Origin of the sequence: Micromonospora sp. RL09-050-HVF-A (assembly GCF_019374995.1) — a bacterium.
In the GTDB taxonomy this organism is placed as follows: Bacteria; Actinomycetota; Actinomycetes; order Mycobacteriales; family Micromonosporaceae; genus Micromonospora; species Micromonospora antibiotica.
On the sequence record NZ_JAGKQP010000002.1, the window covers coordinates 1 to 57,671 of the forward strand.

General features: G+C 71.3%; 41 protein-coding genes, 1 tRNA gene, 3 rRNA genes, 1 pseudogene and 1 riboswitch (1 of these 47 running past the window's edge). Of the genes and pseudogenes, 34 read left to right on the forward strand and 12 right to left on the reverse strand.

All coding sequences use genetic code 11. The features are described 5' to 3' along the window. Window positions 1–1,190: 1,190 nt before the first annotated feature. From J7462_RS00305 to J7462_RS00330, 6 genes are all read left to right on the forward strand, one after another. Window positions 1,191–2,698, forward strand: a 16S ribosomal RNA gene (locus J7462_RS00305). A gap of 396 nt (window positions 2,699–3,094) precedes the next feature. After that, window positions 3,095–6,194 (forward strand): 23S ribosomal RNA (locus J7462_RS00310). 100 nt (window positions 6,195–6,294) lie between these two features. Then, window positions 6,295–6,411 (forward strand): 5S ribosomal RNA (gene rrf, locus J7462_RS00315). Together the 16S, 23S and 5S rRNA genes form the textbook arrangement of a ribosomal RNA operon. Window positions 6,412–6,834: 423 nt before the next feature. Next, on the forward strand, window positions 6,835–8,394 hold the full coding sequence (locus J7462_RS32880; RefSeq protein WP_219460068.1) for a hypothetical protein: 1,560 nt from the start codon (window positions 6,835–6,837) through the stop codon (window positions 8,392–8,394). 89 nt (window positions 8,395–8,483) lie between these two features. After that, window positions 8,484–9,470 (forward strand): lipopolysaccharide assembly protein LapB, encoded by a 987-nt coding sequence (locus tag J7462_RS31595; RefSeq protein WP_255597527.1) that lies wholly within the window; start codon window positions 8,484–8,486, stop codon window positions 9,468–9,470. After that, a complete protein-coding gene (locus J7462_RS00330) occupies window positions 9,467–10,486 on the forward strand; it encodes an HAD-IIA family hydrolase (RefSeq protein ID WP_219460071.1) in 1,020 nt (339 codons plus the stop codon). Before J7462_RS31595 ends, J7462_RS00330 begins: the two co-directional genes overlap by 4 nt. A gap of 230 nt (window positions 10,487–10,716) precedes the next feature. On the opposite strand, the gene J7462_RS00335 is transcribed toward J7462_RS00330, so the two are convergent. After that, window positions 10,717–11,052: an SCP2 sterol-binding domain-containing protein gene (locus tag J7462_RS00335; protein WP_208566856.1), complete on the reverse strand. Its 336-nt coding sequence runs from the start codon at window positions 11,050–11,052 to the stop codon at window positions 10,717–10,719. A 110-nt stretch (window positions 11,053–11,162) separates the two neighbouring features. On the opposite strand from J7462_RS00335, the gene J7462_RS00340 reads away from it, so the two are divergent. The 22 genes and pseudogenes from J7462_RS00340 to J7462_RS00445 all read left to right on the forward strand — a co-directional run bounded on the left by J7462_RS00340 (window position 11,163) and on the right by J7462_RS00445 (window position 36,084). Further along, a complete protein-coding gene (locus J7462_RS00340; protein WP_219460074.1) occupies window positions 11,163–11,885 on the forward strand; it encodes a phasin family protein in 723 nt (240 codons plus the stop codon). A gap of 124 nt (window positions 11,886–12,009) precedes the next feature. Continuing rightward, complete coding sequence (locus J7462_RS33515; RefSeq protein WP_357024957.1) at window positions 12,010–12,180, forward strand: hypothetical protein; 171 nt, start codon at window positions 12,010–12,012, stop codon at window positions 12,178–12,180. A gap of 22 nt (window positions 12,181–12,202) precedes the next feature. Next, window positions 12,203–13,048: a TlyA family RNA methyltransferase gene (locus J7462_RS00350; RefSeq protein ID WP_219460076.1), complete on the forward strand. Its 846-nt coding sequence runs from the start codon at window positions 12,203–12,205 to the stop codon at window positions 13,046–13,048. Between the two features lie 109 nt (window positions 13,049–13,157). Beyond that, complete coding sequence (locus J7462_RS00355; protein ID WP_219460079.1) at window positions 13,158–14,042, forward strand: NAD kinase; 885 nt, start codon at window positions 13,158–13,160, stop codon at window positions 14,040–14,042. Window positions 14,043–14,268: 226 nt separating this feature from the next. After that, on the forward strand, window positions 14,269–16,026 hold the full coding sequence (gene recN, locus J7462_RS00360; protein WP_208566861.1) for a DNA repair protein RecN: 1,758 nt from the start codon (window positions 14,269–14,271) through the stop codon (window positions 16,024–16,026). A gap of 119 nt (window positions 16,027–16,145) precedes the next feature. After that, on the forward strand, window positions 16,146–17,324 hold the full coding sequence (gene steA / locus J7462_RS00365) for a putative cytokinetic ring protein SteA (RefSeq protein ID WP_208566862.1): 1,179 nt from the start codon (window positions 16,146–16,148) through the stop codon (window positions 17,322–17,324). A 27-nt stretch (window positions 17,325–17,351) separates the two neighbouring features. Beyond that, window positions 17,352–18,287 carry a copper transporter gene (locus J7462_RS00370; protein WP_208566863.1) on the forward strand — a complete coding sequence of 312 codons (936 nt, stop codon included), beginning with the start codon at window positions 17,352–17,354 and terminating at the stop codon, window positions 18,285–18,287. A 58-nt stretch (window positions 18,288–18,345) separates the two neighbouring features. Next, the gene (locus J7462_RS00375; protein WP_219460082.1) at window positions 18,346–19,212 is read left to right on the forward strand and encodes a hypothetical protein; all 867 of its coding nucleotides are present in this window, start codon (window positions 18,346–18,348) and stop codon (window positions 19,210–19,212) included. A gap of 1 nt (window position 19,213) precedes the next feature. Next, a complete protein-coding gene (gene murJ / locus J7462_RS00380) occupies window positions 19,214–20,884 on the forward strand; it encodes a murein biosynthesis integral membrane protein MurJ (protein WP_219460085.1) in 1,671 nt (556 codons plus the stop codon). Further along, window positions 20,881–22,059 (forward strand): glycosyltransferase family 4 protein, encoded by a 1,179-nt coding sequence (locus J7462_RS00385; protein WP_219460088.1) that lies wholly within the window; start codon window positions 20,881–20,883, stop codon window positions 22,057–22,059. Before murJ ends, J7462_RS00385 begins: the two co-directional genes overlap by 4 nt. Then, complete coding sequence (locus J7462_RS00390; protein WP_255597528.1) at window positions 22,059–24,479, forward strand: hypothetical protein; 2,421 nt, start codon at window positions 22,059–22,061, stop codon at window positions 24,477–24,479. The genes J7462_RS00385 and J7462_RS00390 overlap by 1 nt, the downstream gene beginning before the upstream one ends. Before the next feature lie 125 nt (window positions 24,480–24,604). After that, window positions 24,605–26,386: a CTP synthase gene (locus tag J7462_RS00395; RefSeq protein ID WP_219460092.1), complete on the forward strand. Its 1,782-nt coding sequence runs from the start codon at window positions 24,605–24,607 to the stop codon at window positions 26,384–26,386. After that, window positions 26,383–26,988 carry an NUDIX hydrolase gene (locus J7462_RS00400; protein WP_219460096.1) on the forward strand — a complete coding sequence of 202 codons (606 nt, stop codon included), beginning with the start codon at window positions 26,383–26,385 and terminating at the stop codon, window positions 26,986–26,988. Before J7462_RS00395 ends, J7462_RS00400 begins: the two co-directional genes overlap by 4 nt. A gap of 384 nt (window positions 26,989–27,372) precedes the next feature. Beyond that, complete coding sequence (ald, locus tag J7462_RS00405; RefSeq protein ID WP_208566868.1) at window positions 27,373–28,488, forward strand: alanine dehydrogenase; 1,116 nt, start codon at window positions 27,373–27,375, stop codon at window positions 28,486–28,488. Window positions 28,489–28,544: 56 nt separating this feature from the next. Next, complete coding sequence (locus J7462_RS00410; protein WP_219460098.1) at window positions 28,545–29,561, forward strand: site-specific tyrosine recombinase XerD; 1,017 nt, start codon at window positions 28,545–28,547, stop codon at window positions 29,559–29,561. 172 nt (window positions 29,562–29,733) lie between these two features. Beyond that, on the forward strand, window positions 29,734–30,657 hold the full coding sequence (locus tag J7462_RS00415; protein WP_067315071.1) for a ParA family protein: 924 nt from the start codon (window positions 29,734–29,736) through the stop codon (window positions 30,655–30,657). Window positions 30,658–30,722: 65 nt separating this feature from the next. Beyond that, window positions 30,723–31,766 (forward strand): annotated as a pseudogene (locus J7462_RS33100) (segregation/condensation protein A); the annotation flags it as partial. Between the two features lie 49 nt (window positions 31,767–31,815). Next, complete coding sequence (gene scpB, locus J7462_RS00425) at window positions 31,816–32,802, forward strand: SMC-Scp complex subunit ScpB (RefSeq protein ID WP_219460101.1); 987 nt, start codon at window positions 31,816–31,818, stop codon at window positions 32,800–32,802. After that, window positions 32,789–33,559: a pseudouridine synthase gene (locus J7462_RS00430; protein WP_208566872.1), complete on the forward strand. Its 771-nt coding sequence runs from the start codon at window positions 32,789–32,791 to the stop codon at window positions 33,557–33,559. The genes scpB and J7462_RS00430 overlap by 14 nt, the downstream gene beginning before the upstream one ends. 193 nt (window positions 33,560–33,752) lie before the next feature. Then, window positions 33,753–34,433 carry a (d)CMP kinase gene (gene cmk, locus J7462_RS00435; protein WP_208566873.1) on the forward strand — a complete coding sequence of 227 codons (681 nt, stop codon included), beginning with the start codon at window positions 33,753–33,755 and terminating at the stop codon, window positions 34,431–34,433. Beyond that, entirely contained in the window at window positions 34,430–35,827 is a 1,398-nt protein-coding gene (gene der, locus J7462_RS00440) for a ribosome biogenesis GTPase Der (protein WP_091254560.1), read from the forward strand. The genes cmk and der overlap by 4 nt, the downstream gene beginning before the upstream one ends. A 183-nt stretch (window positions 35,828–36,010) precedes the next feature. Beyond that, a tRNA-Pro gene (locus J7462_RS00445) sits at window positions 36,011–36,084 on the forward strand. Between the two features lie 491 nt (window positions 36,085–36,575). Here J7462_RS00445 and J7462_RS00450 read toward each other — a convergent pair. After that, a complete protein-coding gene (locus J7462_RS00450; RefSeq protein WP_219460104.1) occupies window positions 36,576–37,826 on the reverse strand; it encodes a lipase family protein in 1,251 nt (416 codons plus the stop codon). A 660-nt stretch (window positions 37,827–38,486) separates the two neighbouring features. On the opposite strand from J7462_RS00450, the gene J7462_RS00455 reads away from it, so the two are divergent. From J7462_RS00455 to J7462_RS00465, 3 genes are all read left to right on the forward strand, one after another. Next, a complete protein-coding gene (locus J7462_RS00455; protein ID WP_255597529.1) occupies window positions 38,487–38,900 on the forward strand; it encodes a VOC family protein in 414 nt (137 codons plus the stop codon). Next, window positions 38,897–39,178 (forward strand): helix-turn-helix domain-containing protein, encoded by a 282-nt coding sequence (locus J7462_RS00460; protein WP_208570228.1) that lies wholly within the window; start codon window positions 38,897–38,899, stop codon window positions 39,176–39,178. The genes J7462_RS00455 and J7462_RS00460 overlap by 4 nt, the downstream gene beginning before the upstream one ends. A gap of 106 nt (window positions 39,179–39,284) precedes the next feature. Further along, the gene (locus J7462_RS00465; RefSeq protein WP_219460107.1) at window positions 39,285–39,944 is read left to right on the forward strand and encodes a hypothetical protein; all 660 of its coding nucleotides are present in this window, start codon (window positions 39,285–39,287) and stop codon (window positions 39,942–39,944) included. Window positions 39,945–40,217: 273 nt separating this feature from the next. Here the strand turns inward: J7462_RS00465 and J7462_RS00470 are convergent, their stop codons facing one another. Beyond that, a complete protein-coding gene (locus tag J7462_RS00470; protein ID WP_308290670.1) occupies window positions 40,218–42,266 on the reverse strand; it encodes a 2Fe-2S iron-sulfur cluster-binding protein in 2,049 nt (682 codons plus the stop codon). On the opposite strand from J7462_RS00470, the gene J7462_RS00475 reads away from it, so the two are divergent. Next, window positions 42,243–42,467 (forward strand): helix-turn-helix domain-containing protein, encoded by a 225-nt coding sequence (locus J7462_RS00475; RefSeq protein ID WP_308290672.1) that lies wholly within the window; start codon window positions 42,243–42,245, stop codon window positions 42,465–42,467. The genes J7462_RS00470 and J7462_RS00475 overlap by 24 nt on opposite strands. Before the next feature lie 178 nt (window positions 42,468–42,645). Here J7462_RS00475 and J7462_RS00480 read toward each other — a convergent pair whose 3' ends face one another. The 3 genes from J7462_RS00480 to J7462_RS00490 form a co-directional block, all read right to left on the reverse strand. Next, on the reverse strand, window positions 42,646–43,080 hold the full coding sequence (locus J7462_RS00480; protein WP_219460112.1) for a hypothetical protein: 435 nt from the start codon (window positions 43,078–43,080) through the stop codon (window positions 42,646–42,648). 439 nt (window positions 43,081–43,519) lie between these two features. Continuing rightward, window positions 43,520–44,143, reverse strand: coding sequence for a 5,6-dimethylbenzimidazole synthase (gene bluB / locus J7462_RS00485; RefSeq protein ID WP_219460116.1), 624 nt, complete (start codon window positions 44,141–44,143; stop codon window positions 43,520–43,522). A 36-nt stretch (window positions 44,144–44,179) separates the two neighbouring features. Then, a riboswitch (cobalamin riboswitch) is annotated at window positions 44,180–44,379 on the reverse strand. Between the two features lie 7 nt (window positions 44,380–44,386). Then, on the reverse strand, window positions 44,387–45,448 hold the full coding sequence (locus J7462_RS00490; protein ID WP_219460121.1) for a kelch repeat-containing protein: 1,062 nt from the start codon (window positions 45,446–45,448) through the stop codon (window positions 44,387–44,389). Window positions 45,449–46,249: 801 nt separating this feature from the next. On the opposite strand from J7462_RS00490, the gene J7462_RS00495 reads away from it, so the two are divergent. Both J7462_RS00495 and J7462_RS00500 read left to right on the forward strand, forming a co-directional pair. Next, complete coding sequence (locus J7462_RS00495) at window positions 46,250–50,533, forward strand: amino acid adenylation domain-containing protein (RefSeq protein WP_219460124.1); 4,284 nt, start codon at window positions 46,250–46,252, stop codon at window positions 50,531–50,533. A gap of 20 nt (window positions 50,534–50,553) precedes the next feature. After that, complete coding sequence (locus tag J7462_RS00500; RefSeq protein WP_219460127.1) at window positions 50,554–51,822, forward strand: MFS transporter; 1,269 nt, start codon at window positions 50,554–50,556, stop codon at window positions 51,820–51,822. 200 nt (window positions 51,823–52,022) lie between these two features. Here the strand turns inward: J7462_RS00500 and J7462_RS33520 are convergent, their stop codons facing one another. The 6 genes from J7462_RS33520 to J7462_RS00530 all read right to left on the reverse strand — a co-directional run. Then, complete coding sequence (locus J7462_RS33520; protein WP_219460131.1) at window positions 52,023–52,169, reverse strand: hypothetical protein; 147 nt, start codon at window positions 52,167–52,169, stop codon at window positions 52,023–52,025. Window positions 52,170–52,321: 152 nt separating this feature from the next. Next, the gene (locus J7462_RS00510) at window positions 52,322–53,803 is read right to left on the reverse strand and encodes an NAD(P)/FAD-dependent oxidoreductase (RefSeq protein ID WP_219460134.1); all 1,482 of its coding nucleotides are present in this window, start codon (window positions 53,801–53,803) and stop codon (window positions 52,322–52,324) included. Between the two features lie 16 nt (window positions 53,804–53,819). Continuing rightward, complete coding sequence (locus tag J7462_RS00515; protein WP_219460137.1) at window positions 53,820–55,649, reverse strand: ABC transporter ATP-binding protein; 1,830 nt, start codon at window positions 55,647–55,649, stop codon at window positions 53,820–53,822. Continuing rightward, window positions 55,646–56,416 carry a class I SAM-dependent methyltransferase gene (locus tag J7462_RS00520; protein ID WP_219460142.1) on the reverse strand — a complete coding sequence of 257 codons (771 nt, stop codon included), beginning with the start codon at window positions 56,414–56,416 and terminating at the stop codon, window positions 55,646–55,648. The genes J7462_RS00515 and J7462_RS00520 overlap by 4 nt, the downstream gene beginning before the upstream one ends. After that, entirely contained in the window at window positions 56,413–56,979 is a 567-nt protein-coding gene (locus J7462_RS00525; protein ID WP_219460146.1) for a hypothetical protein, read from the reverse strand. The genes J7462_RS00520 and J7462_RS00525 overlap by 4 nt, the downstream gene beginning before the upstream one ends. Continuing rightward, a protein-coding gene (locus J7462_RS00530) for an alpha/beta fold hydrolase (protein WP_219460150.1) crosses the window boundary here: on the reverse strand, window positions 56,976–57,671 show its final stretch. 1,221 nt of this gene lie beyond the right edge of the window; the window shows 696 of its 1,917 coding nt (coding positions 1,222–1,917); its start codon lies off the right edge, out of view — the gene reads right to left on this strand; its stop codon occupies window positions 56,976–56,978. Before J7462_RS00530 ends, J7462_RS00525 begins: the two co-directional genes overlap by 4 nt.

Below are 57,671 nucleotides of genomic sequence, written 5' to 3' on the forward strand. Positions count from 1 at the left end.
GAAGGACGCCCGGTCCACCTGGGCCGGCCGTTGGCGCAACTCGGTCAGCTCCGCCTGCAACCGTTGGATGTGTGGTCAGCCCCTGGATCTGGCCGGCGGCCGGGCCCGGTCGGCGTCAGCGTCGACAGTGCCCCGTCCATCTGCTCGACGTAGCGGTCCACCTGCCGCTTGTCGTAGCCCCGCAACGCGAGCTCGAAGCTCGGCCGTGACGTCCCGTCGTCACGCGACGCGTACGACTCCTCCCCGGTGGACATAGAGCCAACCTCCGTACTCCTCGGCGATCCAGGTCCGCGTGGGCGACTCCGCGGCCACGACGGGCGAAACACTACCGGCGACCGGTGCCGCGGGTGACCGGGCCCGAGCGCGGTCCACGCACCGATCCGGGCGGGGACGGCCGCTCGTCCGCACGGTCGCGTTCCGGTCGGGTCCACCGGTGTCCGGGGTTGCCCTGGCCGGTGCGTCCACCGTGCGCACCGGGTTTTGTCCATTCGGCCCACCTGGCCTCGTCCCCGTGGACTTTCCGCAGCTCAGCGCGGGTCACCAGTGGAGTCCGCCGGCCGTCCCGGGTGGTGTCGGGGCACCCGGCCGCAGGTGACCGGGGTGTGGCCGGAACGCACCGGCTGGATTTGACGGTCAACTCGGCGAGCGCGTAACTTTCTCTCTGTCAGCGCGGAACGGACGCACCGGGGTGAAAGCCCGAAGGCCGGAGCGCGACCACTGATCTCAGGAATGCCTCCCGATCGACCGTGGGTCGATTTGGTGGGCAGAGAGCAGTCGAGTAGGGTGAACAACCGGCAGGGCACCGGGCGAGCGTGCGGGAGACCGCAGCGGCCGGCTTGTCGACAATCGCGGGTTTCCGGTGTGAGCCGGGTTTCGTGGTGTGTGGAATTGTGGTTGATGTGGTGTTGATCGTGACAGAGCGGTTTGACACGGCGGATACCACCGGGTAACGTAGTAAAAGTGCCTGGCGCGGAAGCGCTGGACACGGTGAACGAGATACCCCAGGTCGGGGGTCCTGTTGGTCGGGGCTTTCGGGTGGTGTGTGGTTGTTCTTTGAGAACTCAACAGGGTGCTTGATAAGCCAGTGCCAATTATGATTTATACCCCGTGCTGGGCAGACTTTCGGGTTTGTTTGGTGGGGATTCCTTTGGCAACATTTGTTTGTTGTCAGGATGCTGTTCAACAGGTTTTTGTTGGAGAGTTTGATCCTGGCTCAGGACGAACGCTGGCGGCGTGCTTAACACATGCAAGTCGAGCGGAAAGGCCCTTCGGGGTACTCGAGCGGCGAACGGGTGAGTAACACGTGAGCAACCTGCCCTAGGCTTTGGGATAACCCTCCGGAAACGGGGCTAATACCGAATATTACCTCTGTCGCATGGTGGGGGTGGAAAGTTTTTCGGCCTGGGATGGGCTCGCGGCCTATCAGCTTGTTGGTGGGGTGATGGCCTACCAAGGCGACGACGGGTAGCCGGCCTGAGAGGGCGACCGGCCACACTGGGACTGAGACACGGCCCAGACTCCTACGGGAGGCAGCAGGGGAATATTGCACAATGGGCGGAAGCCTGATGCAGCGACGCCGCGTGAGGGATGACGGCCTTCGGGTTGTAAACCTCTTTCAGCAGGGACGAAGCGTAAGTGACGGTACCTGCAGAAGAAGCACCGGCCAACTACGTGCCAGCAGCCGCGGTAAGACGTAGGGTGCGAGCGTTGTCCGGATTTATTGGGCGTAAAGAGCTCGTAGGCGGCTTGTCGCGTCGACCGTGAAAACTTGGGGCTCAACCCCAAGCCTGCGGTCGATACGGGCAGGCTAGAGTTCGGTAGGGGAGACTGGAATTCCTGGTGTAGCGGTGAAATGCGCAGATATCAGGAGGAACACGGTGGCGAAGGCGGGTCTCTGGCCGATACTGACGCTGAGGAGCGAAAGCGTGGGGAGCGAACAGGATTAGATACCCTGGTAGTCCACGCTGTAAACGTTGGGCGCTAGGTGTGGGGGGCCTCTCCGGTTCTCTGTGCCGCAGCTAACGCATTAAGCGCCCCGCCTGGGGAGTACGGCCGCAAGGCTAAAACTCAAAGGAATTGACGGGGGCCCGCACAAGCGGCGGAGCATGCGGATTAATTCGATGCAACGCGAAGAACCTTACCTGGGTTTGACATGGCCGCAAAACTTGCAGAGATGTAAGGTCCTTCGGGGGCGGTCACAGGTGGTGCATGGCTGTCGTCAGCTCGTGTCGTGAGATGTTGGGTTAAGTCCCGCAACGAGCGCAACCCTCGTTCGATGTTGGCCAGCGCGTTATGGCGGGGACTCATCGAAGACTGCCGGGGTCAACTCGGAGGAAGGTGGGGATGACGTCAAGTCATCATGCCCCTTATGTCCAGGGCTTCACGCATGCTACAATGGCCGGTACAATGGGTTGCGATACCGTGAGGTGGAGCGAATCCCAAAAAGCCGGTCTCAGTTCGGATCGGGGTCTGCAACTCGACCCCGTGAAGTCGGAGTCGCTAGTAATCGCAGATCAGCAACGCTGCGGTGAATACGTTCCGGGCCTTGTACACACCGCCCGTCACGTCACGAAAGTCGGCAACACCCGAAGCCGGTGGCCCAACCCTTGTGGAGGGAGCGTCGAAGGTGGGGCTGGCGATTGGGACGAAGTCGTAACAAGGTAGCCGTACCGGAAGGTGCGGCTGGATCACCTCCTTTCTAAGGAGCACCATCCAGTGAAAGCTGGTATGGAGCCCGCGGCCCACATAGTGTTGGGTCGGGGTGCTCGAATGGCGGAGACACTGGTCAGTTTTTCTTCGGCAACGGCCGCGATGATCTAGTACAGCTGCTCTTTTGGGGGTGGTGGGAATGGTCGGGTCGGTGCGGCTGGGGGAGGGCGGTAAGCACCCTGTTGGGTCCTGAAGGAACAACCTGTGGTTGTTTTTTCGGAGCCTTTGGATGAGCGGAAGCTTGTTGAAGGTGCCAGGCATGGCCTGGTCTCGCATACCGGATTCTGTTCTGCCTGTGGGTGGGGGTGGGGTTGCTGGTGTGGGGCTTGTGGGTTGTGGGTTGGTTGTTTGTTGAGAATTGCACAGTGGACGCGAGCATCTTTGTGGTCAAGTTGTCAAGGGCGAACGGTGGATGCCTTGGCACCAGGAGCCGATGAAGGACGTGGGAGGCCGCGATAGGCCTGGGGGAGCTGTCAACCAAGCTGTGATCCCAGGGTGTCCGAATGGGGAAACCTGGCACCAGTCATGTGGTGTCACCTGCACCTGAACACATAGGGTGTATGGGGGGAACGCGGGAAGTGAAACATCTCAGTACCCGTAGGAAGAGAAAACAAATTAGTGATTCCGTGAGTAGTGGCGAGCGAAAGCGGATTGAGGCTAAACCGGTTGCGTGTGATACCTGTCAGGGGTTGCGTGGTCGGGTTGTGGGACCCTGCGACACGAGCTGACACTCGTGTAAGGAGTTATCAAGTTAGTGGCTAGTCGAACAGTCTGGAATGGCTGACCGTAGACGGTGAGAGTCCGGTAGGTGAAAGTTGCTGACCTTCTGTGGGTGTTCCCGAGTAGCGGCGGACCCTGAAATCTGCCGTGAATCTGCCAGGACCACCTGGTAAGCCTAAATACTTCCTGGTGACCGATAGCGACGAGTACCGTGAGGGAATGGTGAAAAGTACCCGGGAGGGGAGTGAAATAGTACCTGAAACCGTTCGCCTACAATCCGTCGGAGCCTTGCGGGGTGACGGCGTGCCTTTTGAAGAATGAGCCTGCGAGTTAGTGGCATGTGGCGAGGTTAACCCGTGTGGGGGAGCCGTAGCGAAAGCGAGTCTGAATAGGGCGTCGTAGTCGCATGTTCTAGACCCGAAGCGGAGTGATCTAGCCATGGGCAGGCTGAAGCGCGGGTAAGACCGCGTGGAGGGCCGAACCCACCAACGTTGAAAAGTTGGGGGATGACCTGTGGTTAGGGGTGAAAGGCCAATCAAACTCCGTGATAGCTGGTTCTCCCCGAAATGCATTTAGGTGCAGCGTCGCGTGTTTCTTGCCGGAGGTAGAGCACTGGATGGTCTAGGGGCCCACAAGCTTACCGAAATCAGCCAAACTCCGAATGCCGGTAAGTGAGAGCGCGGCAGTGAGACTGCGGGGGATAAGCTTCGTAGTCGAGAGGGAAACAGCCCAGATCACCAGCTAAGGCCCCTAAGCGTGTGCTAAGTGGAAAAGGATGTGGGGTCGCATAGACAACCAGGAGGTTGGCTTAGAAGCAGCCACCCTTTAAAGAGTGCGTAATAGCTCACTGGTCAAGTGGTTCCGCGCCGACAATGTAGCGGGGCTCAAGCACACCGCCGAAGCTGTGGCACTCACATTTTACTTCGCATCTCCTTGATGGGGTGTGCAGGTGTGTGGGTGGGTAGGGGAGCGTCGTGCCGGGGGTGAAGCAGCGGGGTGACCCAGTTGTGGACGCGGCACGAGTGAGAATGCAGGCATGAGTAGCGAAAGAAGGGTGAGAAACCCTTCCGCCGGATGACCAAGGGTTCCAGGGCCAGGCTAATCCGCCCTGGGTGAGTCGGGACCTAAGGCGAGGCCGAGAGGCGTAGTCGATGGACAACGGGTTGATATTCCCGTACCCGCGAAAGAGCGCCCGTGATGAACCTTATTGTGCTAACTGCCCGAACTGTTGGAGGTCTTCGGACTGAGAACGGGGAGCGCAGGAACCTGGTGGGTAGTAGTCAAGCGATGGGTGACGCAGGAAGGTAGCTGAGCCCGGCCGGTGGTTGTGCCGGGTAAGCGTGTAGGCCGTGTTGTAGGCAAATCCGCGACACATGAGGGCTGAGACGTGATGCCGAGCCGATTCAGGTGAAGTCAGTGATCCTATGCTGCCGAGAAAAGCCTCTAGCGAGTTCTTAGCGGCCGTACCCCAAACCGACACAGGTGGTCAGGTAGAGAATACCGAGGCGATCGGGCGAACTGTGGTTAAGGAACTCGGCAAATTGCCCCCGTAACTTAGGGAGAAGGGGGGCCGGAGACGTGAAGCCCGTGCGGGTGGAGCGTTGTATGGCCGCAGAGAGCAGGGGGAAGCGACTGTTTACTAAAAACACAGGTCCATGCGAAGAAGTAATTCGATGTATATGGACTGACGCCTGCCCGGTGCTGGAACGTTAAGGGGACCTGTTAGCTCTTCGGGGCGAAGCGGAGAACTTAAGCGCCAGTAAACGGCGGTGGTAACTATAACCATCCTAAGGTAGCGAAATTCCTTGTCGGGTAAGTTCCGACCTGCACGAATGGCGTAACGACTTCCCCACTGTCTCAACCACAGGCCCGGCGAAATTGCATTACGAGTAAAGATGCTCGTTACGCGCGGCAGGACGGAAAGACCCCGGGACCTTTACTATAGCTTGACATTGGTATCTGAATGGGCTTGTGTAGGATAGGTGGGAGCCGGTGAAACCTGTACGCCAGTATGGGTGGAGGCAATCTTGAAATACCACTCTGGTTGATTTGGGTATCTAACTTCGGACCGTTATCCGGTTCAGGGACAGTGTCTGGTGGGTAGTTTAACTGGGGCGGTTGCCTCCTAAAGGGTAACGGAGGCGCCCAAAGGTTCCCTCAGCCTGGTTGGCAATCAGGTGTTGAGTGCAAGTACACAAGGGAGCTTGACTGTGAGACTGACAGGTCGAGCAGGGACGAAAGTCGGGACTAGTGATCCGGCACTTGCGAGTGGAAGCGGTGTCGCTCAACGGATAAAAGGTACCCCGGGGATAACAGGCTGATCTTCCCCAAGAGTCCATATCGACGGGATGGTTTGGCACCTCGATGTCGGCTCGTCGCATCCTGGGGCTGTAGCAGGTCCCAAGGGTTGGGCTGTTCGCCCATTAAAGCGGTACGCGAGCTGGGTTTAGAACGTCGTGAGACAGTTCGGTCCCTATCCGCCGTGCGCGTAGGATACTTGAGAAGGGCTGTCCCTAGTACGAGAGGACCGGGACGGACGAACCTCTGGTGTGCCAGTTGTCCCGCCAGGGGCACGGCTGGTTAGCTACGTTCGGAAGGGATAACCGCTGAAAGCATCTAAGCGGGAAGCCTGCTTCAAGATGAGGTATCCCACCCCACTTTGTGGGGGTAAGGCCCCCAGCTAGACGACTGGGTTGATAGGCCAGAAATGTAAGCCCGGTAACGGGTTCAGTTGACCGGTACTAATAGGCCGAGGACTTGCTTACAAGGCTGCTACGCGTCCACTGTGCAACTCTGAACAAACACCAAACAACCCCCCACCGTGTGTTGTGTGGGTGTGTGTGTTGTTTGATATGTTCATAGTGTTACGGCGGTCATGGCGGAGGGGAAACGCCCGGTTACATTCCGAACCCGGAAGCTAAGCCCTCCAGCGCCGATGGTACTGCACTCGGGAGGGTGTGGGAGAGTAGGACACCGCCGGACAACCTTTCAGTCGAGGGCCGCCCCATCCGGGTCGGCCCTCGACTGCGTCGCGCCGTCGGTGGCGCAATCAGGAAGGATTTACCTGTGAGTTCAGGACCGCAGGGCGGAGACCGTCCGCGCCAATATGAAGATCGCTCCGACCGGCCCCAGGGGCGTGACGCCGGCCCTCGGCGGGACGACCGTCCCCATACCGGGGAGACCGCGACGACCGCGGTGCCTCGCGGGGGGGACCTCGGGGCGGAGACCGGCGCGAGGACGGTTTCCGTTCGGGCCCCCGTACCGGTGACTCCCGGCCCGGCGGTTTCCGTTCCGGTGGGGATTCGCGCGACGGCGGCTTCCGTTCCGGCGACCGACGCGACGGTGGATTCCGACGCGATGGCGACGCCCCGCGCAACGGCGGTGACTCCCGCGGGGGTGGTTTCCGTGGTGGGGACCGTCGTGAGGGTGGTTTCCGTTCTGGTCCGCGTGATGGTGATTCCCGTCCCGGTGGTTTCCGTGGTGGGGACCGTCGTGATGATTCGCGTGGTGGGGACCGTGGTGGTTTCCGGTCCGGCCCGCGTGAGGGTGGCTTCCGTGGCGGTGACTCCCGTGAGGGTGGTTTCCGTGGTGGGGACCGTCGCGAGGGCGGCTTCCCAGGTGGGGACCGTCGTGACGGTGGTTTCCGGGGTGGCGAGCGTCGTGAGGGTGCTGCCGGCGGTGAGCGTCGGCCCGGTGGTTTCGGCGGTGGCGATCGCCGCGAGGGTGGTTTCCGGTCCGGCCCGCGTGAGGGCGGCTTCCGTGGCGGTGACTCCCGCGACGGTGGTTTCCGTGGTGGGGACCGTCGTGAGGGTGCTGCCGGCGGTGAGCGTCGGCCCGGTGGTTTCGGCGGTGGCGATCGCCGCGAGGGTGGCTTCGGTGGGGACCGTCGTGAGGGTGGTTTCCGTTCCGGTCCGCGTGATGGTGATTCCCGTCCCGGTGGTTTCCGTGGTGGGGACCGTCGTGATGATTCGCGTGGTGGGGACCGTGGTGGTTTCCGGTCCGGCCCGCGCGAGGGCGGCTTCCGCGGCGGCGACTCCCGCGACGGTGATTCCCGTCCCGGTGGTTTCCGTCGGGACGGCGACTCCCGCGACGGTGATTTCCGAGGCGGTGACCGTCGGCCCGGTGGCGACTCCCGCGAGGGTGGTTTCCGTGGTGGGGACCGTCGTGATGATTCGCGTGGTGGGGACCGTGGTGGTTTCCGGTCCGGCCCGCGCGAGGGCGGTTTCCGTGGTGGGGACTCCCGTGAGGGTGGTTTCCGTGGCGGTGATCGTCGTGAGGGTGGCTTCGGTGGGGACCGTCGTGAGGGTGGTTTCCGTTCTGGTCCGCGTGATGGTGATTCCCGTCCCGGTGGTTTCCGTGGTGGGGACCGTCGTGATGATTCGCGTGGTGGGGACCGTGGTGGTTTCCGGTCCGGCCCGCGCGAGGGTGGCTTCCGTGGTGGGGACTCCCGTGAGGGTGGTTTCCGCGGTGGAGATCGTCGCGAGGGCGCTGCGGGGGGCGAGCGTCGGCCCGGTGGTTTCGGCGGTGACCGCCGTGAGGGTGGTTTCCGTGGCGGTGACTCCCGTGAGGGTGGTTTCCGTGGTGGTGACCGTCGTGAGGGTGGCTTCGGTGGCAGCCGGGGTGGAAGCGGCTTCCAGGGTGGTGACCGCCGCGAGGGTGGTTTCCGCTCCGGCCCCCGCGAGGGTGACTCCCGCCTCGGCGGGTTCCGCCGGGACGGCGACTCCCGCGAGGGTGGCTTCCGGGGCGGTGACCGTCGTGAGGGCGGTTTCCGTGGCGGCGAGCGCGACCATGACCGGCCGCGCCGCGACGACCAGCGCGGTGGCGAGGACCGCCGCGAGGGCGGGTTCGGCGCCGACCGGGACCGCCGGGACGAGGCCGACGCCCGTCCGGCTGCGCCGGCACTGCCGGACGAGATCCTCGCGAGCGACCTCGACACGGCCGTTCGTGCCGAACTCCTCTCGCTGAACAAGCCGGTTGCGGAGACCGTCGCGCGGCATCTGGTCGCCACCGGTCAACTGATCGACGAGGACCCGACGGAGGCGCTCGCGCACGCGATGGCCGCCCGGCGGTTGGCGTCCCGGATCTCGGCCGTCCGTGAGGCGGTCGGGCTGGCCGCGTACCACGCGGGGGAGTGGCAGACGGCGATCGCCGAGCTGCGCACCTACCACCGGATGACCGGGTTGCAGAGCCACCTGGCGGTGCTCGCGGACTGTGAGCGCGCCCTGGGTCGACCGGAACGCGCGATCGATCTGTTCCGGGGGGCCGACAGCGCCAAGCTCGACAAGGCCGTCGCGGTCGAGCTGCTGATCGTTGCCGGTGGGGCCCGCGCCGACCTGGGGCAGAAGGACGCCGCGGTGGCGATGCTCCAGGTCCCGGAGCTGACCACGGACGTCGCCGAGCCGTGGACCGCCCGGTTGCGCTACGCCTACGCCGACGCACTGCTCGCGGTGGGTCGGCGCGAGGAGGCCCGGGAGTGGTTCTCGCGGGCCGCCGACGTGGACGCCGATGGTGAGACCGATGCCCCGGAGCGGCTGCTGGAACTCGACGGCGTCGTGATCGAGGGCGACGACGAGGACGACGAGCCGGTCGAGGAACCGGCCGCCGAGGCCAGCACGCTGCCGGCCGGGGCGGACACCACCTCCGACGACCGCGCCGAAGGCGACCGCGACGACGAGGACGACTTCGACGACGAGGACGACTTCGACGGGGAAGCCGATGTCGCCGAGGACGACCCCGACGGGGAAGCGGACCTGGACGACGAGATCCGCGACGGTCACGGCGACCGCGAGCGCGCCGAGGATCGTACCGGTGACAACGACCGTGGCGAGAGCGCCGAGCAGAGCGGGCGCGACGACGACCCCGACGACGAGCCGGCCGCCCACGCCGGTGTTGCGGGCGACGACGCCGACGACAGCCCCTCGGGTGCCGCGGCCACCCGACTCGACCCCGGTGCGGGTGCGGCCGGTCAGGTCGACGACGCGCCGACCCCGGTCGAGGGCCGGCCGGTGGACGGGCGCGGCGCGGAGACGGACCAGCGATGACCGAGGTCGCCGGGGGTCGGCTTGTCGACGGGTACGCCCTGGTCGTGTTCGACCTGGACGGAGTGATCTACCTGATCGACCGGCCGATCCCCGGCGCGGTCGAGGCCCTCGGCGCGTTGCGGGCCGAGGGCCGGTCGGTGGCGTTCGCCACGAACAACGCCTCACGCCGTTCCAGCGAGGTCGCCGACCTGCTCACGGGAATGGGCGTACCGGCCGATCCGGCGGAGGTGCTCACCTCGGCTGCGGCCGCCGCCGAGGTGCTGCGGGACCGCCTTCCCGCCGGTGCCGCGGTGCTCGTCGTCGGGGCCGAGGCGCTGCGCGCCGAGATCCGCGCCGTCGGGCTCACCCCCGTCGACCGCGCCGACGCCGCGCCGGTCGCCGTCGTCCAGGGGTACGGCCCGCAGGTGGGCTGGGTGGACCTCGCCGAGGCGTCGGTGGCGATCCGGGCCGGGGCGACCTGGGTGGCCACCAACACCGACCGAACGTTGCCGAGCGGACGTGGTCCGTTGCCCGGCAACGGCTCGTTGGTGGCGGCCCTGCGGCACGCCCTCGACCGGGCACCCGACGTGGTGGTCGGCAAGCCGGAGCCGGCACTGTTCGCCACCGCCGCCCGACGGGCCGGCACCGGCCGGTCACTGGTGGTCGGCGACCGGCTCGACACCGACATCGAGGGTGCCCGCCGGGCCGGGTTGGACAGCCTGCTGGTGCTGACCGGCGTCAGCGACGTACCCGAACTGTTGGCGGCTGCCGAACAACGGCGGCCGACCCATGTGGCGGTGGACCTGGCCGGGCTCTTCGACCCGGCGGCGGTGGTCCGGGTTCCCGGTGCCCCGCAGGCCGGTGGATGGTCGGCCACGGCGGTGGACGGGGCGGTGGAGTTGCGGGGTGCCGGACGGCCGCTCGACGCGCTGGCCGCGCTCTGCGCGGTCGCCTGGGCGGCGGGCACCGGTGCGGACGTCCGACCGGCCTCGCCGGAGGCGGAGCAGGTGCTGGCCGGCTTCGGACTGGCCACCTGACCGGCTCTCTGAGCCAGCGAGCCAGCCGGCCGGCCGAGCTGGGGCCAGCCCGGTCACCGGGGCCCGGCTCCGGCCGGCCACCTGCGGACGGCTCCGCCAGCTCCGGCCACCTCGCCGCCAGCTCGGCCGGCTGAACAGCGGGCCCGGGGCGGCACCGACCCGACAGCGGGTGGTGCCGCCCCGGCCTGTCTGTCGGCCGACCGTGGCGGGTCGTCGGCGGTGTCGCCCGCTCAGAGCAGCTTGCGTAGCTTCAGCAGGTCGAACGGGCTGGCCTTGATGGAGATCCGCCGGGCGGCGACCGCCTTGGTGACGTCGAGCTGGCCGTGCACCAGGGCGACCAGGTCGTCGCTGCTGGTGACCAGGGCGATCTTTGCCTTGGGGTCGTCGCCGTCGGTGAGATCGAGCAGCCGGCCACCGGCGATCCGACCGTGGAAAGCGGTCTCCAGGTCGGTGATCCGGCAGGCCAGGGTGCGGTCCAGATCGATCTTGTTGGACACGTCGGCGTGCCGGTCCAGGCGGTCGGCAAGATCCCGCAGCGCCTGACGGCACTCGTCCACGGTGGCCACATCGTCTCCCTCACACCCGCCACGCCGTTTCCGGCACCGTACCGCAATGGGCGACCCGGGGCGCCCGGTAGCGTGAGGGCCGCACACTGCCCCCACGGAAGGACTCAGTCATGCAGGACGCGTGGCGCGCCTACCTGGAGCTGGCCCTGGGCCTGACGGAAGCGCCCCGGAAGAGGGCCCAGGACGCCGCCCGGCGGCTGGTCGGGACGGGCGGCGCGACCGCCGGGCAACTCCAGTCGCTCGCCGAGGAAATCCTCGCCACCGGGGCGGCCAACCGGGAAGCGCTGACGAAACTGGTCCGGTTCGAGGTCGACCGGGCGCTCGGTGCGGTGGGGTTGGCCACCGCCGACGAGGTCGCCGAACTGACCCGCCGGGTGCACGAGCTGGAACGGCAGCTGCGTGAGGCGAAGAGCGGACCGGGCACCCCGCCGACCGGGCCGGTCGCGCCGGAAACGACCGTCCCGTCGGTCGCCACCGCCGCCCCGGACACCACTGTCCCACCGGACACCACTGTCCCGCCGGTCGACACCGCCGTGCCGGAAACGACTGCCCCGTCGGCTGCCACCGCCGTGCCGACGACGTCCGGCCCGTCGACTGCCGGCGACCCGGTGACCGGGGCCACGGCGCAGAAGACCGCGGCGCAGAAGACCGTGGCGCAGAAGACCGTGGCGCAGAAGACCGTGGCGAAGAAGGCGGTGGCCAAGAAGGCCGTGCGGAAGGCGGGTCCGCCGGAAGGCTCCGCCGGGCCGGGCGGTGCCGACGACGGCGCACCGCCGCCCCGACCGGTCAAGAAGACCAGCCCCGACCGACGAGGCACCGGTGGTGCCGCGTGACCAGCTCCACCGGCGGCCGGTCGTGACCGGCCCGTTCCGCCCCGGCCCGCCCCCGGCGGGTAGGCCCGGTCTGCCGCTGGGCGGTCGTCCGGGTCCCGCGCCCACGGCCCGCCCCGGTCCGTCGGTGGGTGTCGGCTTCGACGATGATGTCGACGACGCCCGGCATCCCGCCGTCGACGCCGCCGTCCAGGCGATGGCCAACGCCGAGGGGCTGCCCCCGGCCGACCAGATCGCCCAGTACGAGGCGGCGTACCAGACGTTGCGGGAGACCCTCGCCACCATCGACCAGGCCTGAGCGGACCGGAGAGAACCACCCCATGGCACGTCGTACCCGGCTGGACGCCGAACTCGTCCGTCGCGGCCTGGCCCGGTCCCGGGAGCAGGCCGGGGCGTTGATCGAGGCCGGTCGGGTCCAGCTGCGCGGGGTGCCCGCCCGCAAGGCCGCCGCGATGGTCGATCCGGCCGATCCGCTGCTGGTCACCGGCGCGGACCCGGCCGACGAGTACGTCTCCCGGGGCGGTCACAAGCTGGCCGGCGCGCTCGCCGCCTTCGGTCCCGCGGGGCTGCGGGTGGCCGGCCGGCGCTGCCTGGACGCCGGAGCGTCGACCGGCGGGTTCACCGACGTGCTGCTGCGGGCCGACGCGGCGGAGGTCGTCGCCGTGGACGTCGGCTACGGGCAGCTCGCCTGGGCGCTGCGTACCCACGAACGGGTCCGGGTGCTGGACCGCACCAACGTGCGGACCCTCACCCCGGAGGTGATCGGTGGGGCGGTGGACCTCACCGTGGCCGACCTGTCGTTCATCTCCCTGCGCCTGGTGCTGCCGGCGCTGGCCGGCTGCACCAGGAGCGACGGTGACCTGGCGCTGATGGTCAAGCCGCAGTTCGAGGTGGGCAAGGAGCGGGTCGGCGCCGGGGGTGTGGTGCGGGACCCGGCGTTGCGGGCCGAGGCGGTGCTGGCCGTGGCGGCGACCGCCGCCGGACTGGGCCTGGGGCTGGCGGACGTGGCGGCCAGCCCGCTGCCGGGTCCGAGCGGCAACGTCGAGTTCTTCGTGTGGTTACGCCGGGACGCCCCGTCGGCCGACGCCGAGCGGGTGCACGCCGTGGTGGCCGCCGGGCCGACCGGCCCCGGGCCGGACCCGGTTTCGGGGAAGGTGGCAGGGTGAGCGTGGTGTGCGACGTCGGGACGGTGTCCCGCGAGGGTGGACGGGAGGCGGGTCCGGTGGACCTCAGCGACGGCGGGGCCCTTCGGGTGCCCGAGGGGCGGTGGCGTCGGTGAGCCGGACCGCGCTGCTGGTGACGCACACCGGGCGTCGCCGGAGCACCGAGCACGCCCGGGCGGTCGCCGCCGATCTCATCGCGGCCGGTTTCGAGGTGCGGGTGGTGGCCGAGGAGGCCGAGGATCTCGACCTGCCCGGGGTGGTGCCGATGGCCGGTCAGCGGGCGGCCGAGGGTGCCGAGATCGTCTTCGCGCTCGGCGGTGACGGCACCTTCCTGCGCGCCGCCGAGCTGGCCCGCCCGACGAAGGTGCCGCTGCTCGGCATCAACCTGGGCAAGGTGGGTTTCCTCGCTGAGGCGGAGATCGACGACCTCGACACGGCGGTACGGGACGTGGTCGGGCGCAACTACACGGTGGACGAACGCCTCACCCTCGATGTGACCGCCGAGTTCGACGGTGGCCCGACCATCGAGTCGTGGGCGCTCAACGAGATCAGCGTGGAAAAGGGCGAGCGCGCCCAGATGCTGGAGCTGCTGGTCGACGTGGACGGTCGGCCGCTGTCGCGCTACGGCTGCGACGGTGTGGTCTGCGCCACCCCCACCGGCTCCACCGCGTACGCGTTCTCCGGGGGCGGGCCGGTGGTCTGGCCCGAGGTGGAGGCGCTGCTGCTGGTGCCGATCAGCGCGCACGCGTTGTTCAGCCGTCCGCTGGTGACCGCGCCCACCTCCACGTTCGTCATCACGGTCGACCCGTTCACCACCCTGGCGGTGCTGTGCTGCGACGGTCGGCGGGTCTACGACCTGCCGCCGGGGGCGACGGTGACGGTGCGTCGGGGCGCGCTGCCGGTGCGGGTGGTGCGGTTGCGGGACCGGCCGTTCACCGACCGGCTGGTGGCCAAGTTCGACCTGCCGGTGCAGGGCTGGCGGGGCAGCCGCCGCTGATCCTGCGGCGGACCCGGGCGGGGATCGCCCTGGGCGCCCGGAGTCGCCGAGACCTGCGGCCGGCGACAACGGGATCGTTCGTGGTCACCCTTGGCGTGCCACCGGTGCCACCGAGGCGTCCACCAGCGGTGCTGCCCCCGCGGCAGCAGAGCGGATCGTCCCCGGCCCGGATGGTGGGCCGTGCCGGCTGGTCAACTGTCCCAGCACGCGTCTACTGTCGGGTGCTGTGCTGGAAGAGCTGCGGATCACCGGACTGGGCGTCATCGAGGACACCACCCTGCCGCTGGCCGGCGGGATGAACGTCATCACCGGTGAGACCGGTGCCGGCAAGACGATGGTGGTGACCGGCCTCGGCCTGCTGTTCGGCGGTCGGGCCGACGCGGGCCGGGTGCGGGCCGCGCCGGGTCGGGCGACCGTCGAGGGGCGGCTGCGGCTGGGCGGTCGGGTGGCCGACGTCGTGCACGCCCGGATCGTCGACGCCGGTGGTGGACCCGACGACGATGGTTCGCTGCTGATGAGCCGTACGGTCACCGTGGAGGGTCGGTCCCGGGCGCATCTGGGTGGCCGGAGCATGCCGGTGTCGATGCTCGGCGAGGTCGGCGAGCAGGTGGTGGCGGTGCACGGTCAGTCCGACCAGTTGCGCCTGCTACGCCCCGCCGAGCAGCGGGCCGCGCTGGACCGGTTCGCCGGTCCCGGGCACGAGAAGCTGGTCGACGCGCTGCGGGAGGCGTACGGGCGGTGGCGGCAGGTGGTCGACGACCTGGCCGACCGGCGCAGCAACGCCCGGGCCCGGCACCAGGAGGCCGATCTGCTGCGGCTGGGCCTCGACGAGATCACCCGGGTCGACCCGCAGCCCGGCGAGGACGACGAGCTGAAGGCCGAGGCGCAGCGGCTGGAGCACGCCGAGGGGCTGCGGACGGCGGCGCAGCTGGCGCACCTGTGCGTGGCCGGCGGGGTGGAGGCGGCCGACGACACCCCGGACGCCACGGCGCTGCTGGGCACGGCCCGGCGCACCCTGGAGGCGCAGGCCGGCACCGATCCGGCGCTGGGTGAGCTGGCCGGGCGGTTGGAGGAGGCGGCCACCCTGGTGGCGGACGTCTCGGCGGAGTTGTCGACCTATCTGGCGGCGTTGGACGCCGACCCGGCCCGGTTGCAGACGATCTATGAGCGGCGGGCCGCGTTGCGTGCGTTGACCCGTAAGTACGCCGACGACGTCGACGGGGTGATCGCCTGGGCCGAGCGGGCCCGGACCCGGCTGGCCGACCTGGACACCTCCGACGAGCTGCTCGACGAGTTGGACCGGGAGGCCCAGCGCCTCGCCGGTGAGGTGGCCGAGCTGGCGGGCCGGTTGTCGGCCTCCCGGCAGGAGGCGGCGGTCCGGTTCGCCGAGCAGGTCACCGTGGAGCTGGCCGGGCTGGCGATGCCGCACGCCCGGATCGAGGTGGCGGTGCTGCCCCGGCCGGCCGGCCGGTCCGAGCCGACGCTGTCGGTCAACGGGGTCGAGTGCGGGGTCGGCCCGGACGGCGCGGACGAGGTGGAGTTGCGGCTGCTGGCCCACCCGGGTGCGCCGTCGCTGCCGTTGCAGCGGGGAGCCTCCGGCGGTGAGCTGTCCCGGGTGATGCTCGCCATCGAGGTGGTGTTCGCCGGTTCGGGCGGCCCGCCGACGTTGGTGTTCGACGAGGTCGATGCGGGTGTGGGTGGGCAGGCGGCGGTGGAGATCGGTCGGCGGTTGGCCCGGCTGGCGCGTAGTCACCAGGTGCTGGTGGTGACGCACCTGCCGCAGGTGGCGGCGTTCGCCGACCGGCACCTGGTGGTGGCGAAGGACACCGGGGGCGCGGTGACCACCAGCGGGGTGCGGGTGGTGGAGGACACCGAGCGGGCCCGGGAGCTGGCCCGGATGCTGGCGGGTTTGCCGGATTCGGATCTGGGTATCGCCCATGCCGAGGAGCTTCTGGCCGTCGCGGCCAAGGAAAGACGGCCCTGACCGCAACGATTGTGAGCGGAGGCACACCGGCCTGTGCTCCGGTGTGCTTCCCTGGGTAGGCGGCCCTGCTCAGGCATGTCGCAACGGAAATGCCTGCCTCCCATGCCAGGATGGTCACGATGCGTCTACCCACGTTGCGCCGGACCCGGAACGCGGAACCGGACTCAGTTCTCGGCACCGCACGTCTGGACCGCCGTACCAAACGGCTGGTCGGCCGGCTCCGCCCCGGTGACATTGCGGTGATCGACCACGTCGACCTGGACCGGGTGGCGGCCGACTCGCTGGTCGCGGTCGGGGTCGCTGCGGTGCTCAACGCCAAGCCGTCGGTCTCCGGCCGGTATCCGAACCTCGGCCCCGAGGTGCTGATCGGGGCCGGCATCCTGCTCCTGGACGACCTCGGTGAGGGGGTCTTCGAGCGGCTCCGGGAGGGCGACACCGTCCGGATCGAGGGCAACACCGTCTTCGTCGGCGACGAGCCGGTGGCGCACGGTGACCTCCAGGACGCCGAGACGGTCGCCAAGGCGATGTCCGACGCCCGCGAGGGTCTGTCGGTGCAGCTGGAGGCGTTCGCCGCCAACACCATGGACTACCTGCGCCAGGAACGCGACCTGCTGCTCGACGGGGTGGGCGTACCCGAGATCCAGACCCCGGTGCAGGGTCGGCACTGCCTGATCGTGGTGCGGGGGTACGACTACAAGGCCGACCTGGACGTGCTGCGCCCGTACATCCGGGAGTTCAAGCCGGTGTTGATCGGCGTGGACGGCGGGGCGGATGCGCTGGTCGAGGCGGGGTACACCCCCGACATGATCATCGGGGACATGGACTCGGTCACCGACGACGTGTTGCGCTGCGGCGCCGAGGTGATCGTGCACGCCTACCCGGACGGCCGGGCACCCGGTCTGGCCCGGGTCAACGGGCTCGGGGTGCCGGCGATCACCTTCCCGGCCGCCGCCACCAGCGAGGACCTCGCCATGTTGCTGGCCGACGAGAAGGGCGCCTCGCTGCTGGTCGCGGTCGGCACCCACGCCACGCTCGTCGAGTTCCTGGACAAGGGGCGCGGCGGGATGGCCTCCACCTTCCTCACCCGGCTCAAGGTCGGCGGCAAGCTGGTCGACGCCAAGGGCGTGAGCCGGCTCTACCGGCAGAGCATCTCCGGCTCGTCCCTGCTGCTGCTGGTCCTCTCGGCGATCGCCGCGATGGCGTCCGCCGTGGCGGTCTCCACCGTCGGCAAGGCGTATTTGGGCGTGGTCTCCGAGTGGTGGGACAATTTCGTGTTCCAGCTCGGCCAGCTCTTCTAGCTCCCGACCGATCAAGAGGCTGCAAGCGTGATCAACTTCCGGTACCACGTGGTGTCCCTGACCGCGGTCTTCCTGGCGTTGGCGATCGGCCTGGTGGTCGGTACGGCCGCCCTCAACGGCCCGGTTGCCGACTCCCTCAAGGAGACGGTCAACTCGCTGCGCAAGGACAACCAGCAGATGCGGCAGTCGGTCAACAGCCTCCAGAAGGAGCTTGACCTCGAGGAGGACTTCGCCGCCGAGATGGCGCAGCTCTACCTGCCCGGCAAGCTCACCGGCAAGCGCGTCATGGTGCTCAGCCTGCCCACCGGGCGGGAGCACACCGAGGGTGTGCTCAAGATGCTCCAGACCGCCGGGGCCACCGTGACCGGCCGGGTCGACGTACAGGACAAGTTCATCAACCCGGACAACAACACCAACCTGATGGAGCTGGCCGTCACCGCCGCCCGCCCCACCGCGCCCGCCTCGGCGCTGCCCGGCAACGGCAACGGCGTGGAGACCTCCAGCGCCCTGCTGGCCAGCGTCCTGCTCGACCGGACGCCGGGCACCCCGCCGGTCACCGACGCCGACCGGCGGGCGGTGCTGGCCGCGTACGCCAACGCCGGGTACCTCACCAGCGAGGAGAAGGTCACCGGGCCGGCCGAGGCCGTGGTGGTGGTCAGCGGGCAGCCCTACGTCGACAAGGACTCCGCCAAGAAGGACGAGTCGGTGGTGAAGGTCGCCGAGCAGTTCGACCGCACCGGGGCGATCGTCGTCGGCGGCAACGGCTCCGCCGGGGGCAACCTGGTGGCTGTCGTACGCGGCGACCCGGTGCTGGCCCAGACCATCTCCACCGTCGACAACGCCAACACCGTGCAGGGGCAGCTGGTCACCAGCCTGGCCCTGGTCCAACAGCTCACCGAGAAGCGGGCCGGTCAGTACGGCGTCGGCGACAACGCCACGCTGGTGCCTAGACTGCCCCAGTGAACGAACCACGTACCCCGGTGACCGGTTACCACCCGCCCGCCCCGTCCGGCGGTGCCGCGTGAGCGGGATCGGGCGGCTGCTCGCCGCCGCCGCCGGAGCCGCCGCCGCCCGGTACGCGCTGCGGGAGGCCCGTACCTCCCCGGCGGGGCCGGCGCTGGAGCGGACCAACTTCCGGGGCCGTACCGTCAGCCTCGCCGCCGGGCCGGCGCTGGCCGTCGGGGCGTCCGGCGCGGGGGCGCTCGGCGCGGCCAGCGTCCCGGCCGGCGCGGCGGTGCTCGTCGCCGGCCTCGGCGCGGGCGCCGTGGGGCTCTACGACGACGTGGTGGGTGCCCGCCCGGAGCAGAAGGCCGCCAAGGGTTTCGCCGGTCACCTCGCCGCACTGCGGGCCGGCCGGGTCACCGCCGGCATGGTCAAGGTCGCCGGGGTGGGTGCGGCCGGGCTCGCCGCGGCCGTGCTGCTCGCCGCCGATCCGAAGGTCGCCGCGCACCCCCGCCGGCAGCGTCACGGCGCACTCGGCCGCACCGTCGACGTGCTGCTCGGTGCGGGCGTGGTCGCCGGCACCGCCAACCTGCTCAACCTGCTGGACCTGCGTCCCGGCCGGGCGTTGAAGTCCGGGGTGCTGCTCGGCGTGCCGCTGGCCGGTGGCCCGCACGCCGGGATCGCCGCCGGTGCGGTCGGCGCCGCCGCCGGGCTGCTCGACGAGGACCTCGGTGAGCGGGTGATGATCGGCGACAGCGGAGCCAACGCGCTCGGCGCGCTGCTCGGGGTGGCCCTGGCCGCCCGCACCGGCCCGCTCGGCCGGGCCGGTCTGCTCGCGGTCCTCGCCGGCCTCACCGCGGCAAGTGAGAAGGTCAGCTTCACGGCGGTCATCCAGCGCACCCCGGTGCTGCGGGAACTCGACGCGCTGGGCCGGCGATCCGACTGACGTGACCAGACCGGCACCCCTCGCCGGCGTCGGTCGGGTGGCCGGCGCCGCCGCACTCATCGCCGTGCTCACCGTGCTGGCCCGGCTCGCCGGCTTCGGCCGTACCGCCGTTTTCACCTGGGTCGTACAGGACAGCGACCTCGGCGGCATGTACGTGATCGCCAACACCGTCCCCAACATCATCTTCGAGATCGTCGCCGGTGGGGCGCTGGCCAGTCTGGTCGTACCGCTGCTGGCGGGGCCGGTCGCGGCGGGTGACCGGCGGGTGGTGGCCGCCACCACCGGCGCGTTGCTGACCTGGACGGTGACCCTGCTGGTGCCGTTGGCGGCGCTGGTGGCGGTGTTCGCCGACCCGATCGTGGCGGTGATCTCCGACGGGCGGTCCCCGGCGGAGCTGGCCGCCGGGGCACGGATGCTGCGGGTGTTCGCCCCGCAACTGCCGCTCTACGGCATCGGCATCGTGCTCACCGGGGTGCTCCAGGCGCACCGCCGGTTCGCCTGGCCGGTCGTCGCGCCGCTGCTGTCCAGTCTCACCGTCGTCGGGGTCTACGTCGTCTTCGGCGTCACCCAGGGCCGGGACGCGAGCATCGCGCAGGTCAGCCGGGCCGGTGAGCTGATCCTCTCCGGCGGCACCACCGTCGGGGTGGTGGTGTTGTCGCTGTCGCTGTTGGTCCCGCTGCGCCAGCTCGGGCTGACCTGGCGGCCCGGCTACACGTTCCCCGCCGACGCGCGGGCCCGGGTCGGTGGGCTCGCCGTCGCCGGGGCGGTCACCGTCACCGCCCAACAACTCGCCCTGGTGGTCATCCTCAACCGGGTCTCCGGCGGCCCCACCGGCTCCCCGCAGGTCTACAACCTCGCCCAGACCATGTACCTGCTGCCCTGGGCGGTGCTCGCGGTGCCGCTGGCGGTCGCCGCGTACCCCGGCCTGTCCGCCGCCGCCGCGACCGGCGACGAGCAGGGCTACCGGACGACGGTTGCCGCGACCACCCGGGGGGTGCTGCTGTTCAGCTTCCTCGGCGCGGCGGCCCTGGTCGGCACCGCCGAACCGGTCGGCCGGTTCTTCCCGCTCGGCGCGGAACCCACCGCCGCCGCGATCGTCGGGTTCGCCCCCGGACTGGTCGGCTACGGCCTGTTCGCGGTGCTGTCGAGGGCCCTCTACGCCCGGGGGGCCACCCGGGTGGCCACCGCCGCCATCACCACCGGCTGGCTGCTGGTGCCCCTGGTCGCCATGCCACTCGCGGCGCTGCTGCCGCGCGCCGACCGGGTGCTGGCCGTCACCCTGGCGAACTCCGTCGGCATGCTGGTCCTCGGGGCGCTGCTGGTCGGCGCGGTGTCCCGGGCCGCCGGTCGGGCCGCCCTCGCCGGTGCCGGTCGGGCCGCCACCGCCGGCCTGCTGGCCGCGCTGCTGGCCGCCCCGGCCGGTCTGCTCACCGCCCGCCTGCTCGCCGGCGGCGGCACCCCGACGACAGCCGGGGCACTCGTGCAGGGCATGCTGTCCGGGGCCGTGGTCGGCGTGCTGTTCCTCGCCGTCGCCTGGCTGGTGGACCGGCGGGACGTCGGGCCGCTGCTCACCGGCGTACGACGCCGGCTGGGTGGCCGGCGACCGGCGGGTGACCCGCAGGACGGCGTCGCCCGCGACGCCGGTGACGGGAAGGAGACCCTCTCCCCATGACCGACGCGACGTCCGCCCCCGAACCCCGGGGCACGGTGGTGCTGCTGCTCGCCTCCAGCACCGGCGGGGTGGGTCAACACGTCCGCTCGGTGGCCCGGGGGCTCGTCGAGGCCGGCCAGCCGGTGCTGGTCTGCGGCCCGGCCGCCACCGGCGAGCAGTTCGACTTCGCCGCCACCGGGGCCCGGTTCACCCCGGTGGAGATCTCGGCCAACCCGACCCCCGCCGACGCCCGGGCGGTCACCGCGCTGCGCCGGGCGCTGGCCGACACCGACGTCCGGGTGGTGCACGCCCACGGGTTGCGCGCCGGGCTCGTCGGGGCGCTCGCCCGGCCCGCCGTACCACTCGTGGTCACCTGGCACAACGCGGTGCTCGCCGGTGGGCTACGCGGGCGGTTGTCCCGGCTCGCCGAACGGGTGGTCGCGCGGTCCGCCCGGGTCGCCCTGGGGGCTTCGGCGGACCTGGTGGACCGGGCCGCCGCGCTGGGCGCCACCGACGCCCGGCTCGCCCCGGTCGCCGCGCCGGCCCTGCCCGCCCCGCGTCGCCGCCGCGCCGCCGTCCGTGCCGAGTTCGGTGTCACCGCCGGGCAGCCGCTGGTGCTCTCCGTCGGCCGGCTGCACCCGCAGAAACGCTACGACGTGCTCGTCGACGCCGCCGCGCGGTGGCGTACCCGCATCCCGCCACCGGTGGTGGTGATCGCCGGCAGCGGCCCGGCCTACCTGCCGCTGGCCGCCCGGATCTCCGCCGCCCGGGCCCCGGTGACCCTGCTCGGACACCGTACCGACGTGGCTGACCTGCTCGCCGGGGCCGACCTGGCTGTGGTGACCAGCGACTGGGAGGCGCGGCAACTGTTCGCCCAGGAGGCGCTGCGCGCCGGCGTGCCACTGGTGGCGACCGCCGTCGGTGGGCTGCCCGAGCTGGTCGGCGACGGCGCGCTGCTGGTGCCGGCCGGCGACGTCGACGCGGTGGACGCCGCCGTGCGGTCGCTGCTGGACGACCCGGACCTGCGCGCCGACCTGGCCCACCGGGGGGCCGTCCGGGCGGCCGGCTGGCCCACCGAGGCCGACACCGTCGCCGCGCTGCGGGACCTCTACACCGAACTCGACGCCGACGGTCGGCCCGGCCGCACCGGGTCGGCGGTCCCCGGCACCGACACCCCCTCGACGGGACGCGCCTGATGCTGCGCCGATTCACCCCGGTCCTGCTCACCCTGATCGTGGTGGCGCTCGGCGTCACCGCGTTGGCCGCCCGCCCCGAAAGCAGCCCACCCCGACGCACCGCCGACTTCGTGGTCCTCGCCGGGGTGGCCGGGCTGCGCTGGTCCGACGTCGACCCGCAGAGCACCCCGACGCTGTGGCGGATGGCCCAGCAGGGGTCCATCGGTTCGCTGTCGACCCGCTCCGCGCACCGCCCGACCTGCCCGGTGGACGGCTGGCTCACCCTCGGCGCGGGCAGCTACGCCGGCTGGAACGGCAGCCGGCAGCCCGGCGGCTGCCCGCCCGCCGCGGTGACCGTCGAGCAGCCCGACGGCATCGGCGCGAACCTCCCCAACCAGGAGAGCGTGGTCGCCTACAACGCCGACCGGCAACCCTGGGGCGCGGTGCCCGGTTCGCTGTCGGAGTCGGTGCGCTGCTCGGTGGCGGTCGGCCCGGGTGCCGCCGTCGCCGCCGCCCGTCCCTTCGGCCGCGTCGACCGGTACGCCCCGGGACTGCCGGCCGACCCGGCCGGGCTGCTCGGCTCCTGCGTGCTGAGCATCGTCGACCTGGGCACGGTCAGCGGCACCGACCCGGCGGACCGGCGGGCGGACGCCCGGCGTGCCGACGAGGCGTTGGCGAAGGTGCTCGCCGCCCGGCCGCAACGGTCGCTGGTGCTGGTCGCCGGGGTGTCCGACACCGAGACGCCGGCCCGGCTGCACGTCGTCGTCGCCGACGGCCCGGGCTGGGAGAACGGCTGGCTCACCTCCGCCAGCACCGGCCGGGAGGGTTACCTGCAACTGGTCGACCTGGCGCCGACCGCGCTGGTCGCGCTGGGCCGGCCGATGCCGGAGCGGCTCTTCCTCGGCCGTCCCGCGGTGAAGGTCGACGGTCGCCCCGACGACCTGGCCGCCGCGATCAGCGCGCCGGCCGACGCCGACCGGGAGGCCGCCGCCCAGCGGGCCGTGGCCGGCTGGTTCTTCGCCCTGCTCGCCGCCGCCCAGGTCGTGCTGGCCGTCGCGGTGCTGCCGCTGCTGCGCCGGGCCCGCCGCCTCGCCGGCCCGCACAGCCCGCCGCCGGTGTCCCGCCGGATCGTGGCGACCGTGGAGTTGCTGCTGATCGCCGTCGCCCTGGCGGTGCCCGCGGCGTTGCTCGCCGACGCGGTGCCCTGGTGGCGGGGCGACCACGCCGGCGGCTACTTCGCGCTGGTGACGGTCGCGTTGATCGTCGGCGGCACCGCCCTGGTCCGGTTCGCCCCCGGCCACGACCGCACTCTCGGCCCGCTCGGCGCGGTCGCCGGCCTGGCCACCCTGGTGGTCGGCGCGGACGTGCTCAGCGGGGCCCGGTTGCAGCTCAACGGGGTGGTCGGCTACTCCGCGCTGGAGGGCGGCCGGTTCTCCGGCCTCGGCACCGTGGGCCTGGGGGTGTTCCTCGCCGGTTCGTTGCTCAGCGCCGGTTGGCTCGCCCAGCGGGTCCGCCGGCAGTGGCGGCCGATGGTGGTGGTCGCGGTGGGCGGGTCGGCCGTGGTGGTGATCGGCAGCCCCTACCTGGGTGCGGACTCCATCGGCGCGATCGCGTTGACCGCCGGGGTGGCGGTGGCCGCCGCGATCAGCACCGGCGGCTGGCTGACCGTCAGCCGGCTGGTCTGGGCCACCATGGCCGGGTTGGCGTTGACCATCGGCTTCGCGGTGGTGGACCTGCGTCGGCCGGTGGAGGAGCGGGGCGCGTTGGGCCGGTTCCTGACCGCGTTGGGTGAGGGCACCGGCGGGTTGACCGTGCACCGGTCGAGCACGGCGAACTTCCAGACGTTGGTGAACAGCCCGTTGACGGTGCTGGCGGTGGTCGGTCTGCTGCTGGTCTGGTTCGCGCTGCTCCAGCCCTGGGGTGGGCTGATGCGGTTGTTCGGCATCTACCCGGCGATCCGGGCGGCGCTGGCCGGTACGGCCCTGGCGGCGGTCATCGCCGGGCTGCTGGGGGGTGCCGCGCTGGACGTGGCCGGGGCGGCGGCGGCGCTGGTGGTGCCGATGGCGGCGCTGGCCTCGCTGCGGGTGCTCGACCACTCGACCGACCGCACCCTGCCCGGCACGGGTCACCCCGGCCCGGACGGCCCACCCGGTGCGGCCCCGACCGGCGGCACCCCCGACGGTGGGCGGCCCGACGACGGCGGGGAGGCGGCGGCCCGCGAGGGGGACGGCAAGGACCTGCCCACCGCAGCGGTGACGCCGCCCGGCGGTGCCGGGGCGGACGGTCCGCGCGACGGTGACGCCGACGCACCGGACGACACCTCCGGCACCCGACCGGTGGGGCGGGACGCGGCGACGGTGCCGACGGCGCGTACCCCCGGTGCGGTGGGTCCGGCCCGGACCTCGGCGGCGGCCGGCCGGTCCGCCGCCGGGGCGGGATAGCCCGAGGTCGGGTGCGACGCCAGGTGGCCCCGGGGGAGGTGTTACCGTGGAATCCCGTGGATCGCGTGATCACTTGATCGGCACGGCGGTTCGCATGACCGCTACGGACGACACGGGAGCAGGCCTTGGCCCCTTCAGCACGCACGACCCGGCACATCTTCGTCACCGGGGGCGTCGCCTCCTCGCTCGGTAAGGGCCTCACCGCCTCCAGCCTCGGCAATCTGCTCACCGCACGCGGGCTGCGGGTGGTGATGCAGAAGCTCGACCCCTACCTCAACGTCGACCCGGGGACGATGAACCCGTTCCAGCACGGTGAGGTCTTCATCACCGAGGACGGCGCGGAGACCGACCTCGACGTCGGGCACTACGAGCGCTTCCTCGACCGGGACCTGTCGGGCAAGGCCAACGTCACCACCGGCCAGATCTACTCCGACGTGATCGCCAAGGAGCGGCGCGGCGAATACCTCGGCGACACCGTCCAGGTCATCCCGCACATCACCAACGAGATCAAGGCCCGGATCGTCGGCATGGCCGACCCGGACGCCGACGGCCAGATCCCCGACGTGGTGATCACCGAGGTCGGTGGCACCGTCGGCGACATCGAGTCGCTGCCGTTCCTGGAGGCGATCCGGCAGGTACGGCACGACCTGGGCCGGGACAACTGCTTCTACCTGCACGTCTCGCTGGTGCCCTACCTGGCCCCGTCGGGGGAGCTGAAGACCAAGCCGACCCAGCACTCGGTGGCGCAGCTGCGCAACATCGGCATCCAGCCCGACGCCATCGTGCTGCGCTGCGACCGGGAGATCCCGGAGAAACTGAAGCAGAAGCTCTCCCTCTACTGCGACGTGGACGCCGAGGCGGTCGTCGCCGCCCCGGACGCGCCGAGCATCTACGACATCCCCAAGGTGCTGCACCGCGAGGGGCTCGACGCGTACGTGGTGCGCCGGCTCGGCCTGTCCTTCCGCGACGTCGACTGGACCCGGTGGGACGACCTGCTGGAGCGGGTGCACCAGCCGCACCACACGGTCACCGTGGCGGTCGTCGGCAAGTACGTCGACCTGCCCGACGCCTACCTGTCGGTCAGTGAGGCGATCCGGGCCGCCGGGTTCGGCCACCGGGCCCGGGTGCAGCTGCGCTGGGTGCCCAGCGACGACTGCGTCACCCCGGCCGGCGCGGCGTCGGCCCTGTCCGGCGTGGACGGCATCGTCATCCCTGGCGGGTTCGGTGTCCGCGGCATCGAAGGCAAGATCGGGACCGCCCGGTACGCCCGGGAGAACGGGGTGCCGCTGCTCGGGCTCTGCCTCGGCCTGCAGTGCATGACCATCGAGGTGGCCCGTCACCTGGCCGGCCTCGACGCGGCGAACTCCCTCGAATTCGACGAGGAGGCCAAGCACCCGGTCATCGCCACCATGGCCGACCAGGAGGACATCGTCGCCGGTCGGGGTGACCTGGGCGGCACGATGCGGCTCGGGGCGTACCCGGCGACGCTGGCGGAGGGGTCGATCGTCGCCGAGGCGTACGGCGCCACCGAGATCAGCGAACGGCACCGGCACCGTTACGAGGTCAACAACGCCTACCGGGACCAGCTCACCACGGCGGGCCTGCACATCTCCGGCACGTCCCCGGACGGCCGGCTGGTCGAGTTCGTCGAGTTGGACCGCAGCCTGCACCCGTTCTTCGTGGCCACCCAGGCGCACCCGGAGCTGAAGAGCCGTCCGACCCGCCCGCACCCGCTGTTCGCCGGGTTCGTCAAGGCGGCCGTGGCGTACTCGCAGGCCGACCAGTTGCCGGTGGACCTCGACGCGGTGGCCGGGGCGGCGAAGAGCGAGCCGGCGAAGAAGGGTGCGCCGACGCCGAAGAACGCGGCCCGCAACGGCGCGTCGGCGACGGCGTCGTCCGCGTCGTGAGCGCCGTCGAGCACCGCTACGAGCTGCGTTCCCGGGTGCAGCGGTACGCCGGTCGGATCTTCACCGTGGTCACCGACGAGGTGACCATGCCCGGTGGGGGCACCGCCACCCGCGACTACGCCCGGCACGTCGGCGCGGTCGCCGTGGTCGCCCTCGACGACGCCGGTCAGGTGGTGCTGGTGCGGCAGTACCGGCAGCCGGTCGGGCGGCACCTGTGGGAGCTGCCCGCCGGCCTGATGGACGTCGCGGGGGAGGACCTCGCGGTGGCCGCCGGCCGGGAGTTGGCCGAGGAGGCCGACCTGACCGCCGCCCGGTGGGACCTGCTGGTCGACGTGCACACCTCGCCCGGTTTCTCCGACGAGGTGGTCCGGGTGTTCCTCGCCCGGGGCCTGGCCGAGGTGCCCGTCGGTCAGCGGCACGAGCGGCACGACGAGGAGGCCGACCTGCAGATCGTCCGGATCGACCTGGACGAGGCGGTCGGCATGGTGCTGGCCGGGGAGGTCACCAACGGGCCGTGCGTGGCCGGGCTGCTGGCCGCCGCCCGGGCCCGCGACGCCGGCTGGTCGGTGCTGCGCCGGGCCGACACCCCCCTGCACCGCTGATCCGGTACGCCGACAGGGGCCGCCGCGGTACGCCGCGCGGCCCCTGCGCCGTCCCTGCCGCCGGCCGGCGCGGGGCCGGCCGGCGGGCGTGCACCCCACCGGCGTGGTGCGTCGCGCCGACGGGACACGGTGCGTCCGCCGGCGTTCCCGTCCGGCGGGCGGGGCCGCGCGGTGCGACGATGGGGGGTACGCCGAACGGCAGGCCCGCGCGGTATGCCTGACACACCGTCAGGTGGACCGGGCACCGGTTGTCACTGTGCCGTCCGTCGCAGGAGGACGGCCCGCCTAGACTGCCGCCGGCGGGACCGGTGAACCGCGTCGGCAACGGAGCCGGCGGGGCACCGCGCAGTCCGGGGTGCGGCACCCCGGAGAAGGGTGTCTCACGTGAAGGTCGGAATCCCCCGCGAGGTCAAGAACCACGAGTACCGGGTGGCGATCACGCCGGCAGGCGTCAACGAGTTCGTCCGTCACGGTCACCAGGTCTTCGTCGAGGCCGGCGCCGGTGTCGGCTCCAGCCTCACCGACGACGAGTTCGTCGCCGCCGGGGCCACCATCCTCGGCACGGCCGACGAGGTGTGGGACACCGCCGAGCTGGTGCTCAAGGTCAAGGAACCGATCGCCGAGGAGTACCACCGGATGCGCGCCGGGCAGGTGCTCTTCACCTACCTGCACCTGGCCGCCTCCAAGGAGTGCACCGACGCGCTGGTCGACCGGCAGGTCACCGGCATCGCGTACGAGACCGTCGAGCTGCCCGACCGGTCGCTGCCGCTGCTCGCCCCGATGTCCGAGGTGGCCGGTCGGCTCGCCCCGCAGGTCGGCGCGTACCACCTCCAGCGGCAGGGCGGCGGCCGGGGCATCCTGATGGGTGGCGTCTCCGGGGTGTACGCGGCGAAGACCGTGGTCGTCGGCGCGGGCGTGTCCGGCATGAACGCCGCCGCCATCGCGCTGGGCCTACAGGCCGAGGTGCTGCTGCTGGACATGAACGTGGCCCGGTTGCGGCAGGCTGACGCCATCTACCGGGGCCACCTGCAGACGGTCGCCTCCAACGCGTACGAGATCGAGCGGGCGGTGCTCGACGCGGACCTGGTCATCGGCGCGGTCCTCGTCCCGGGCGCGAAGGCCCCCACGTTGATCTCCAACGAGCTGGTGTCCCGGATGAAGCCGGGCAGCGTGCTGGTCGACATCTCCATCGACCAGGGTGGCTGCTTCGAGGACTCCCGCCCGACCACGCACGCCGAACCGACCTACCAGGTGCACGACTCGATCTTCTACTGCGTGGCGAACATGCCCGGCGCGGTGCCGCACACCAGCACGTACGCGCTGACCAACGTCACCCTGCCGTACGCCCTGGAGTTGGCCGACCGGGGCTGGCGTGACGCGCTGCGCCGTGACCCCGCCCTGGCGTCGGGCCTGAACACCCACGACGGTCAGGTGGTCTACGGCCCGGTCGCCGAGGCGCACGGCATGGCCACCCTCCCGCTGGCCGAGGTGCTGGCCTGACCGAGGAGCCGCACGACCCGGCACCCGGCGGCGTGTCCCGCGCGGCCGGGCGAGGGGTGCGTGGGACGGCACCCGACGGGGCCGGGGCGGGTGCGGAACCCGCGCCGGCCCTGCGTCGGGTGGTGCGCGGCTATCTCGACCACCTCACCGTGGAGCGCGGCCTGTCGGCGAACACCCTCACCTCGTACCGTCGGGATCTGGAGCGTTACCTGGGCACCCTGGCCGCCGCCGGGGTGACCGACCTGGCGTCGGTCGGCACCGGGCAGGTCGAGGCGCACCTGGCCCGGCTGCGCGCCGGCGACGACGACCACCCGCCGCTGGCGGTGACCTCGGCGGCGCGGGCCGCCTCCGCCGTGCGCGGGCTGCACCGCTTCGCCGTCCGGGAGGGGTTGGCCGGGGCGGACCCCAGCCGGGACGTCCGCCCGCCGCCCGCGGCCCGCCGGTTGCCCCGGGCGCTGCCGGTCGACGACGTGGCCCGGCTGCTGGAGACCGCCGGCCCGGTCACCGCCACCGGCGACGGGGCGGCGCTGGCCCTGCGTGACCGGGCGCTGCTGGAGTTCCTGTACGGCACCGGCGCGCGGATCTCCGAGGCGGTCGGTGCCGCCGTCGACGACCTGGACGTCGACGAGGGCACCGCCCTGCTGCGCGGCAAGGGCGGCCGGACCCGGCTGGTGCCGATCGGCGGGTACGCCGTCGAGGCGCTGCGGGCCTACCTGGTGCGGGCCCGGCCGGGCCTGGTCGCCCCCGGTCGGGGCACCCCGGCGGTCTTCGTCAACGCCCGGGGCGGGGCGTTGACCCGGCAGGGCGCGTGGACGGTGCTGCGGCGGGCTGCCGGGCGGGCCGGGCTGCCGGTGGACGGACCGCACGCGGTCTCCCCGCACACCCTGCGCCACTCCTACGCCACCCACCTGCTCGACGGCGGCGCGGACGTGCGGGTGGTGCAGGAACTGCTCGGCCACGCCTCGGTGACCACCACCCAGGTGTACACGTTGGTCACGGTGCAACGGCTGCGCGAGGTGTACGCCACGACCCACCCCCGGGCCCGGGACGCGGACCCGCCGTCGGGCCGCTGACCGGCCGCTACGCCCGACACGCCGGACCGGTGCCGAACGCGCTGGTCGTCGGTGGCGTAGAGTCGGCATCGGCGCGGACCTCCTGGAGCGACAACCGGGGTGCGCAGCGGCGCCGCGAAGGACGTCGGACAGCTCCGATGCCGGGTGGTCGTCGGGAGGGGGCAACGAGGACATGGCTGGCAACGGTGATCGTGCCGACGCCTGGACGTCGGAGCTCCGTGAGCAGCAGGCGTCACTCGGCGCCGACCTTGGTCCGGCCGACCCGGCCGCCTACACGATGCGCAAGCCGATCCCCGAGCCGATGCCCACCGACCGGCACGGTCCGGCCCGGATCATCGCGATGGCCAACCAGAAGGGTGGGGTGGGCAAGACCACCACCACCATCAACCTGGGTGCTGCCCTGGCCGAGTACGGCCGCAAGGTGCTGCTTGTCGACTTCGACCCGCAGGGCGCCCTGTCGGTGGGTCTCGGCGTCAACCCGCACAACCTCGACCTGTCGGTCTACAACCTGCTCATGCAGGACGACGTCATGGCCGAGGACGTCCTGATCAAGACGGACGTGGCCGGCCTGCACATCCTGCCCGCCAACATCGACCTCTCCGCCGCCGAGATACAGCTGGTCAACGAGGTCGCCCGGGAGATGGCCCTGGCCCGGGTGCTACGCAACGTGCGCAAGGAGTACGACTACATCCTGATCGACTGCCAGCCCTCGCTGGGCCTGCTGGCGATCAACGCGCTGACCGTCGCGCACGGTGTGCTCATCCCGCTCGAATGCGAGTTCTTCAGCCTGCGCGGGGTGGCGCTGCTGCTGGACACCATCGACAAGGTGCGTGAGCGGCTCAACTTCGACCTGGAACTCGAAGGCATCCTCGCCACCATGTACGACAGCCGCACCACCCACTGCCGGCAGGTGCTCCAGCGGGTGGTCGAGGCGTTCGGCGACAAGGTCTACCAGACCGTCATCACCAAGACGGTGAAGTTCCCCGAGTCCACGGTGGCCGGTGCCCCGATCACGACGCTCGACCCGGCCTCCTCGGGGGCCCGCAACTACCGGCAGTTGGCCCGTGAGGTGATCGCGGCCCAGGCCGACCGGTAGGTCGGGGTGCACCCTCGGGCGTCCCGGACGGCGACGACGTCCGAGACGTGGACTACGGTCGTCCGGTGACCGCGCCACCGCTGGATCCGCCGACGACCCCGCAGCAGCCGCCCGTGCTGGCTGCCGAGGTCGCCGCCGACCTGGCGACCGACCCGGCGGGGGTGCCGCAGGCCGGGCAGAGCGCCGGCTTCACCGTCCGGCTGGCGAACTTCACCGGCCCGTTCGACCTGCTGCTGCAACTGATCAGCAAGCACAAGCTGGACGTCACCGAGGTGGCCCTGCACACCGTCACCGACGAGTTCATCGCCTACATCCGCGCCATGGGCGACGAGTGGGACCTCGACGAGACCAGCGAGTTCCTACTCATCGCCGCCACCCTGCTCGACCTGAAGGCGGCCCGGCTGCTGCCCTCGGCCGAGGTGGAGGACGAGGAGGACCTCGCCCTGCTGGAGGCGCGGGACCTGCTCTTCGCCCGGCTGTTGCAGTACAAGGCGTACAAGGAGGCGGCGGCGCACATCGCCGAACTGGAGGCGGTCGGCGGGCGACGCTACCCCCGCGCGGTCACCCTGGAGGCCCGCTACGCCGACGCCCTGCCCGACCTGGTGCTCGGCGTCGGCCCGGAGCGGCTGCTGCGGCTGGCGGTGCGGGCGATGACCCCGAAGCCGGTGCCCGAGGTGTCCATCGCGCACGTGCACCTGGTCCGGGTCAGCGTCCGGGAGCACGCGACGATCCTCGCCGAACGGCTGCGCCGGGCCGGCATCGCCACCTTCACCCTGCTCTGCGCGGACTGCGAGATCACCCTGGAGGTGGTGGCCCGCTTCCTGGCCCTGCTGGAGCTGTACCGGGAGGGACTGGTGGCCTTTGTCCAGGAGGAGGCCCTGGAGGAGCTGACCGTACGCTGGACCGGCCCCGCCGACGGTGACGCCGATCTGCACGTCGACGAGTACGCCGGCACCCCCGCCGACGCCGACGACACTGGTCCCGCCCCGGGCGGACCCGCCGCCCCGGCGGCTGCCCGGACGGCCCCGCCGGCCCGGGGTCCGCCGGCCCGGGGTCCGCCGGCCCGGGGTCCGCCGGCCCGGGGTCCGCCGGCCCGGGGTCCGCCGGCCCGGGGTCCGCCGGCCCGGCGGGCGAAGCCGCGACGACGCAGGAGACGCGATGAGCGACGAGGAGCGCCAGGACTCCCTGGCCGATCAGGCCGCGGCCTGGATCCCCCCGTGGGAGCGCCCCACCGCCCGGCAGCAGCCCGCGCCCGCCCCGACCGGCCCCGACGGCGAGGCGGACACGGCACCACCCGCCGATCCGGGTGCTCCGCCGACGGAGGCGGTGTCCGCAGGCCCCACCGCCCAAACGGGTCCGGGAGCCGCTGGTGAGCCGGCTGTTCCCGGAGCCCCGGCTGAGCCGGCTGTTCCCGGAGCCCCGGCCGAGCCGGCGACAACGGACGGGACCGGTGCGGGTGGGGTCGGTGCGGTCGGGGCTGGTGTCGGCTCGGGCCCGGACGCCGCCGCGGCGGGGGAGCGGGACCCGGTGGGCGTGCCGAAGCGGCGGCCGGCGGGCCGGCGGCGGGTGACCGTCACGCCGCCACCGGCACCCGAACTCGACGACGCGGAGCTGCGCGGCGCCCTGGAAGCCATCCTGCTCGTGGTCGACGAGCCGGTCAGCGAACTGGTACTCGCCCAGGTGCTGGAACAGTCCCCGGAGCGGATCGGGCCGGTGCTCGACGACATCGCCGCCGGCTACACCGCCGCCGGGCACGGCTTCGAACTGCGCCGGGCGGCCGGGGGCTGGCGGCTCTACACCCGGCCGGAATACGCGGCCCACGTCGAGCGGTTCGTCCTGGACGGGCAGTCGGTACGGTTGACCCAGGCCGCGCTGGAGACGCTAGCGGTGATCGCCTACAAGCAACCGGTGACCCGGGGTCGGGTCTCGGCCATCCGGGGTGTCAACTGCGACGGGGTGCTCCGTACCCTGGTCTCCCGAGGGTTGGTCGAGGAGTGCGGCGCCGAACCGGACAGTGGGGCGTTCCTCTACCGGACCACCACGATGTTCCTGGAGAAGCTGGGCCTGGACTCGGTCGCCGACCTGCCCCCGCTCGCCCCGTTCCTCCCCGACGACGTAGAAGAGCTTGCCGATGCCACGCGATGACCGTTCCCCCAAGCCCGACGCCCCCGTGTACGAAGGTGCCGAACGCCTCCAGAAGGTGCTCGCCGCCGCCGGTGTCGGGTCCCGACGCGCCTGCGAAGATCTGATCTTCCGGCGTCGGGTGACCGTGGACGGCCGGGTCGCCCACCTCGGCGACAAGGTCGACCCCGCCACCGCCGTGATCCACGTCGACGGGGAACGCCTCCAGGCCGACAACCGCCTGGTCTACGTGGCGATGAACAAGCCGCGCGGGGTGGTCACCACCATGTCGGACAACAAGGGCCGCAACGAGTTGGCCGAGTTCATCGGCAACCGGGTCGAGCAGCGGGTCTACCACGTCGGGCGGCTCGACGCCGACAGTGAGGGCCTGCTGCTGCTCACCAACGACGGGACCCTCACCCACAAGCTGATGCACCCGTCGTACCAGGTGCTCAAGACCTACCTGGCCGAGGTGGCCGGGCCGATCCCGCGTAACCTCGGCAAGCGGCTGCTGGCCGGGGTCGAGCTGGAGGACGGGCCGGTGAAGGTCGACTCGTTCAAGGTGGTGGACACCCTGGGTAAAACCGCCCAGGTGGAGCTGAGCCTGCACGAGGGGCGCAAGCACATCGTCCGGCGGCTGCTGGCCGAGGTCGGGCACCCGGTGTCCCGGCTGGTGCGTACCTCGATCGGTCCGATCAAGCTCGGTGACCTGCGCACCGGGCGGATCCGGCGGTTGACCAACGCGGAGGTCGCCGCCCTGTTCAAGGCCGTGGGTGACTGACCGGAGTCGCAGCGGGTAGGTGTGCCGGTAGGCTTCCCCGCGGCCCAACGGGCCGACGGGTGGCGTGCGTCGCCCCCGACGGCGGCGCGCGTGGCCGACCCGCGAGGCGCGGGATGATGGACGACGATGGACGACCGCTCAACGGCACCGGAGGAACCGGTGACCCGCGAGGTACGGGCTGAGGAGGACAACGGTGGAGGAAAACGTACGGGCCGGGCGCTGTGTGGTCGCGGTGGACGGACCGTCCGGTTCGGGTAAGTCCACCGTGTCGCGGCGGCTCGCCGTCGACCTCGGTGCCCGCTACCTGGACACCGGCGCGATGTACCGGGCGATCACCTGGGCGGTGCTGCGCTCCGGCGTCGACCTGGCCGACGCCGCCGCGGTGGGCAAGGTCGCCGCCGAGGTCGAGCTGCGCATCGGCACCGACCCCCGGGGGTACGGCGTGACCGTCGACGGGACGGGTGTCGACCAGGAGATCCGGGGCCCCGAGGTGACCGGCGCGGTCTCCGCGGTGGCCGCCGTGCCGGCGGTGCGGGCGTTGCTCGTGGCCCGGCAGCGGGAGCTGATCGCCCAGGCCGGTCGGATCGTCGTCGAGGGCCGCGACATCGGGGGTGTGGTGGCCCCCGACGCCGACCTGAAGGTCTACCTGACCGCCTCCGAGGCGGCCCGGGCCCGACGCCGCAGCGCCGAGGACGCCGCCGACGTCACGGCGACCGCCGCGGACCTGGCCCGGCGGGACCGGCTCGACTCCACCCGCGCGGTCAACCCGCTGCGGCAGATCGCCGACGCCGTCGAACTGGACACCACCGAGCTGGGCATCGACGAGGTCGTCGCCCAGCTGCGGGAGCTGCTCACCGAGCGGGGCGTGGCATGAGTGACGGATGGGTGGAGCTGCGTGAGCCGGAGGTCACCGTCGAGGAGCCGACCGGCCCGCAGCCCGTGGTGGCCGTGGTCGGTCGCCCGAACGTGGGCAAGTCGACGCTGGTCAACCGGATCATCGGCCGGCGGCAGGCGGTCGTGGAGGACGTCCCCGGGGTGACCCGGGACCGGGTGCCCTACGACGCCCAGTGGAACGGCCGTTCGTTCACGGTGGTGGACACCGGCGGCTGGGAGCCGGACGCGAAGGACCGGGCGGCGGCCATCGCCGCCCAGGCCGAGACGGCGGTGGTCACCGCCGACGTGGTGATCTTCGTGGTCGACGCCATGGTCGGCTCGACCGATGTGGACGAGGCCGCGGTGAAGATGCTGCGGCGCAGCGCCAAACCGGTGATCCTGGTGGCCAACAAGACCGACAACACCGCCATCGAGATGGAGGCGACCGCGCTGTGGTCGTTGGGCCTCGGTGAGCCGTTCCCGGTCTCCGCGCTGCACGGCCGGGGCTCCGGCGAACTCCTCGACGCGATCCTCGACGCGCTGCCCGACGCGCCCAAGATCGTCGAGAACCGGCCGCGCGGCCCCCGCCGGGTGGCGCTGGTCGGCCGGCCCAACGTCGGCAAGTCCAGCCTGCTCAACCGGTTCTCCGGGGAGGAGCGGGCGGTCGTCGACTCGGTCGCCGGCACCACCGTCGACCCGGTGGACAGCCTGGTGGAGATCGGCGGCGAAACCTGGCAGCTGGTCGACACCGCCGGGCTGCGCAAGCGGGTCGGCAAGGCCAGCGGCACCGAGTACTACGCCAGCCTGCGTACCGCCGGGGCCATCGAGGCGGCCGAGGTGGCGGTGGTGCTGCTCGACTCCAGTGAGCCGATCAGCGAGCAGGACCAGCGGATCCTGACCATGGTCGTCGAGGCCGGCCGGGCCCTGGTGATCGCCTTCAACAAGTGGGACCTGGTCGACGCCGACCGCCGGTACTACCTGGACAAGGAGATCGACCGGGAGCTGCGCCGGATCCCCTGGGCGATCCGGCTCAACCTGTCGGCGCAGACCGGCCGGGCCGTCGACAAGCTCGCCCCCGCGCTGCGCAAGGCGTTGGCGAGCTGGGAGACCCGGGTGCCCACGGCACAGCTCAACCAGTGGCTCACCGCCCTGGTCCAGGCCACCCCGCACCCGGTGCGCGGCGGTCGGGCCCCGAAGATCCTCTTCGCCACCCAGGCGGGTGTCTCCCCGCCGAGGTTCGTGCTGTTCACCACCGCGCCGTTGGACGCCGGCTACCAGCGTTTCGTCGAGCGCAAGCTCCGCGAGGAGTTCGGCTTCGAGGGCAGCCCGGTGGAGATTTCGGTACGCCCCCGCAAGAAGCTCGGCCCCGGCGGCCGGGGCAAGGCCCACGGCTGACCCGGCACCTCCAAGGGCTGCCGCTCCCACCCGGGGACGGCAGCCCTCCCGTGCCCCTCCTTTCCTAGGACGCTTTAGAGGTGGTGGCGGTGCGCACCGACGCGGCAGGGGGCTGTGCGCGCGGTGCGAAGATCCTGCGCTAAGCTGTACCGGCTGCCGCAGGGGAAACCAGGCGGAGAGCATCGGGACGTGGCGCAGCTTGGTAGCGCACTTGACTGGGGGTCAAGGGGTCGTCGGTTCGAATCCGGCCGTCCCGACAGACAAAAGCCCTGACCAGCGAAAATGTTGGTCAGGGCTTTGACTTTCATCTATGGAGATTTGAACCTCCTTCGAAGACCCCCCGTTTAGCGGGGGCGGCACGCTCTGGTGCCCGGTGACCAGAGGGGGTCCGTGCGTCCGACGGACGCACACGGACAGCGCAACAGTCGACGAGATGCCGCCGGACACATCGTTGCTGAGCTGCGCAGTCGTCTACCGCAAATGCTGTGGGGGTCGAAAGGGTCGTCGGCCTGCATCAGGCCGTCCGAAGGACAAAAGGCCCGGACCGGCGGAAGCGCTGGTCAGGGTGGCGGTCCAGCCATCGACGTACGGCGGCGAGGTCGATGCGGTTCAGTCCCCTGTGCGGGTCGACGCGGTGCAGGGCGTGCCGATCGCGGGTGAGCAGCGGGAGAACGGCAGGAGTGGATGTTCAGGTGAGGTCGTCGCTCACCTCAACCCACCGGGCGTACGCCTCAACGGCGAGGCGGCGCTACGTGATGTCGAACAGTTGCCTCAGCCTGGCCTCGATCAGGGGTTGACCGGCGGCGGACACGTCGTAGTGGCCGGCTCCTTCGAGGACGGCGAGGTTGATGTCGTTTCCGTTGATCAGCATCTTGTTGACGGTGTCGTAGGTGACCGTGGCCGGGCTGGTGATGTCGTCGGTGCCGTACAGCCAGAGAATCGCCCCCGGTAGCGTCGAGTTCTCCAGCCCGCCCTGGTTCTCCGCGTAGAACCGCTTGTTCTCAGGCAGCGAGTTCGGGGTGTCGCCGCGAACACCGGGGTAGGTGGTCAGCCGGTGTGCCGGCGACGCGTTCAGGTAGTTCTGGATGTCCTGTTTGACCAGGGCGTTCAGATCGTCCAGGCAGGTACGCCAGTTGTCACGGTAGAACCTCAGCATGGTGGGGCCGTAGATCGTGGCGGGGTCGATGTCGTAGCCCGCGTACCGTTCGGTCCTGGTGAAGTAGATGGTCTCCGCGTTGGCGAAGACGAGTTGCTCGATCTGGTGCTCCGTTGGCGGGAGCCCCGATCGTGCAGCCGCCTCGATGTCGTTCCACAGGACCCGGTTCATGGCGGGCACGTCCGGTACCGGGGCGAGGGTGATGGTGCCGCGGTACTCCAGTTCGGGGTCGGCCATGGTGGCCTGGTCGGAGTAGTACGCGGCGGCCAGAGCGGCGAAGCCACCTTCCGACCAGCCCGCCGGCACCCACTGACCCGACAGTCGGTCACCGAGGAGCCGCTGCGCGGCCACCGCGGCGAAGACCATCGAGTTTCCCTCGCTGGACAGCTCGTAGTAGCCGTGCCCCTCCGGGACACCCTCGGCCACCGGGCCGAGTCCCTCGTAGTCCGGGGCGACCACGGCGATGTTCATCTTCAGGATGGACGCCAGCAGGGCCGCGTTCGGCCCGTCGGCCCACCGGCCGTGCTCCTGGAGTTGCACGCTCGGCGCGCACTCCGGAGCCCACCCGACGGTGCCGTGCCCCCACACCACGAGTGGCCACCCGCCGGCCGGTGGTGCCTGCGTGGGCAGGAACAGCATGGCGGTGGCGTTGATCTGGCCGCCCCGGATACCGGGCATGCGGTAGACGACGAGTTGACCGTCGGCCACGTCGGCGATCACCGATGGGACGTTACGCAGCGGCGTGGGGGTGCCGACCACGTCCCCGTCGGCGGCCATCTCGACGGTGCCGGTCGGACCACCGTCAGCACCCCATGCCGGGGCGACGGGGATCAACAACCCCACCAGCAGCACGACGAGCGGGAATCCGCGTCGGACACGACCACGTCGTCCGTGTGATCCGATGGGGCAACTGGTCATCGTGCTCCCGTCGTCGTGAGTTCCCGAGACTGTCCCGGGCAGGGCGTCATGCTCCAACCACCACCGACGTGACCCGTCGCGTCGTCCGAGCGCCACCACAGGGCGCCGGGCAGCCGGGAGCACGTGGCCGTGACGTGTGCCGGGTCGGCAGGCCGGATCCCCGCGACGAGCCTCCGGTTCCGGTGCCTACGGGTCGAGAATAGGCCCGTGCGGTCAGGTCAGAGATGGTTTTCCCGGGCCGGCCCCGGACCGGCGGCGACGACCGGCCCGTCCGACGCCATGACCACTCACCGGGTAGGTGGTCGCCCGACCCCGGCAGCGGGAAGGAAGCCCTACCCGGCCAGTCCTCCGTCACCACGTAGACCTCACCGTCACCGGGTTGACCCGACCTGCCGGCATCATCGGGGCGACCCGCCGCCAGGCCCACCCAGGAGCACGACGGCCCATGGCGTCCTGGCCTTCTCCGGGATCACACCATGGCGGGACCTTCCTGACGAATTCGACATGTGGGAGGGCACCGACTCCTGGTCCCGTCGCTGGACGGCGGACGCACGCCGCTTGACCTGCCACTTGTATTTTGCAAGTATGGCCCGTGTGAGCCTCTTCATCACCTGCCCGGTCGAGAGCGTCGAGCGCGCAACCGCCTTCTACACCGCCCTCGGCTGGACCCTCAACGCCGAGATGTCCGACCACAACGTGTCGTGCTTCGCGATCGCCCCCGAGCAGTACGTCATGCTCGGCAGCCGCGAGATGTACGCGAGCGTCGGCGGAGTCGAAGAGTTGATCGGCGGACCTCGGACGCCCTCGAAGGTCACGGTCTCGTTCGACCTGGGCAGCCGGGAGGCGGTCGACGAACTCGTCGACCGCGCCGGCGCTGCTGGCGGGCGGATCGGTGACACCGACGACTACCCCTTCATGTACCAGCGTCAATTCGACGACCCCGACGGCTACCACTACTCACCGTTTTGGATGAAGACGGACGCCGATCCGACCGCGTGAGCGATCTCGCCGCGGCCCTCGACATCGTCGGAGCACGGTGGGCCCTGCTCATTGTGGAACGGCTGCTCGACGGGCCACAGCGCTACGGCGATCTGCAGCGTGACCTCGGCGTGCCGACAAACATGCTCGCGATACGCCTGCGCGAGCTCGAAGCGGCTGGCGTGCTGATCCGCCTGCCCCTTCGACACAACACCCGGGCCTATGCGCTGACCGACCGCGGGTTCGCCTTGCGCGAGGCGATCGTCGCACTCGGCAACTGGGGCAGACGCGACTCCTGATACGGCACCGCCGTCCGGGATCATGGCTGGTCGTTCACGGGAGGCAGAGTATGCAGGGCACGGTAGGGAGATGACTGCTATCGGAGGCGGTCCGATGGTAAGAGACATGACGCCGCGTCAAGCGGTCGACGTACGGGTGCACCGCTGGCTGACGATCGTGGGGGCGCTCCTCACCGCCGCAGCCCTGCTGCTGTTGTCGCTTCTGCCTGACCCGCCCGCCGAGGCGGTCGCGATGACGGCGTGGGTCGAACGCGGCCACTCATTACTGATGTGGAGCAACGAACTGCTGTTCTTCGCGGTCATCTGCTGGGGAGCCGGTGCGCGCGGTCTATTCAGCGCGGGCCTGGCCGGCCCGTCGGCGTGGATCGACGTGGGAAGGACCGCTCTCACAGTCGCCCTCGTCGCGCTCGTCGTCGTACTGCTCGCGGTGGGGCGTCTGGTCTACCCGGTGTTTGAGATCGACCTGTCAGCCGAGGTCGTAGCCCTGCTCGTCAGCTCGACGTTCGGCGCCCTGCACGTGGCGTTCCTGGGTTTCGCCGTTGCTGCGGTGACGCTCGGCTGGTCGACACGCGCCGGACTGGCCGGGCGAGCTGTCGGCATCGTTGCCGCAGCCGCATTCGTCGTGGGCTCCTTCCCCTGGTTGACACCGAACTGGTGGAACTCACTGGTTCCGGTGCTGCTCGCCGCGTGGGGTGTCTTTCTCGCCCGCGTAACCCGCACCGAGAATTCCGGCGACGCTACGGAGAAGGCGGGTACCACTGTCTAGCGCATCAGCCGTCGCGAGACCCTGACGGGAATCCGGGATGGAGGCGGCGTGTAGTGGGCTCGTCGGGCTCGAGCTTGCGGAATCGCGTCAACCCGACCAGTGCAGACGGTGGGTGGCGTCGTTGGTCGGACGGATGACGCACGCGTGATCAGGTGGCGGACCTCATTGACCGTGGGTGTGATCAGCCTGGTGTCGGCCGGGTCGTCGTCGGTGGCGTCGTGACTACGACGCCGTCGACCTGCAACCCCGTCGATCTGCCACCCGGTGTCCAGATCAGCCTTGGCCACTTATCGCGGAACGCCCCTGGTCGGCGAGGTCGATGGTCACCTCGGACAGGGGCTGGGCGACACACGTCAGGGTGTAGCCGGCGGCCCGCTGCTGCGGGGTGAGACAGTTCGGCTCGCTCAACACGACGTCGCCGCGGCGAAGCCGCACGACGCACTCGCCGCAGGTGCCGACGGTGCAGGAGAACGGCAGGTCGATCCCGGCGGCGAGACCCGCGTCGAGCAGACTCTGACCGGGTTCGACCGTCCCCGCGCCGACGGGCTGCCCGGCCGCTTCCACGGTCATCGGCTGGGGCGTCGTGGTCGCGATCGTGGTGCCGGCACCCGAGGTGTACGTCTCGTGGTGCACCCGCGCGTCCGGCACGCCGAGGCTCGCGAGCACCTTCCGTACGGTGCTCATGAGCGCCTCGGGGCCGCAGACGTAGTAGCGGGCGTCTGCGGCCGGCGTACGGCCGGTGAACCAGTCCACCAGGCGGTCCGCGTCGAGGCGGCCGTCCCGTCTGGTCAGGACGTGGGTGACGGACAACCGGTCCGGGTGCTCCGCGGCCAACCGGTCGAGGTCGGCGGCGAAGATGACCTCGTCGGCGTCCCGGCTGCTGTGGAGCAGCGCGATCCGGTCGTGGCCGGCCCGGTCGGCGAGCCGCGTACGGATCATGCTCATCATCGGCGTCACACCGCTGCCGGCGGCGACGAGCAGTATTTCGGTCGGTGGCTCGGTCTCGGTGTGGAACGTCCCGGACGGGCCGTGCAGGCCCAGGAGGTCCCCGACGCGCAGCATCCGGTGCACGTGGCTGGAGAGCCGCCCTCCCTCGACATGCTTGACGGTGACCTCCAGCCGCGTCGTCCCCGGCGCGGACGAGGCCGAATAGGCCCGCCGGACCGGTCGGCCGTCGACCTCGACGACGAGCGTGAAGTACTGACCGGGCCGGAACGCGAAGTGGTCGGGCCGTCCGGCGGCGTCTTCGAGGACGATCGTGACGGTGCTCGGCGTCTCCCGGCGCATCTCCACGATGCGCACCTCCCGCAGCGGACTTCCGGCCCGGTCGCCGTCGGTCCGTCGCCCGTCCGCGATGTCGGCGTAGCCCTCCTTACGCAGCGCGGAGCGGTAGGCGCGGCGCATCACCACCCGCAGCGCCCGCGACAGCCCCGGGATCGCGCCGATGACCCTGAACAGTGCCGCAGGCGGCCCGCCCGGCGCGTCCGCCGAGTTCGTGGCGAGGTGCTCCAACGCGATCATGGTGAGATCCGGCGCGGCACTGCGGTCGAGGTGTGCGCCGGGATGCCACAGCCGGGCCCGGGCCACCGCGTCGTTGCCGGTCACCTCGGCGTGTTCGACGTCGATGACGAGCGCCGCGTGCGGTGCCAGCCCGCGCAGCGCGAGGGTCCGTAGCAGTGCCGGGTCGTCGGTTACCACGCCGCGCCCGCGTACGTGCAGCACCCCGCTGCGGCCGGGCACGAGCGCGGCGAAGGCGAGCCGCTCATCCTGCAGCAGGTTGTGTAGCGTGTCGGCGCGTTTGTTGCCCCTGCGGTCCGGGAGCACGAGCGTCCGACCGTCGAGGATCCGGACCACCGTTCCCCGGTCGCCTCGGGGACTGGTGTCGCTGCCACCCTCGGTGTCCCAGCTCGACAGTGCGAGGAACGGCGCTGCGGCGAGGAACTCGGCCACACCGGGTGCCCCCAGCGGCTCGTCGAGGGCGATCTGCGGGGCCGACGCGGTCTGCTGGGTGGGTGGCTGCCACAGGCCGGACCGGAGGATGGCCTGCGCGCAGTGGACCCACGCCTGCCTGATCACCACCGTGGTCCGTGCTCGCCGCTGGGAGGTGACCGTGCCGTTGACACGCAGGACCTCGCCGACTCCAGGCAGCAGGAAGAACATCGACGTCGGCCCGGGGGAGGCGTCGGCCTCGGGGAGGGCGGACGAGATCCGCGTGGGGGACTGGACGTGGGCGAACCCGGCGACGCCACCGACGAACGTCGTCCGGCTCGTGCCGCGCTGCGCCGCCGCATGCCGGGTGTGTCCCAGAAGATGCTCACCCACACCCTGCGTCAACTCGAAGGCGCCGGCCTCGCCCGCCGCTGGGTGGAACCCACGAGTCCGCCCGCCGTGCACTACTCGTTGACAGCGCTCGGCGACACGCTCGTCGGTCCGTTGCGCGAGCTCAAACGCTGGGCCGAGCTGAACATGGGTGCGATCGATGCGCTGCGTACGGCTGCGGTCAAGGCCCGTCACGACCAGTAGGCAAGGAGGGCGGGCGGATCCTGTCACGGGGTGATGGTCGAGACCCGCGTACTCCCGACAGGTCGACGCCAGGCCGGCACCTCGACGGATGGAAGCCAGCACCACCCCGGTCCTTCCGTCGTTTCCGGGTGGGCCGCCTGCCCGGTCATCCCGGCACACCCTGCTGCTCCCGCTCCCGTCAGCCGCCCGGGCAGCGGTTGTCGCCGCCGCTGAGTTCCACGCAGTGCCCTGGCGGGCCGGGCGTCGTGTCTGCCGGCACCGGAGTGAGACCCCGCCCGACGGATGCGGCGAACGGTAGGGCGGGCACGGCGATCACGACGGTCAGCACCAGGAAGACGATCGCGGTTCGGACCAGCCGCAGCCGGTACGCGACGAGCGCGATGACTGCCGGGCCGGCGATCGCCACCAACGCGGCGACCAGTAGGGCCAGGCTCGCCTGGCGTCCGAGGCCCACCAGCTCGTCGGGCCGGCCGTCGTAGTTGGCGTTCCACTGCGCCAAGCCGATGCTCAGCCACCACACGGCTGCCGCGATCAGCCCGCCGATCCAGACCAGGACCAGGAGCCCCACGATCGGGCCACCCCACCGACGTGCACCGGCCGCCTCAGAAGTCACGTGGTCCAGCGTGGATGGTCCGACCCGACCAGGCATGAGTCGGCGTACTCAGCGCGCTCGTCGAGGCTGTGTTCGTCGGCCCGGGGGACATCCGACCGCAGTCAGGCGGGCGCTCGGGGCTGGTTTCTCCGTGAGCTGCCATCGGTCGCCGTGACCCGCGGCGACAACGACCGCCTCGCGTCACCGGTGAACCCCGAAGCGAAGTCCGGCGGGGAAGGCCGCCGGTGCAGCGGCGGTGCCGTGCCGGTCGTCGGTGACAATGAAGTCAACCTGTCTCGGGCAGGATTCAGGATGGCTGATTACTACCCTGTGCAGATCCAATGGCTGTCCCATCGCTGTCAAAATCCATCAGTGGGCACTCAGGAAGTTGGCGGGGGATCGACCGAAAACAGTGTTGCAGCGACGAGGCGCGCTGTCATCCACGATGGAAAATGGGGATTCAGCTGTGCAACCAACGGTCGTGGTGGATCGCCTCGGCGAGAGGTCGGCGTCGACGCCACCCGTGCCGTTCCAGGTCGGGCACGGACTCCAGGTGGGTGACCGGCCCGACGCAGAGCCAGGCCACCGGCCGGATGCCGGCCGGTGCGCCCAGCAGCCCGGCCAGGAACGACTCCCGGTAGAAGGAGACCCACCCGACGCCCAGCCCTTCGGCGGTGGCGGCGAGCCAGAGATTCTGGATGGCCAGGCAGACCGAGTAGAGACCGGCGTCGGCGATGGCGTGCCGCCCGAGCACGGCCGGGCCCCCACGCTGCGGGTCGTACGTGACGACGACCGACAGCGTCGACTCCAACACCCCGTCGATCTTGATGCCCGCGAACCGTTCGGCCGCCGCGCCGTCCAGGGTGGCGGCGAACGTCGCCCGCTCGGCCTGTACGTGCCGGTGGAACCGACGACGGATGGCAGGGTCCCGGACCAGGACGAAGTCCCACGGCTGTGAGTAGCCGACGCTGGGTGCGGCGTGCGCGGCGTCCAGGATCCGGTGCAGGGCGCCGTCCGGCACCGGTTCCCCGGTGAACTGGGCCCGGACGTCCCGGCGGCGGTGGATGGCGTCGTAGAGTTCCACAGGCAGGCTCCCGCTGCGCTCGGCCCACCCCGGACGGGCGGGCGGTCGACGCGAGGCCGGTCTTCGGACTCCCGGATCGACGCCAACCCGTCCGCCTTCCCAGCCGTACGGCCAGTGGCTGCGCTCCTCGCGCCTGGACGGTCGCTCCCCGGTCACCGCGGCGGGCCCGTGCCGGAATCACACCGGCTTCCCGATTCTCCCCGCACCCGCGGGGCACCTCGCACGATCATGCCGCCGCCGATGCTAACCCGTGCCGGTGACGCAGGCCGGCCACGCCCCCGGCGGGCGGCGGGCGGTCACCCGCGCGGACTCCACCCCGGCGGTGTGCCCGCCGATCGCGAAGATCCTCCTGCCGCTGGTGACCGCCGCGCCTTCACGATGGGCGGTGGTGGTGCCGGTGACCGTCGCCCAGGTGCCGGTGTCGGGTGAGTACGCGTCCACCCGGGTGGTGTCCACGCAGTCGACAGGTCTTCCCGAAGGGTCGGTGACCAGTTCACAGCCACCTGTCGCATAGATCCGGCCGTCCGGGCCGGTCGTGGCGTCGACCAGACACCGCCGGCTGGGAAGCGGCGCGAGAGTCGCCCAGGTGTCGGTGGTGGGCGAGTACGCCTCGACGACGTCGAGGACGTTCAGGACGCCGTCCCCGCAGCCGCCGATCGCGTAGATCCGCCCGTCTGGTCCGCCGGTCACCCCCATCTCGTAGCGCGGCGTGGGCATCGACGCCGCGGTGGTCCACCGGTCCACCGTCGGCTCGTAGACCTCCAGGGTGGACAGCGAGTCGCGACGGTCCCCGCCGACGGCGTAGACCCGGCCGTCGGTGCCGGCCGTCGCGGCGAGCAGTTGCCGTCCGCTGGGCATCGACGCGACGGGCACCCAGTGGTCGTCGCCCGGCGTCAGGGCGAGCACGGAGCTGAGGAACGCTCCCTCGGCACCGGGAGAGCTGCCGCCGATCGCGTAGACGCGCCCGTCCCCGCCGGTGGCCGCCGCATGGCGGTACCGGGGCCGGGGCAGCGACGGGCCGGCCCTCCACCGCCGCGTCCGAGGCGTGTAGACCTCCACCACCGTGGTGACCGAAGCTGCGTCGGCACCCCCGATCGCGAAGATCGACCCGTCCGGCGCCGTGGCCGCCGCCAGCGCGAAGCGGGAACTCGACAGCGCGTCGTCGGCCCGCCAACGGAGGGCGGGTCGGTCGCCCCTGGCGGCGGCACCGGCGACGGGTGCCGGCAGTTGGGCCACCGCGACGGCAATGGCGAGGAACAGTGTCCTCCATGGTGCGGCGTGGCCGAGAATGCGAATTGTCGTCACGACTGGGATGCTCCCTTCGCGCTGAGTCGACGGGCGTTTTCCGCTGATCGGCAGGCTAGCAGTCCGGCGTACGCGGCAGCCGTGAAGAACCTGCCAATTTCCCCCGAGGGTGAGAATGGTGTCGTGGCTGATTGTGTGTTCGTTCGGGAAGCTGTCGCCGGTCACCACTCGGGGTCGTGTCCGCACGATGCGGAAGGGAATTCTCCTCACGTGCGCCGTGGGTGGTGCCGGCGTCGGGCGGGGAACGCGACGCCGTGATTGCCGGCTGCCGCCCGTGGTGAGGGGGTCGGCATCCCGCAGGACGGTCCGGCCTCCACGCCGGACGGCGCGTCGGCGTGCCGTTGCGGGGCTGTCCGGTCGGCCAGGTCCGCCCCCGTTCCCCGGCGGGATCCTGGTGGTGCACCGCGCTCCGGGCGTCCGCCACGCGCAGTGACCGCCGACTGCGCCGAAAACGGGACGGTTCACCATGATGGGCAGCGCTACGGACACCTGACCATGAGCCATGCGGACCAGCTCAAATCAGCCGCAACCCCCGCCGGCGAACTTCCGGCCGGCCAGCAATACGTATTGACGCACCCCATCGCTAATGTTACCGTCAGTCATACTCTGGTCGCTAGCTGTGGCAATAGATCGAAGCAATATCCGGCGCCGACCGATGACGCTGTCCAAGTTGATTCACCGTAGGTCACTTCGTGGCGAAACAGCGCCGGGTTCGCTCCCGGGCACTGACATCTCTGTGATTACGCGACACGAGTTTGCGCTTTTTCGACAGATTGCGGGTGTCTGTAGGAAGGAGAGGTAGTGACCGAGGCCTCGGTGAATTCGGCACACGCGACGGATTCGGCTGAACTGCCACTGTCGTTCGCCCAGGAACAGTTGTGGTTTCTCGACCAACTCGCCCCCGGCACACCGACGTACAACGTCGCCGTGCTGTACCGGATCGACGGCGACCTGGATCACTCGGCACTACAGACCGCGATGACCCGGGTCGTCGCGAACCACGACATCCTCCGCGCGCGCTTCGACGCGCACGACGGCGTTCCCTACCAGGTCATCGCAGCTCCTCCGGAGCAGGCGCTCGTGATCGACGACTCCACCGCAGCGGGGGAACTCGGGGAGACACGTGCCCTCGACGCGGCGACCACGCTGGCACGGACACCGTTCGACCTGGCCGTGGGCCCGCTCTACAGGTTCCGCCTGTTCCGCGTCGCAACGGAACGACACCTGTTGTCCATCGTCATTCACCACATCGTGTGTGACGGCTGGTCCATCAACCTGATCAGTGACGAGATCCGCAGGTCGTACGCGGCGATCCGGCAGGGTCACGAACTCCCGGCCGGCCGGGCCGCCACCGACTACGCCGATTTCGTCAAGGCCCAGCGGGTCGCCTTCGAAGACGGCACCTTCGAAGCGCAGCTCACCTACTGGAAGTCCCAGCTGTCGGGCCTGCCGGCGTTGAACCTGCCGGCGGACCACCCGCGACCGCCGTACACCGTCCACCGCGGCGAACACCTCAGCCGGGTCTTTCCGGCATCGATCGGTGCCACCGCGCGCCACCTCGCCCGGTCGCAGAAGGTCTCGCTGTCGATGCTCCTGACCGCGGCCCTCGGGGTGGTCCTGTCCCGTTACACCGGTGAGGAGGACCTCGCCGTCGGCACCACCGCACTCGGCCGGTCCGATCCCGACCTGGAACAGGTCGTCGGCATCTTCGTCAACGCGGTGGTGCTGCGGCTGGACCTGTCCGGAAAGCCCACCTTCGCCGAACTGCTCGATCGGGTCAAGGACACCTCCCTGCGGGCCTACGAGCTTCAGGACGTGCCGTTCGAGCGGGTGGTCGACCGCCTTGCCGTCCCCCGCGACCCCAGCCGCAATCCGTTGTTCGACGTCCTTCTCCAGGTGCTCAGCGAGGAGACCGGCAGCGGCTCCCTCGACCTGCCCGGAGCCACCATCAGTGTGGTCGACCAGCAGACGATGCACTCCCGGTTCGACCTGTCGCTGACCTTCGCCGAGTCGGCGACCGAGCTGCGGGTGTCGGCGGAGTATTCGACGGAGCTGTTCGCCCGGTGGCGCATCGACCAACTGCTCACCCACATCGAGCGCGTCCTGACCGGTGCGGCCGCCGACCCCGGCATCAGGGTGTCCGAGATCGACCTGCTGTCCGCCGACGACCGGGCCGAGTTGATGCGGCTGGGTCGCGGTCCGGACGACGCCGTCCGCTCCGATCCCGTGCACGTCCTCGTCGCGGAACGGGCCGCAGCGGCACCCGACTCCGTCGCGGCGGTCTTCGAGGGCGTCGAGCTGACCTACGGGGAGCTGGACCGACGTGCCGCCGTCCTCGCCGCCCACCTGAGGCACCGGTGCGGGGTCAGACACGAAGAGCTGGTGGGGGTCGCGATGGATCGCGGCCTGGACGTCCTCGTGGCGTTCCTCGGTGTCGCCAAGGCGGGTGCCGCGTACGTGATCCTCGACATCGACCACCCGGTCGGCCGCCTGGAGTTCATTCTCGACGACACCGACGCACACGTGGTGCTGACCACGAGCGACCTGCTCGCCAGCCTTCCCGAGCCCCGGTCGCGTCGTTACCTGTGCCTGGACCGCGACTGGCCGGACATCGAGTCCGCCGGGGTCGGGGGAGCAGGCGACCCGCTCGACGAGGTGAGCACCGGGGACTCGTTGGTCAGCGTGATCTACACCTCCGGTTCGACGGGCCGCCCCAAGGGGGTGCTGACCGAGCACCGGGCGCTGGTGTCCTACCTGGTCCCGTTCGCCGAGACCTTCAAGTTCGGCCCCGGCGACCGGATCCTGCAGTTCGCGTCACTCGCCTTCGACCTGTGTCAGGCAGAGGTCTACGCCGCGCTCATCAGCGGCGCCACGCTGGTGTGTGCCCGCCGGGAGACCCTGCACTCGACGGAGTCGCTGTCCGCGCTGATCCGCGCCGAGCGCGTCACCTTCGTCGGCGCGCCTCCGACGCTGCTGGCGCTGCTCGACGACGGCCCGTACCCGCACCTGCGCCACGTGTTCACCGGAGGTGAGGCGTGCCCGGCCGAGCTGGCCAACCGGTGGAACGTCGCGGGTCGGACGTTCGTCAACGGCTACGGCCCCACCGAGGCGGCGATCGGCGTGACGCTGCACGTCGTACCCCGCGGGGAATACCGGACCTCGCCGCCCATCGGCGGGCCCATCACCCGACGTCGCTTCTACGTCGTCGACGAGCAGTTGGCGCTGGTGCCGGTCGGGGTGCCGGGTGAACTGCTGATCGGTGGCGACGAGGGGCTGGCCCGCGGCTACCTCAACCGCCCCGACCTGCACAGCGAGAAGTTCATCCCGGACCCGTTCCGGTCCACCGGACGGGTGTACCGCACCGGCGACCTCGTCCGCTGGAACCGCGAGGGCCACCTGGAGTTCCTGGGCCGAATCGACACGCAGATCAAGCTGCGGGGCCTACGGATCGAGGTCGAGGAGATCGAAGCGGTGCTGCGTACCCATCCCGCGGTCGACACGGCGGCGGTGAAGCTGGCCGAGGACGCACGGGGCCAGCAGATCCTCGCCGGCTACGTGACCCTGACCGGGTCGACGGAACCATCGGTCGCCGAACTGCGCCGGCACGCCGCCCAGTTTCTGCCGTCATACATGGTCCCGCAGGCCTGGCGGGTGCTGGAGAGCCTGCCGATGTCGCTCAGCGGCAAGCTCAACCGGAGGGCACTGCCCGCACCGGCGGCGTACGTCCAGGCCGACCGGGAGGTCGTCGCGCTGGCCACTCCGACCGAACGGCAGGTCGCCGCCGTCTTCGCCGACGTCCTCGGCATGGCCGCCTGGCGACTCAGCGCCGACGACGACTTCTTCGAACTGGGTGGCAACTCGTTGCAGGCGATGCGGGTCATCAGCCGGGTCAACCAGGCGTTCAGCGCGAAACTCGGCGTCCGGACCCTGTACGGCTCGCCCAACCTACGCGACTTCGCCCAGCAGGTGCACCTGCAGGCCGTCGCACCACCGGCCGCCGATCCGGCCGCCGAACCGCCCCACCAGCAGGCGGGCCCGCCCGCCGATGCGCTGAGCCTGGCGCAGACGATCGCGCTGGCCATGACCGACGTCCTGGTGTCACCGGCCACCCCGGCCGCCGTCACCGACAACCTGTTCGCACTCGGCGCCGACGAGGAGCACGCGGCGAAGCTGCTCCAGCTGATCGAGCAACGCCTGGGCACCCGGATCACGGCCCGGGACCTCTACACGCCCGTCGTCCTCGCCGCAGCGGTGCAGGCGCGACGGGCCGCCGACCAGCAGGCCGACACCTGGTCGCCGCTGGTGACCCTGGCCGCCGCACCCAACGACGGCACGTGCCCGCCGCTGTTCTGCGTCCCCGGCGCGTCCGGCTCCCCGTCCATCTTCGCCGGAGTCGCCCGCCGGCTGAGCCCGGAGCGGACGATCATCGGTCTCGAAGCGCCGGGGCTGGAGCCGGGTCAGCACGCACTGTCCGACGTGGTGGCGTTGGCCGGCCGTTTCGTAGCGGCGATCCGGGAACGGCAGCCGACGGGCCCGTACCATCTGCTCGGCTGGTCGATGGGTGGGTTGGTCGCGTTCGAGATGGCGCGGCAGCTCACGGAGGCCGGTGCGCCGGTGCCGTTCCTGACCGTCGTCGACACCCCGCTGCCGGACCCGTCCCGGACGCCCGACGACCGGCGCACCGTCGAACAGTTCGTCGCCGACATCGCGGCCGAGGCCGGTCGGGACGCCCCCGAACTTCCCCCGGGCTACCAGGGCCTTCCCGATCAGTTCGACGCGCTGTACGCGTTCCTGCGGGACACGGTGCTACCGGCGGAGATCGGGCCGGATCAACTCGGTTGCCGCCTGTCCGTCTACCGGGCCAGCGTGCGGGCCACCTTCCGCTACCGGCCCACCTGGACCTACCCCGGCCGGCTTTCCGTGCTCAGGACCCCGGGGGCGGTACCGGCCGGGCAGTGGGCCCCGCTGGCGGCCACGGTACGCGAGTACCGCGCCCCCGGCGCGCACCATTCGATGTGGTCCGGCGAGCACCGCCCCGTACTCGCGGCGGTCATCGACACCCTCCTCGCCGCAGCGGGAGAGTGAGGGTGTTCCAGCGACTGCCAGTGCGTGAGCGGCGGAGCAGAACGGGCCTGTGGTGGCAGAACCGGGACTTCCGCCTGTTCTGGATAGGCGAGACGGTGTCGATGTTCGGGACCCAGGTCACCGCACTCGCGTTGCCGCTGACGGCGATTCTCGTGCTCGACAGCAGCACCGAGCAGGTGGGTCTGCTGCGGATGGCCCAGCTCCTGCCGTACCTGCTGCTCTCGTTGCTCTTCGGTGCCCTCGCCGACCGGATGCCGCGACGGCCGCTCATGGTCGGGGCGAATGCGGTCCGGCTGGTGCTGGTCGGCCTCGTGCCGATCCTCGCCGTCACCGGTCAGTTGAGTCTCGGCTGGCTCTACGTCGTCACCGCAGGGGTGGGTGTCGCCGCGGTGATGTTCGACGTGTGCTGGGTGTCCTACGTGCCCACCATCGTCGCCGACCACACCCGACTCATCGAGGCGAACAGCCGCATCGGCGCGGCGGACGCCGCCGCCCACATCGGTGGGCCCGGCCTTGCCGGTGTACTGGTGAACATCCTCACCGCCCCCATCGCGCTCGTCGTGAACGCCGCGTCGTACGCGGTCTCGATCGCCATGCTGCTGCAGATCAGGGCCCGCGAGGTGAAGCCGGAACGGAGCGACACGCCCCGCAACCTGCGGACCGAACTGGGCGAGGGACTGCGCTGGGTGTTCGGTAACCCGCTGCTGCGCATCCTCGCGATCCTGGGTGCCTGCTACAACTTCTTCCTGATGTTCATCCAGACGGTGTTCCTGGTGTATGCCGTCCGGGAGCTTTCCCTGAGCACCGCCGTCATCGGCGGCATCCTCTCGTCGGGTGCCGTCGGTGGCCTGATCGGCGCCGCGTCGGCGCAGGCCGCAGCGCGGCGGTTCGGCGTCGGTCGGGTGTACGTGGCCTGCGCGAGCGTGTCCTTCTCCAGCTGGATCGTGGTCCCGGCAGCCGGCGGACCGACGGTGGTGCTCACCGCCGTGCTGGTGGCGGTGTTCCTGGCCTCCGCGGTGGCGATGGGGGCGACGAACGTCATCGTCGTCAGCCTTCGGCAGACCTTGACCCCCGACACGCTGATGGCCCGGATGAACGCGGTCATGCGCATGCTGATGCTCGGCGTCGCCGCGCTCGGTGGCCCCGTCGGAGGCGGACTGGCCACCGTCATCGGTCTACGCCCCGCCCTGTGGGTGGCGGCGGGGGCGTCGATCCTGGCGTTCGTCGTGTTCTTCCCGCGCCGGATCCTGCACCTGACGGAACTCCCCGAACCGGCCGCGACCCGGTGACCGGGGCCGGCGGACGACCACCGCTGCGCCGGGCACGTCGGCCCCCACCCGGCAACCGGGCGGCCACCCCGAGACCGCAGCGTGGCGGCCTCCGGGCCGACAGGGTCCTCCCAATCCGCTAGACCTCGACCACCGCAAATCCCCCCGATGGTCAAAACACGAGTCCGGCGGCCCGACCGGGTCGGGCCGCCGGATACCGTTCAGAGGGTTGGTGATCCGTAGAGCAGGCGGTTGGGTGAGCCGCTGCCGGGATTGGTCACCACCCCTGGGGTTGCGCTGTTGACCAGGTAGGAGTGCACCTGCGCCGGGGTCCAGGTCGGATTCTTGCCCAGTACCCGGGCGGCCATTCCGGCCACGTGCGCGGAGGCCTGGAGGGTGAGATCGAGGGACGTGACGGCGGGGTTGAGCGATATCGGGTACGGCCCGCCCGCGAAGACCGGACGTCCCGCGCACCGCGCCGATCGACGCCGCGCGACTCGGTCGACGCCGCCCGGTTCGGTCAGCGTCCGCCGCGGATCAGGTCGAGGGGGGCGGTGCGGATGCCGAAGTGCTGCCGCAGGGCGCGGCCGGCGGCGTGCAGCCCGGACATGCCGTGCACGGCCGGTCCGGGTGGGGTGGAGGCCGAGCAGAGGTAGACGCCGGGCAGCGGGGTCCGGTACGGGTCCCAGCGGGCTGCCGGCCGCATCACCAGCTGCCATGGTGTGACCGCGCCGCCGGAGATGTCCCCGCCGACGTAGTTCGGGTTGTGGCTGCCGGCCTGCGCCGCCGGCACCACGTGGGTGGCCAGGATCAGGTCGCGGAAGCCGGGCGCGAAGCGTTCCACCTGGGCGACGATCTGGTCGCTGACGTCGCGCGGGGAGCCGTTCGGCACGTGCGCGTACGTCCAGAGCACCTGCTTGCCGGCGGGTGCGCGGGTCGGGTCGACCACGCCGGGCTGCACCGCGAGCACGTACGGGCGTTGCGGGTGCCGGCCGCGTACCACCGCAGTTTCGGCGATCCGGGCCTCGGTGGCCGAGCCGACCAGGTGCAGGGTGCCGGCGCGGGCGCATTCCGGATCCGCCCACGGCACCGGCCCGGAGAGCGCGAAGTCGACCTTGCAGGCGGCCCCGCCGTACCGGAAGGAACGCAGACTGCGCACGTAGCCGGCGGGTAGCCGGTCGCCGGCGATGCGCAGCAGGCCGGCGGGGGAGACGTCGAGCAGGACCGTGCGGGCCGGCGGCAGTTGGGCCAGGTCGTCGATCCGGCTGCCGGTGACCACCCGGCCGCCGAGTTGCCGTAGCCGGTTCACCATCGCGTCGGTGATCGCCCGGCTGCCACCTGCGGGGACCGGCCAGCCGACCGCGTGTCCGAGGGTGGCCAGCAGCAGGCCGGCCCCGGCCGGGGCGAGCCGGCGCGGTGGGGCGATCGCGTGCGCCGCGACCCCGGCCAGCAGTGCGGCGGCCTCCCCGGTGCGGAACCGGGCCGCCGCGGCCGGGGTGCCCTGTTCCAGGGTGCGGAGCCCGAGCAGCAGTGCGGCGAGCGGGTCGCGGGGCACCCGGCGCAGGTCGGACATGGCCGTGTCGACCACTCCCGACCAGCGTCGGACCAGCGGCCCGAGCAGGGACCGCCAGGCCGCCCCATCGGGACCCAGCCCCTCGGCGGTGCGGTCCAGGTCCCGCCAGGCCAGCGCCGCCCGCCCCCCGTCGAGCGGGTGGGCGTACGGGATCTCCGGCTGCAACAGCCGTACGCCGTGCGCGGCCAGGTCGAAGGCGCGGAAGAAGGGCGAGGCGAGGGCCATCGGGTGCACCGCGGAGCAGACGTCGTGGTGGAATCCGGGCAGGGTCAGTTCCTCGGTCCGGGTGCCACCGCCGGTGGTCCCGGCGGCCTCGTGCACCTGGACGCTCAGCCCTGCCGAGGCGAGCACCAGTGCGGCGGCCAGCCCGTTCGGGCCGGAGCCGACCACCACCGCGTCGAATCCGCCGGCTGCCTTCTGCGCTCCCATGGTGTGCCCTCCCGCCTCAGACCAACGCCTGTTCCGCAGCCAGACTGGCGTAGAGCGCATCCGTGCGGACCAGCTCCGGATGCGAACCCACGGAACGGGCCGTGCCATTCTCCAGCACGACGATCTTCTCGGCGGCGAGGACCGTGGAGAGCCGGTGCGCGACCACGACCACGGTGGTCCGGCGGGAGATCTCCTGGATCACCTCGCGCAGGGCGGCCTCGTTGGCGGCGTCCAGTTGCGAGGTCACCTCGTCGAGCAGCAGCAGCCGGGGACGGCGCAGCAGCGCGCGGGCCACCGCGATCCGTTGCCGCTCGCCGCCGGACAGGGAGAGCCCCCGGTGCCGGATCGGGGCGTCCAGGTCGCCGCCGAGCCGGTCCAGCAGGGTGCTGAGCCGGGTGGTCCGCAGCACCGCGTGGATCTCCTCGTCGGTCGCGCCGGGGGTGGCGTACGCGACGTTCTCCCGCAGCGTCCCGGCGAGCACCGCGACGTCCTGCTCGACGTACCCGATGGCGGCGCGCAGCTCGGCCAGCGGCCAGTCGGCCAGCGGCCGGCCGTCGACGAGGATCCGGCCCTGTTGTGGTTCGGTGAAGCGTTCGATCAGGGCGAGCACCGTGGTCTTGCCGGAGCCGGAGGGCCCGACCAGTGCGGTCAGCCCGCCCGCCGGCACGGTCAGGGTGAGGTCGCGCAGGGCCGGTTCGTCCCGGTCCGGGTACCGGAAGCAGACCTGTTCGAACACCACCTCCGCCGGTCCGCGGGCCGACCCCGCCCCGGTCGTGGTGGTCGGCCCGCCGGCTCCCGCCGGCCCGGCCAGGACACCGGTTGCGGTGGTCGCCGGGGTGGCGGCCCTGACCGGCGGCGCGGGGGGCAGGTCGATCGGTTCGGTGGGCAGTGCGTCGATCTCGGCGATCCGGGTCAGCGCCGCCCGCCCGATCTGCAGGTAGGTGCCGGCGCCGACGAGCTGCATCACCGGGTGGCTCAGGTAGGCCACGTAGAGCAGGAAGGCCACCAGTGCCGAGACCGGCATCGCGCCGCTGGCCACCCGTGCGCCGCCGACCCCGAGCACGACCAGGAACGCGACCTGGATGGCCAGGCCGGCGCTGGTGCCGGCGACCGAGCCCCAACGGGCCAGGCTCACCCCCTGCCGGTACGCGGTCAGCGCCGCCGCGTCGATCCGGGCCGCCTCGGTGGCCTCGGTGCCGGAGGCCTTCATGGTGGTGAACGCGCCCAGCGCCCGTTCCAGGGCGGCGCCCATGTCGCCCACCGACTCCTGGGAGCGCAGCGCGGCGGCGCGGATGCGGGGCATCAACAGCCCCATGATGACCACCAGCAGCACCACCACGACCGCGGTCACCCCGAGCAGGGCCAGGTCGACCACCGCCATCAGTGCTACGGCGCCGAGCAGCATGACGCCGCCGGTGAAGATGTCGATCAGGGACTGGCTGGCGATCTGCCGCAGCAGCATGGTGTCCCCGGCGACCCGGGCCAGCAGGTCGCCGGGGGCCTGCCGCTGCAACGCCGGCACGGTGAGCCGCAGCAGGTGCCGGACCAGGCCGCGCCGTCCGTCCAGGGCGACCGCCTCGGCGGTACGCAGGATCAGGTAGTTGCCGACTCCGAGCAGTACGGCGGCGATGATCACCAGCCCGGTCAGCACGACCAGCGCCCGGCCCACCCCCTGACCGGCGGTGAGGCCGTCGATCAGCGCCTTGGCGGCCAGCGGCTGGGCCAGCCCGAGCAGGCTGGAGGCGAGCAGCAGCACGGCGGCGGCCACGAACGGCCCCCGGTGTGGCCGGACGTATCCGGCGATCATGCGCAGCCAGTGCCGCTCACCGGCGGCCGGGGTGCTCACCGGTCACCCGGGGCGCGGTAGACGGTGACGTACATCGGTTCCGCGCCGGTGAACTCGTTGCCGGCCCAGTCGCTGTGCCGGGCCACCCGGACCAGTCCGGCCTGTTCGGCGTACCCGTCGACCTCGTCGGGGGTGGTGAGCCGGCTCAGCTCCGAGGCGATCCGGGACCGGCCCCCGGAGATCCAGATGTGCGCCAGGTGCCAGATCCCGTTCGCCACGTCGATGGTGGAGTACGACAGCAGCCCGGTGTCCTGGCCGGGGTAGGGCACGAAGAAGGAGTCGCGGGCCCGGCCCTGGTTGAGCACGGCCAGCGCGAACTGCGGGTTGTGGGTCTCCACCACGAGGAGCCCGCCGGGGGCCAGCCGGGCGGCGGCGGCCTTCACGACCCGTTGCTGTTCCTGCGGGTCCAGCAGCATCGACAGGGTGCCGCAGATGCAGTAGACCAGGCCGTACCGGCGGTCGTCGGACCAGTCGCGGATGTCGCCGTGCACCGGCGTGACCGGGCGGGGTCGCTCGGTGAGGGCGGCCCGCAGCGCGTCGAGCATCTCCGGCGACGAGTCCACCCCGACGATCTCGCCGACCCGGTCGGCCAGCGGCAGGGCGATCCGGCCGGTGCCGACGCCAAGCTCCAGGGTGGGTGCTCCGCCGCCCGGGTGCAGGCCGGCGAGGTACGCGACGGCCGGCTCCGCCGCCGTCCCGCCGGGGAAGAGTTGGTCGTAGAAGTCGACGAACTGGCGTCCGTAGCCGCTGTCGGCGATCTCAGTCATCTCGGGGTGCCCTCCGGCAACGGTTCGAACGGGGAGACCAGCAGGTAGTCCGGCTGGTGGGATTCGTCGTAGCCGGCGCTGCGGGCGATCACGAACTGGAATCCCCGGGGTACGTCCGCCCCGGCGTACTGCCGGTGTACGGCGTGCGCGACGAAGTCCCGCAGCACCTCGTACGGCGCGGTGGCGGTGATCTCGACGCCGGGGGTGCCCAGGTGCACGATCAGGTCGGCGCAGATGTCGAAGATCGCCTTGTCCTGCCGGCGTTCCGGGAACCAGACCACCTGCCGCCAGTGCCGGCGTGGGATGTGGGTGGTCTCCACCCAGCGGGTCTGCGCGCCGTCGGCGGTGAGCACCCGGTGCAGGACGTGGAAGTCGTGCTGCGCCGGTTCGGGGGCGAAGAAGCGCCAGTTGCCGATGAGCAACCCGGGTACGTCGTAGCGGCGGAACCGGTCGAAGACCTGTTGCGGGTGCTGGCTGAGCACGGTCACCCCGAACCAGCCGACCAGGCCGGCGGTGATCGCCGTGGTCAGTGGGCGCAGGTCGGAGCCGACCCGGCGGCTCATCGCCGGACCTCCGGGCCCGGCCCGGTGACGTCGTCGACGAACGCGGTGAGGATCGTGACGACCTCCGCGGACCGGTCGGCGTCGGTGAGGATCTCGTCGTGGTCGGCGTCGGCGATCAGGTGCCGCTGCGCCCGGGGGGCCGCGGCGGCGAACTCGTCGTGCAGGTCGGCCTGGACGGCGTCGGCACGTGCGGTCCGCCCGGCCGTCACCACCACCAGCGGTACGTCGATCCGGGGCAGCCCGGTGCTCTCGTCTTCGAAGCGTTCCTGCACCACCCGCCACTCCCGCCGGGCGGCGGCCCACAGTTGCGGGTCGCGGTACTGGGCCAGGGCCAGCGGGCGGACGGGCTCGGGCAGCCGGTCGATCCAGGGGGCCCGGGGCAGCAGTGAACCGAACCCGGCCCGCAGGGAACCGGGCATGATGGCCAGGGTGCTGGTCAGCGCCCGGCCACCCTCGGCCTGCCGTAGGGAACGGCGGAGTTCGGCGGGGTGGCTGGAGTCGACCAGGGCCACCCCGCGTACCTGTCCGCCGAGTTGTGCGGCGGCGAGCAGGGCCAGGTAGCCGCCGAGTGAGTGGCCGACCAGGACCACCGGGCGGTCGCCGGCCACGTGCCGGGTCAACTCGACCAGGTCGTCGACCATCGTCTCGAACCGGTACTCCCCGGTGTCCCGGTAGCGGCTGGCACCGTAGCC

What these genes read in the sequence shown, in the direction of transcription:
- J7462_RS31595 (WP_255597527.1), top strand. Translation starts at nt 8,484, where the DNA reads ATGGCCGCCCGGCGGTTGGCGTCCCGGATCTCGGCCGTCCGTGAGGCG.
- J7462_RS00330 (WP_219460071.1), top strand. Translation starts at nt 9,467, where the DNA reads ATGACCGAGGTCGCCGGGGGTCGGCTTGTCGACGGGTACGCCCTGGTC.
- J7462_RS00340 (WP_219460074.1), top strand. Translation starts at nt 11,163, where the DNA reads ATGCAGGACGCGTGGCGCGCCTACCTGGAGCTGGCCCTGGGCCTGACG.
- J7462_RS00350 (WP_219460076.1), top strand. Translation starts at nt 12,203, where the DNA reads ATGGCACGTCGTACCCGGCTGGACGCCGAACTCGTCCGTCGCGGCCTG.
- steA (WP_208566862.1), top strand. Translation starts at nt 16,146, where the DNA reads ATGCGTCTACCCACGTTGCGCCGGACCCGGAACGCGGAACCGGACTCA.
- J7462_RS00385 (WP_219460088.1), top strand. Translation starts at nt 20,881, where the DNA reads ATGACCGACGCGACGTCCGCCCCCGAACCCCGGGGCACGGTGGTGCTG.
- J7462_RS00390 (WP_255597528.1), top strand. Translation starts at nt 22,059, where the DNA reads ATGCTGCGCCGATTCACCCCGGTCCTGCTCACCCTGATCGTGGTGGCG.
- J7462_RS00415 (WP_067315071.1), top strand. Translation starts at nt 29,734, where the DNA reads ATGGCTGGCAACGGTGATCGTGCCGACGCCTGGACGTCGGAGCTCCGT.
- scpB (WP_219460101.1), top strand. Translation starts at nt 31,816, where the DNA reads ATGAGCGACGAGGAGCGCCAGGACTCCCTGGCCGATCAGGCCGCGGCC.
- J7462_RS00430 (WP_208566872.1), top strand. Translation starts at nt 32,789, where the DNA reads ATGCCACGCGATGACCGTTCCCCCAAGCCCGACGCCCCCGTGTACGAA.
- der (WP_091254560.1), top strand. Translation starts at nt 34,430, where the DNA reads ATGAGTGACGGATGGGTGGAGCTGCGTGAGCCGGAGGTCACCGTCGAG.
- J7462_RS00455 (WP_255597529.1), top strand. Translation starts at nt 38,487, where the DNA reads ATGGCCCGTGTGAGCCTCTTCATCACCTGCCCGGTCGAGAGCGTCGAG.
- J7462_RS00465 (WP_219460107.1), top strand. Translation starts at nt 39,285, where the DNA reads ATGACGCCGCGTCAAGCGGTCGACGTACGGGTGCACCGCTGGCTGACG.
- J7462_RS33520 (WP_219460131.1), bottom strand. Translation starts at nt 52,169, where the DNA reads ATGGCCGCCCGGGTACTGGGCAAGAATCCGACCTGGACCCCGGCGCAG.
- J7462_RS00510 (WP_219460134.1), bottom strand. Translation starts at nt 53,803, where the DNA reads ATGGGAGCGCAGAAGGCAGCCGGCGGATTCGACGCGGTGGTGGTCGGC.
- J7462_RS00520 (WP_219460142.1), bottom strand. Translation starts at nt 56,416, where the DNA reads ATGACTGAGATCGCCGACAGCGGCTACGGACGCCAGTTCGTCGACTTC.
- J7462_RS00525 (WP_219460146.1), bottom strand. Translation starts at nt 56,979, where the DNA reads ATGAGCCGCCGGGTCGGCTCCGACCTGCGCCCACTGACCACGGCGATC.